At 39.7% G+C, this 57,671-nt stretch carries 53 protein-coding genes, 4 pseudogenes and 1 riboswitch (2 of these 58 cut by a window edge); of the genes and pseudogenes, 12 read left to right on the top strand and 45 right to left on the bottom strand.

Annotated features, from left to right (window positions below; genetic code table 11):
* The 7 genes from JCM16418_RS13190 to JCM16418_RS13160 form a co-directional block, all read right to left on the bottom strand.
* Positions 1-1,964 carry the 5' portion of a DUF4430 domain-containing protein gene (locus tag JCM16418_RS13190; protein ID WP_036649626.1) on the bottom strand. It extends 1,312 nt beyond the left edge of the window, so 1,964 of the gene's 3,276 nt are visible here — the first part of the coding sequence; the start codon lies at positions 1,962-1,964; its stop codon lies off the left edge, out of view.
* Positions 1,965-2,110: 146 nt separating this feature from the next.
* Positions 2,111-2,305, bottom strand: a riboswitch (cobalamin riboswitch).
* 104 nt (positions 2,306-2,409) lie between these two features.
* On the bottom strand, positions 2,410-2,724 hold the full coding sequence (locus JCM16418_RS13185; RefSeq protein ID WP_036649624.1) for a hypothetical protein: 315 nt from the start codon (positions 2,722-2,724) through the stop codon (positions 2,410-2,412).
* A 237-nt stretch (positions 2,725-2,961) separates the two neighbouring features.
* On the bottom strand, positions 2,962-3,942 hold the full coding sequence (locus tag JCM16418_RS13180; protein ID WP_036649621.1) for an alpha/beta hydrolase: 981 nt from the start codon (positions 3,940-3,942) through the stop codon (positions 2,962-2,964).
* A 22-nt stretch (positions 3,943-3,964) separates the two neighbouring features.
* A complete protein-coding gene (locus JCM16418_RS13175) occupies positions 3,965-4,966 on the bottom strand; it encodes an alpha/beta hydrolase (protein ID WP_052020277.1) in 1,002 nt (333 codons plus the stop codon).
* Positions 4,967-5,180: 214 nt separating this feature from the next.
* The gene (locus JCM16418_RS13170) at positions 5,181-6,554 is read right to left on the bottom strand and encodes a sensor histidine kinase (RefSeq protein ID WP_036649616.1); all 1,374 of its coding nucleotides are present in this window, start codon (positions 6,552-6,554) and stop codon (positions 5,181-5,183) included.
* Complete coding sequence (locus JCM16418_RS13165) at positions 6,551-7,225, bottom strand: response regulator transcription factor (RefSeq protein ID WP_036649614.1); 675 nt, start codon at positions 7,223-7,225, stop codon at positions 6,551-6,553. The genes JCM16418_RS13170 and JCM16418_RS13165 overlap by 4 nt, the downstream gene beginning before the upstream one ends.
* A 336-nt stretch (positions 7,226-7,561) precedes the next feature.
* On the bottom strand, positions 7,562-8,614 hold the full coding sequence (locus JCM16418_RS13160; RefSeq protein WP_036649613.1) for an oxidoreductase: 1,053 nt from the start codon (positions 8,612-8,614) through the stop codon (positions 7,562-7,564).
* Between the two features lie 106 nt (positions 8,615-8,720).
* Here JCM16418_RS13160 and JCM16418_RS13155 point away from each other — a divergent pair, with 106 nt between their 5' ends.
* Together JCM16418_RS13155 and JCM16418_RS13150 are read left to right on the top strand one after the other, a co-directional pair.
* Positions 8,721-9,581, top strand: a complete 861-nt coding sequence (locus tag JCM16418_RS13155) for a LysR family transcriptional regulator (RefSeq protein WP_036649611.1) — start codon at positions 8,721-8,723, stop codon at positions 9,579-9,581.
* A 218-nt stretch (positions 9,582-9,799) separates the two neighbouring features.
* Positions 9,800-10,867 carry an SDR family oxidoreductase gene (locus JCM16418_RS13150; RefSeq protein ID WP_036649609.1) on the top strand — a complete coding sequence of 356 codons (1,068 nt, stop codon included), beginning with the start codon at positions 9,800-9,802 and terminating at the stop codon, positions 10,865-10,867.
* 46 nt (positions 10,868-10,913) lie between these two features.
* On the opposite strand, the gene JCM16418_RS13145 is transcribed toward JCM16418_RS13150, so the two are convergent.
* The 8 genes from JCM16418_RS13145 to JCM16418_RS13110 all read right to left on the bottom strand — a co-directional run bounded on the left by JCM16418_RS13145 (position 10,914) and on the right by JCM16418_RS13110 (position 19,757).
* Complete coding sequence (locus JCM16418_RS13145; RefSeq protein ID WP_036649780.1) at positions 10,914-11,294, bottom strand: winged helix-turn-helix transcriptional regulator; 381 nt, start codon at positions 11,292-11,294, stop codon at positions 10,914-10,916.
* Between the two features lie 105 nt (positions 11,295-11,399).
* Positions 11,400-12,263 carry a MurR/RpiR family transcriptional regulator gene (locus JCM16418_RS13140; protein WP_036649607.1) on the bottom strand — a complete coding sequence of 288 codons (864 nt, stop codon included), beginning with the start codon at positions 12,261-12,263 and terminating at the stop codon, positions 11,400-11,402.
* Between the two features lie 106 nt (positions 12,264-12,369).
* Positions 12,370-13,017, bottom strand: coding sequence for a hypothetical protein (locus JCM16418_RS13135; protein WP_242403827.1), 648 nt, complete (start codon positions 13,015-13,017; stop codon positions 12,370-12,372).
* Positions 13,018-13,034: 17 nt separating this feature from the next.
* Positions 13,035-15,182 (bottom strand): hydantoinase/oxoprolinase family protein, encoded by a 2,148-nt coding sequence (locus tag JCM16418_RS13130; RefSeq protein WP_036649605.1) that lies wholly within the window; start codon positions 15,180-15,182, stop codon positions 13,035-13,037.
* A 64-nt stretch (positions 15,183-15,246) separates the two neighbouring features.
* Positions 15,247-16,578: a citrate transporter gene (locus JCM16418_RS13125; RefSeq protein ID WP_201769756.1), complete on the bottom strand. Its 1,332-nt coding sequence runs from the start codon at positions 16,576-16,578 to the stop codon at positions 15,247-15,249.
* Positions 16,579-16,633: 55 nt separating this feature from the next.
* Positions 16,634-17,992, bottom strand: a complete 1,359-nt coding sequence (locus tag JCM16418_RS13120) for an FAD-dependent oxidoreductase (RefSeq protein WP_036649604.1) — start codon at positions 17,990-17,992, stop codon at positions 16,634-16,636.
* Between the two features lie 276 nt (positions 17,993-18,268).
* On the bottom strand, positions 18,269-19,039 hold the full coding sequence (locus JCM16418_RS13115; protein WP_158442430.1) for an alpha/beta hydrolase: 771 nt from the start codon (positions 19,037-19,039) through the stop codon (positions 18,269-18,271).
* Complete coding sequence (locus JCM16418_RS13110) at positions 19,020-19,757, bottom strand: SDR family NAD(P)-dependent oxidoreductase (RefSeq protein ID WP_148298808.1); 738 nt, start codon at positions 19,755-19,757, stop codon at positions 19,020-19,022. The genes JCM16418_RS13115 and JCM16418_RS13110 overlap by 20 nt, the downstream gene beginning before the upstream one ends.
* Before the next feature lie 193 nt (positions 19,758-19,950).
* Here JCM16418_RS13110 and JCM16418_RS13105 point away from each other — a divergent pair, with 193 nt between their 5' ends.
* Positions 19,951-20,853, top strand: a complete 903-nt coding sequence (locus tag JCM16418_RS13105; protein WP_036649600.1) for a LysR family transcriptional regulator — start codon at positions 19,951-19,953, stop codon at positions 20,851-20,853.
* Between the two features lie 126 nt (positions 20,854-20,979).
* Here the strand turns inward: JCM16418_RS13105 and JCM16418_RS13100 are convergent, their stop codons facing one another.
* Positions 20,980-21,504 carry a DUF4241 domain-containing protein gene (locus JCM16418_RS13100; protein WP_036649598.1) on the bottom strand — a complete coding sequence of 175 codons (525 nt, stop codon included), beginning with the start codon at positions 21,502-21,504 and terminating at the stop codon, positions 20,980-20,982.
* Positions 21,505-21,718: 214 nt separating this feature from the next.
* Here JCM16418_RS13100 and JCM16418_RS13095 point away from each other — a divergent pair, with 214 nt between their 5' ends.
* Positions 21,719-22,042: a hypothetical protein gene (locus JCM16418_RS13095; RefSeq protein WP_052020263.1), complete on the top strand. Its 324-nt coding sequence runs from the start codon at positions 21,719-21,721 to the stop codon at positions 22,040-22,042.
* A gap of 157 nt (positions 22,043-22,199) precedes the next feature.
* Here JCM16418_RS13095 and JCM16418_RS13090 read toward each other — a convergent pair whose 3' ends face one another.
* The 7 genes from JCM16418_RS13090 to JCM16418_RS24690 form a co-directional block, all read right to left on the bottom strand.
* Entirely contained in the window at positions 22,200-22,673 is a 474-nt protein-coding gene (locus tag JCM16418_RS13090; RefSeq protein ID WP_036649596.1) for a hypothetical protein, read from the bottom strand.
* 1 nt (position 22,674) lies between these two features.
* Positions 22,675-23,241: a CdiA C-terminal domain-containing protein gene (locus JCM16418_RS13085; protein WP_052020262.1), complete on the bottom strand. Its 567-nt coding sequence runs from the start codon at positions 23,239-23,241 to the stop codon at positions 22,675-22,677.
* 14 nt (positions 23,242-23,255) lie between these two features.
* Positions 23,256-24,026 (bottom strand): WXG100 family type VII secretion target, encoded by a 771-nt coding sequence (locus JCM16418_RS13080; protein WP_036649595.1) that lies wholly within the window; start codon positions 24,024-24,026, stop codon positions 23,256-23,258.
* A gap of 456 nt (positions 24,027-24,482) precedes the next feature.
* Positions 24,483-24,803, bottom strand: coding sequence for a hypothetical protein (locus JCM16418_RS13075; RefSeq protein WP_148298807.1), 321 nt, complete (start codon positions 24,801-24,803; stop codon positions 24,483-24,485).
* 361 nt (positions 24,804-25,164) lie between these two features.
* Positions 25,165-26,904: an ABC-F family ATP-binding cassette domain-containing protein gene (locus JCM16418_RS13070; RefSeq protein WP_036649588.1), complete on the bottom strand. Its 1,740-nt coding sequence runs from the start codon at positions 26,902-26,904 to the stop codon at positions 25,165-25,167.
* A gap of 273 nt (positions 26,905-27,177) precedes the next feature.
* Positions 27,178-27,555, bottom strand: a complete 378-nt coding sequence (locus JCM16418_RS13065) for a type II toxin-antitoxin system death-on-curing family toxin (RefSeq protein ID WP_036649585.1) — start codon at positions 27,553-27,555, stop codon at positions 27,178-27,180.
* Positions 27,552-27,725 carry a DUF2281 domain-containing protein gene (locus tag JCM16418_RS24690; protein WP_148298806.1) on the bottom strand — a complete coding sequence of 58 codons (174 nt, stop codon included), beginning with the start codon at positions 27,723-27,725 and terminating at the stop codon, positions 27,552-27,554. The genes JCM16418_RS13065 and JCM16418_RS24690 overlap by 4 nt, the downstream gene beginning before the upstream one ends.
* Positions 27,726-27,799: 74 nt before the next feature.
* Here JCM16418_RS24690 and JCM16418_RS26915 point away from each other — a divergent pair, with 74 nt between their 5' ends.
* Positions 27,800-27,988, top strand: coding sequence for an AraC family transcriptional regulator (locus tag JCM16418_RS26915; RefSeq protein ID WP_373280715.1), 189 nt, complete (start codon positions 27,800-27,802; stop codon positions 27,986-27,988).
* Between the two features lie 82 nt (positions 27,989-28,070).
* On the opposite strand, the gene JCM16418_RS13060 is transcribed toward JCM16418_RS26915, so the two are convergent.
* Positions 28,071-30,815: a hypothetical protein gene (locus JCM16418_RS13060; RefSeq protein ID WP_036649582.1), complete on the bottom strand. Its 2,745-nt coding sequence runs from the start codon at positions 30,813-30,815 to the stop codon at positions 28,071-28,073.
* A 156-nt stretch (positions 30,816-30,971) separates the two neighbouring features.
* The gene (locus JCM16418_RS13055; RefSeq protein ID WP_052020261.1) at positions 30,972-31,478 is read right to left on the bottom strand and encodes a hypothetical protein; all 507 of its coding nucleotides are present in this window, start codon (positions 31,476-31,478) and stop codon (positions 30,972-30,974) included.
* Between the two features lie 203 nt (positions 31,479-31,681).
* Between JCM16418_RS13055 and JCM16418_RS13050 the strand changes: the two genes are divergently transcribed.
* The gene (locus JCM16418_RS13050; RefSeq protein WP_036649580.1) at positions 31,682-32,026 is read left to right on the top strand and encodes a helix-turn-helix domain-containing protein; all 345 of its coding nucleotides are present in this window, start codon (positions 31,682-31,684) and stop codon (positions 32,024-32,026) included.
* Between the two features lie 121 nt (positions 32,027-32,147).
* Here JCM16418_RS13050 and JCM16418_RS24685 read toward each other — a convergent pair.
* From JCM16418_RS24685 to JCM16418_RS24305, 8 genes and pseudogenes are all read right to left on the bottom strand, one after another.
* Positions 32,148-32,255: pseudogene (locus JCM16418_RS24685) on the bottom strand (DEAD/DEAH box helicase family protein); the annotation flags it as partial.
* Between the two features lie 126 nt (positions 32,256-32,381).
* On the bottom strand, positions 32,382-33,614 hold the full coding sequence (locus JCM16418_RS13045; protein ID WP_036649578.1) for a restriction endonuclease subunit S: 1,233 nt from the start codon (positions 33,612-33,614) through the stop codon (positions 32,382-32,384).
* A gap of 10 nt (positions 33,615-33,624) precedes the next feature.
* Positions 33,625-35,202, bottom strand: coding sequence for a type I restriction-modification system subunit M (locus tag JCM16418_RS13040; RefSeq protein ID WP_036649576.1), 1,578 nt, complete (start codon positions 35,200-35,202; stop codon positions 33,625-33,627).
* Between the two features lie 56 nt (positions 35,203-35,258).
* Positions 35,259-36,098 carry a hypothetical protein gene (locus tag JCM16418_RS13035; protein WP_036649574.1) on the bottom strand — a complete coding sequence of 280 codons (840 nt, stop codon included), beginning with the start codon at positions 36,096-36,098 and terminating at the stop codon, positions 35,259-35,261.
* 12 nt (positions 36,099-36,110) lie between these two features.
* On the bottom strand, positions 36,111-36,629 hold the full coding sequence (locus tag JCM16418_RS25465) for a type I restriction endonuclease subunit R, EcoR124 family (protein ID WP_373280712.1): 519 nt from the start codon (positions 36,627-36,629) through the stop codon (positions 36,111-36,113).
* A gap of 44 nt (positions 36,630-36,673) precedes the next feature.
* On the bottom strand, positions 36,674-39,205 hold the full coding sequence (locus tag JCM16418_RS13030; RefSeq protein ID WP_201769755.1) for a type I restriction endonuclease subunit R: 2,532 nt from the start codon (positions 39,203-39,205) through the stop codon (positions 36,674-36,676).
* 165 nt (positions 39,206-39,370) lie between these two features.
* A pseudogene (locus JCM16418_RS26910) lies at positions 39,371-39,448 on the bottom strand (hypothetical protein); the annotation flags it as partial.
* A gap of 835 nt (positions 39,449-40,283) precedes the next feature.
* Positions 40,284-40,445: pseudogene (locus JCM16418_RS24305) on the bottom strand (GMP synthase (glutamine-hydrolyzing)); the annotation flags it as partial.
* A 302-nt stretch (positions 40,446-40,747) separates the two neighbouring features.
* Between JCM16418_RS24305 and JCM16418_RS13025 the strand changes: the two are divergent.
* Positions 40,748-42,472, top strand: a complete 1,725-nt coding sequence (locus tag JCM16418_RS13025) for an ATP-dependent nuclease (RefSeq protein ID WP_036649571.1) — start codon at positions 40,748-40,750, stop codon at positions 42,470-42,472.
* Positions 42,473-42,917: 445 nt separating this feature from the next.
* Here JCM16418_RS13025 and JCM16418_RS24300 read toward each other — a convergent pair.
* The 5 genes and pseudogenes from JCM16418_RS24300 to JCM16418_RS13000 form a co-directional block, all read right to left on the bottom strand.
* Positions 42,918-45,725 (bottom strand): annotated as a pseudogene (locus tag JCM16418_RS24300) (DEAD/DEAH box helicase); the annotation flags it as partial.
* Between the two features lie 187 nt (positions 45,726-45,912).
* Positions 45,913-46,320, bottom strand: coding sequence for a (deoxy)nucleoside triphosphate pyrophosphohydrolase (locus tag JCM16418_RS13015; RefSeq protein WP_036649568.1), 408 nt, complete (start codon positions 46,318-46,320; stop codon positions 45,913-45,915).
* Positions 46,321-46,509: 189 nt separating this feature from the next.
* On the bottom strand, positions 46,510-47,040 hold the full coding sequence (locus tag JCM16418_RS13010) for a DUF3841 domain-containing protein (RefSeq protein ID WP_036649565.1): 531 nt from the start codon (positions 47,038-47,040) through the stop codon (positions 46,510-46,512).
* A gap of 186 nt (positions 47,041-47,226) precedes the next feature.
* On the bottom strand, positions 47,227-47,493 hold the full coding sequence (locus JCM16418_RS13005) for a hypothetical protein (protein WP_036649562.1): 267 nt from the start codon (positions 47,491-47,493) through the stop codon (positions 47,227-47,229).
* 2 nt (positions 47,494-47,495) lie between these two features.
* Positions 47,496-47,729, bottom strand: coding sequence for a helix-turn-helix transcriptional regulator (locus tag JCM16418_RS13000; RefSeq protein ID WP_036649558.1), 234 nt, complete (start codon positions 47,727-47,729; stop codon positions 47,496-47,498).
* Positions 47,730-48,159: 430 nt separating this feature from the next.
* On the opposite strand from JCM16418_RS13000, the gene JCM16418_RS23770 reads away from it, so the two are divergent.
* Together JCM16418_RS23770 and JCM16418_RS12990 are read left to right on the top strand one after the other, a co-directional pair.
* Entirely contained in the window at positions 48,160-49,131 is a 972-nt protein-coding gene (locus tag JCM16418_RS23770) for an S-layer homology domain-containing protein (RefSeq protein ID WP_052020257.1), read from the top strand.
* A gap of 323 nt (positions 49,132-49,454) precedes the next feature.
* Positions 49,455-50,054, top strand: a complete 600-nt coding sequence (locus tag JCM16418_RS12990) for a DUF3238 domain-containing protein (protein WP_036649556.1) — start codon at positions 49,455-49,457, stop codon at positions 50,052-50,054.
* A gap of 39 nt (positions 50,055-50,093) precedes the next feature.
* Here the strand turns inward: JCM16418_RS12990 and JCM16418_RS12985 are convergent, their stop codons facing one another.
* From JCM16418_RS12985 to JCM16418_RS12975, 3 genes are all read right to left on the bottom strand, one after another.
* Positions 50,094-50,513 (bottom strand): hypothetical protein, encoded by a 420-nt coding sequence (locus tag JCM16418_RS12985; protein ID WP_036649553.1) that lies wholly within the window; start codon positions 50,511-50,513, stop codon positions 50,094-50,096.
* A gap of 252 nt (positions 50,514-50,765) precedes the next feature.
* Complete coding sequence (locus JCM16418_RS12980) at positions 50,766-50,954, bottom strand: helix-turn-helix domain-containing protein (protein ID WP_242403826.1); 189 nt, start codon at positions 50,952-50,954, stop codon at positions 50,766-50,768.
* The gene (locus JCM16418_RS12975) at positions 50,927-51,280 is read right to left on the bottom strand and encodes a sigma-70 RNA polymerase sigma factor region 4 domain-containing protein (RefSeq protein ID WP_036649549.1); all 354 of its coding nucleotides are present in this window, start codon (positions 51,278-51,280) and stop codon (positions 50,927-50,929) included. Before JCM16418_RS12975 ends, JCM16418_RS12980 begins: the two co-directional genes overlap by 28 nt.
* Positions 51,281-51,444: 164 nt before the next feature.
* On the opposite strand from JCM16418_RS12975, the gene JCM16418_RS12970 reads away from it, so the two are divergent.
* Entirely contained in the window at positions 51,445-51,627 is a 183-nt protein-coding gene (locus JCM16418_RS12970; RefSeq protein WP_242403840.1) for a YvrJ family protein, read from the top strand.
* Positions 51,628-51,792: 165 nt separating this feature from the next.
* A complete protein-coding gene (locus JCM16418_RS23765) occupies positions 51,793-52,425 on the top strand; it encodes a hypothetical protein (RefSeq protein WP_052020256.1) in 633 nt (210 codons plus the stop codon).
* A gap of 95 nt (positions 52,426-52,520) precedes the next feature.
* Here JCM16418_RS23765 and tyrS read toward each other — a convergent pair whose 3' ends face one another.
* The 3 genes from tyrS to JCM16418_RS12950 all read right to left on the bottom strand — a co-directional run bounded on the left by tyrS (position 52,521) and on the right by JCM16418_RS12950 (position 56,630).
* Positions 52,521-53,783, bottom strand: a complete 1,263-nt coding sequence (gene tyrS, locus JCM16418_RS12960) for a tyrosine--tRNA ligase (protein ID WP_036649759.1) — start codon at positions 53,781-53,783, stop codon at positions 52,521-52,523.
* Positions 53,784-54,200: 417 nt separating this feature from the next.
* A complete protein-coding gene (locus tag JCM16418_RS12955; RefSeq protein WP_036649546.1) occupies positions 54,201-55,895 on the bottom strand; it encodes a methyl-accepting chemotaxis protein in 1,695 nt (564 codons plus the stop codon).
* A gap of 345 nt (positions 55,896-56,240) precedes the next feature.
* A complete protein-coding gene (locus JCM16418_RS12950) occupies positions 56,241-56,630 on the bottom strand; it encodes an iron chaperone (RefSeq protein WP_036649544.1) in 390 nt (129 codons plus the stop codon).
* A gap of 121 nt (positions 56,631-56,751) precedes the next feature.
* Between JCM16418_RS12950 and JCM16418_RS26355 the strand changes: the two genes are divergently transcribed.
* On the top strand, positions 56,752-56,874 hold the full coding sequence (locus JCM16418_RS26355; protein WP_256203054.1) for a hypothetical protein: 123 nt from the start codon (positions 56,752-56,754) through the stop codon (positions 56,872-56,874).
* Between the two features lie 67 nt (positions 56,875-56,941).
* Here the strand turns inward: JCM16418_RS26355 and JCM16418_RS12945 are convergent, their stop codons facing one another.
* Positions 56,942-57,671, bottom strand: the 3' portion of a protein-coding gene (locus JCM16418_RS12945; RefSeq protein WP_036649542.1) for a winged helix-turn-helix domain-containing protein. It continues 1,826 nt past the right edge of the window; only the last 730 of its 2,556 coding nucleotides appear in the window; the start codon falls outside the window, past its right edge; its stop codon occupies positions 56,942-56,944.

The raw sequence follows: 57,671 nt of genomic DNA, 5'->3' as shown, positions 1-57,671 counted from the left end.
TTTTGTATCGCATGGGGATTTCCCGCCTGGATATAAGCCGTATCTTTCCCTTTCATGCCCTTAAAAGTTAACGTAACAAATGAATCAAAGGATACCTTATCAGATCCTCCCATCGAGAATGCCTGATCGATATGATCGAGCTTCTTGTCGGATGGAATAATAGCTTTAACTTGATTAATTAATGCAGTATCTACAACACTTTTCGAAGTTAATACTTCAATTGCAGCGGAATTACCACTCGTAACTTTCGCACCTTTAGGGATGGCTGCAACCGCATTTCCTTTAGTAACCTCTAGATTAGGAAGACTACTATTAAAAGGTACATTTACACTGACCTTCGCACGTATACTCTCGAGAATGGAGACTTTAATATCTTTATTACTATCCGTTGGTTTGATCGGAATAATATAGTCATGATTGTCATTCGGAATTGCAACGTTAGGCTGCTGTTCTCCATTAGGTAATGGTAATTCAACAGCTTGAGGTAGCTCAGGCTGGGATGAATCTTTGATCTGTACATCCGTCATGTCGAATAAACGATTTTTTTTATTTACTAATCGATCATAGGACACTAAAGCATAGGTGCCTTGGTCTGTAGCCATAGCATTTCTATCGCCTGAGTAAATGAATCCACCTCGGGGATCGGCAGACATTAATAAGCCATCTAAAGCTGACTTCCCATTTTTTATAAATCGACTATCCGTCGCTGGATCAATACCCAATGCAGTTAAGGCAACAATAACTTGCGCGGTACTGAATATATTGGAAGGGAAACTACCATCGTTTCTTTGAGATTGCGAAAAATATTCAATCGTTCGATCTACAAAACTTCTTACTTCTGGATAATTTGAATAATATGGAGCAAGGCTCTGTAGGGCCATTGCCTTCATGTCTAGTCCGCTTAATTTAGATTCTTCATCTAGAATCTTTCGGATTAGCTTTTCTCTTGTTGTTTGTTTTTCTGAATTACCACCTTCAATTAATGGAATTTCGTAATGGTGGCTATCTAAAGCTAATAAGGCTGAGATACTACCGGTATATGGGCCTTTGACATAATCAATATTAGCTAACGACTTCGTAAGGTCATAGCCTCCAACATTGTGAATATCTACACCCATTGAAGTTAATCCCAGAATCACTCTTGATTCTTCAGTACTAAGCGTTTTATCCAATTTACCGTTATTTTTTAGCATTACTTCCTTTACTTTAAGTTTGACCTTCTCGTAATAGGAATCATAATAAGCGGGGTCTGCTTGGTAATCACCTCTAGCTAATGATAGAATAGACCATTCACTTCCATAACTTGGGCTAGGCACAGTGTTATGAATATACTCCAAGTTCTTAGCCAACTGTTCTTTTGCTGAAAGCGTAGGAACTACCTTATTGTATTTAATGCTAAATGTTTGTTCAGCTTTATTTTCTGCTCCATCAATGGCCGTCACCTTAATCAGATTTTCGCCAACGTTCAGTGAAACCTTGTATTCTCCAGCCACTCCATTTATCACTTTGGTATTCAGCTTTACTTCTGGAATGATATCTTTATTTACGTTGTCCGTTACCGTGACTTTAAAAGTGAGTTCACTTTGGGATACTTCCTGTTTATCTAAACCTACTACTGTAATCGTTGGTGCTTCTGTATCTTTTTCTACACCTGTCTCTGTCCCTGATTCCGTACCTGTTTCTGCTCCTGCATCAACATCCGTACCTGTTTCTTTAGAGCTATCTAAATCACTACTGGGCTCTGATATCCCCGTATTTGTGGTTTCTGTTCCATCACTTACCTCGGCTTGATCAACATCACCGCTTTGCTCTGGAGTTACTAGTGTTTCTTCATTCCCCGCTTGTGGTGTTAAAGCTCCTCCATCTGCATATGACACAGTCATTCCTGGTAAGAACATGGTGAAGAACATACTTACGACGAGCAGCCATGCTAAAAACTTATTTTTCTTCAATTGAAAATTCATTCCTTTCTCTCCCCTTTATTTGAAAACATGAAAAACACTTTCTGACAGCATGAAAAAACCTCTCAACTTGTAAGTTAAGAGGTTTATATAGTCATCCGCTGAAAGAAGCATGCACTAATAAACACCCTTCTATCCTTCGTAGAGTTAATGGTGTGACAAAACAGGCAGGTATTCTGGCTCAAGTATCATCATCCTTACAACCTTCCCGGTTTCCCAGTGGCATCATGCAAGGACTCCTCTTTTACAGCGGCGGGACCGCGTGGGATTTACACCCACTTCCCTTTTAACCAATCCATGATTTATGTATAAATCAGATTGGCACCTGTTTCCAGTATATTGAATTTACATTCTATCATACCGAAGATAAGACGCTTTGTCCTGTTAAAATATTCTTTTTATATTCCCTAAACAAAAAAACCTTCCCCCACCCGGAGAAGGTTTCTAATTAGAAGAAAAACAGCTGAATCATACCCAGGATCACCGAAGCGGAAGCGAATACTTTTGCTAATGTGAACTTATGCATGATTCTAAATACAACTCCAATAAGCGCCAACAGACCCCAGACGCCTGCAACAACCTTCAGCGTAACATCGTTGCTCGGAAGCGAGCTGATCGTTAATATACTGATTAGAATACCTAGCAAGACCGTACCTGTGAACATCAACTTATTTACTTTGGTATCTTGGACTAGAAAGAGCAATAAAATATTGAGCAAGCCGAAAACACCTATAAACACGAATATAATCGATAAAATAGCCATGATCTATCCCTCCTATACTATGATGTACTAACTCTACTACTCACTATCATACCGATGATAAGCGAATTGTAGCAATGAATATTTGATTCCAAGCCAAAATAAATACAAGCTGCATTCAGTTAAGTACTGAACTCCCGCCTCATGCGTACAAATGCACAGCAAAAAACCGCCTCTAAGGGCGGTTTTCCGTATCCATGAATGCATCTTTAAGATATCGAGTTTAACTTTTCAGAACACTTACTTCGCTTCTTTCATAAAAGCTCTAACGTCTCTAGCAATTTCTTTGAATTTAGTGTGGTGCAAGTAATGTGATCCATCCACCGTGATTACCTTCCCATGTGCCGAGTCTTTGATCTGCCCTTCATGAAGCGGAATCCATCCTTTCACATCTTCATTATTCGCTTGAATAAGAAGAAGAAGTGGAAGGTCTTTAGGGAAGGTTAAACCCTGAGCCCCTTTAAAATTGGAAGAAATATGATCCATCTCATTCAACATTGTGGAACTATTCGAGTTTTTATTCGACAGCATTTTCATCTGCTCTACGGTGTGCTCATCAAATGGGAGTCCAGCATAAGGATCACCACCAAATTTGACCACTAATCTTTGGAGACCTGATTTTTTTAGAAATCCGAACATTGTTGTAGGTAATTTAACATCCATACCCGGTTGTGTTGCAACACTGCTATCGATGCCGACAAATGCAGTCACCTCGTTTGGATATGTGTTCACATAGTCAACGCCGTAAATCCCTGCAATAGAATGGCCCATAAGCATGTATTGGTTAATGTTAAGCTGCTGTAGAGCTTCATGAACTTCACTGACGATATTCTCTGTGGTTCGTTCTTTTTCAGTTCCATCACTTAATCCATAACCGAAAGGCTCAACTGCGACAACTCTGTAAAATGGAGATAGTTCATCAATGAGCAGCTTAAAATCAAGCGCTGGGGCAGCGGTTCCATAGCCTGGCAGAAGCACGATCGTTTCCTTGCCTTCGCCTTGAATGAGCACATTTATATTTTTCCCGTCTACAGATACGTGCTGGCCGTAAGAGTCTATCTTGTTTGCCTCTGAATTAGTACTGATCACATTCGTGATATATACAATACCTAGAATTAAAACAATGAATATAACGATTGCTCCTATAATTTTAAGTACAATGTTTCGCACCTTCTTTATCTTCGATCCATTCCTCATTTTCTTATCCTCTGGTTGTGTCACGGTCATTTTCTCCTGTCATGATCTATTTCAACGATCCTTCTTTAATCTCTTCCATATATAACCTGAAATTTTTAACAATTTCTTTTGATTGGGTATGGTGTAAATAATGTCCTCCGTCAAATGTCATCACTTTTCCATGCACAGAATTTTTGACTTGCTCTTCATGCAGGGGTATCCAGCCTTCAGTTTCTGTATCATTCGCTTGTAAAAAGAACATCACAGGAAGATTTTTTGGGAACGTTAAATGTTGAGCTGCTTTAAAATTATGATTAAAATTTTCGCCTTCACTTAAAATATTGGAATTAAACATGTTTTTGAGAGAAAGAATCCTAATTTGTTCTCTTGTTTCATCATCTACTGTTGGTGTAACCAGTTGGTCAGGACTTAGTTTCATTAGCAATCTGAAGAATCCCGATTTTTTGAGTAACTTATAAGCTTCTGTTGGAAATTCATCATCTGTACCGCCTTGGGTTGGAACACTGCTATCAATGCCGACAAATGCACTTACTTCGTTTGGATATTTGTTTACATAATCGAGTCCGTAAATTCCTGCAATGGAGTGCCCCATTAGAATAAAACGTTCAATATGAAGAGCCTGCAGCGCTTCATGAGTTTCACTCACCATATTTTCTATGCTTCGTTCTTTTTCAGTAATATCACTTAATCCATAACCAAAAGGTTCAATCACGACGACTTTATAATATGGGGATAGCTCTGAAATAAGTGGCTTAAAATCAAGCGCAGGTGCAGCGGTTCCGTAACCAGGCAGAAGCACGATCGTTTCCTTGCCTTCGCCTTGAATGAACACATTCATATTTTTACCGTCTACAGATACGTGCTGGCCGTAAGGCTCTATCTTTTTCGCCTCTGAATTAGTACTGATTATATTCGTGATATAAACAATACCTAGAAAAAGAACGATAGCGATCACGATGACTCCTATGATTTTAAGCAAAATGTTGCGCAACTTCCTTAACTTTGATCCATTCCTCTTTTTCTTATCCTCTGGTTGTGTCACTGTCATCTTCTCCTGTCTTGATCTGTTTGTTTGGATTCCCTTATATACCGCTAATGAAATCTTAAACAATGAAGATGTTCTCTCCGTGACGTCAATATGAACTGAATATGAACAAGCAAAAAAATGCTATGGCACACATACAAGAGCGCTTGTATGTGTGCCATAGCATAGAGAATGAATTTAGACTATCAAATGTATTACTCGTAAATCTAAAATCTAACTATCCGTTCACCGTTGGCGGAGTGATTGGCAGCGTGACAATAAAGCTCGTTCCTTGACCAAGTTCGCTTTCCACTTGGATGTCTCCTTGGTGAAGCGATACAATTTGTTTAACGATGGCAAGACCCATACCACTGCCATCATACTTGCGGCTGTGGGAACGATCGGCCTTGAAGAATCGCTCGAATATACGCTTCTGATCTTCGTTGGAAATACCAATACCCGTGTCGGAAATTCGAACAGTCACATATTTGCTATCCCGTTTGATGCTGACATGAATCACGCCACCATCCTTGGAAAATTTGATGCCATTGGCTAGGATGTTCGTCCATACCTGATTCAATTGGTCATGATCAGCTACGACTTTAACGGTCTGTAGATCAAGCTCAAAATGAATGTTGCGAGCCGACCATTGTGGCTGGAGCGCGACAATGACTCGTCTGATCTGTTCATCAAGATTGAGTGTGGCAAGCCCAAGCTGCTGTGCCTGCGATTCAAGCAGACTCAGCTTGAGCAAGCTATCACTCATCTTGGACATTCGCTTTGCTTCAGCGATGATAATATCAAGATAACGGCTTCGTTCCTGATCTGCGAGGTCTACTTGCTTAAGCGCTAGAGCATAACCGGATATCGAGGTAAGCGGAGACTGAACCTCGTGCGATACGTTCGTTACGAATTCCCTGCGCATCTGTTCAAGTTGCTGCAGATCATGCATCATTTCTTCGAAGCTGCGAGCCAATGTACCCAGCTCACTCATTTGCTTAATATTTAGCTTGACGTTGAAATCACCCGCTGCTATACGTTTGGTCGCTTTGGTCAGCTTTTTGATCGGTCTTACTAGGAATACAGAGGCAACTAGAATTAATAAGCTTCCCGCAATCAATGAACACGTAGCAAAAATCAATCCCCACTTGATGACAAAAGAAGTAGATGGGGGAGAGAGCGTTTCTAAAAACATCGCTTTCGTTCCCATTTCTGTTTGCAACGGTAACCCTAAGAGGACCGTAGCAATGCCATTTGGAGTGTCTTGAACAACGCCTCCATCCAGTACTTTATTGAGCTGCTCCATCGTCACAGTGGTAGGTTTATGTCCGTTAAGTTTTCCGTAAGACTGGAACGGACCCGTTGCTTCGTAAATCCGAATATAATAGGAATCGAGCTGCTTCATTCCACTTACGTACGAGTCCGCTTCACGTAACGGAAGGGTCTTGTAAATACGGACGATGTCTTGGCCGAAGTTACGTAAATTGATTTGCGCATTTTCGTTCAATTTATCTTCGAATATCCAAGTGGATACAAAAAAAGAAATGACCGTCCCCCCGATGACGGAGACTAGAAATGTTAGGATCACACGGATATATAAGGATCTGATCATTCGTAAACCTCAAGCCGGTACCCAAGCCCACGCACCGTCTCGATACGAAAATCGGTTGTAGCCGCAAACCGTTCGCGCAGGCGTTTAATATGTACATCTATCGTTCGATCATCTCCGGCGTAGTTAATACCCCAAATCTGATCAATCAACTGCTCCCGCGTATAGACTTGTCCGGGAGTTCCAGCAAGCTTGTACAGTAATTCGAACTCCTTGAGTGGTAAGGTAAGCGCTTCGGTCCCCCGCTTCACCTTATAGGTCTGCCGATCAAGGATAACGTTGCCAAACTGTATCGTCTGCGTGGCTTCAATTCTGTATCGTTTCAATAGTACCTTCACACGAGCCGTCAATTCTAAGGGATCGAAGGGTTTCGTCAAATAATCGTCCGTCCCAAGCTCGAACCCTTTTACTTTCTCCCAGGTTTCGCCTCTCGCAGTCAGCATAAGTAACGGAAGATCAGGACTCGCCCTTCGGAGCTCCTTACATAACGTCCAACCATCCATAATTGGCATCATAATATCGAGAACGACAAGATCGACATGCGTCGAGGCATAGACGGCCAGTGCCTCCATGCCATCCTCAGCTTCGAGTGTTTCAAACCCTTCATTCCGAAGAAATAAACAGACAAGCTCACGTATATTCGCATCATCATCAGCAACCAGTATTGTAGGCATCCGCAGCTCTCTTCCTCTATTGTAAAATGGAAATATGTCTAACCATTATACTATGAACTTCCTGTTGAGCCTAAAACGATATAAAAAGGCGCCGCTCGCAAGCATCATCTGCCTGAGAGGGGCGCCTTTCAGAAACTATAAAAAGCAATTAGTGATTTAATTGATTGATATACTCTATACGCTGTTCTCCATCCACAATGCAGCCCCTCTTGCGAGACTCTCTTTCACTATTTTTTTAAATGATCATTCGGACTATATTCTTGTCATCTTACAAATCTCGTTCCATTCTCTTGTAATGATCCAAGTAGCCTTTAGTTCGATTGACCTTATTTTATGTTAATACAACATGTTCAAATGCTTCAGAGCTTCATATTCGATAATAGGCTGATTGCTTGAAGCTTTTTGAACTAAATCAGGGTTTGCAATGAATGGTCTACCGAAAGCAGCCAAATCAATCAAGTTCTCTTTGATTGCCGTTTCTGCATTTTGAAAATTAAGCGATCCCACACCGATCAATGTTCTGTTCCATTTGTTTCGAATTAGCTGATGGAAAGTCTGTGTTTCTTCTATTATTTCATCAAAATGATTAGTGGATGCATGAAGAATGGAAATTCCTGTTTCCTCGAATAATTCTATAAAGGCATCAATTGTTTTCGATTTGTTTTTCCATCGATATGACGAATCATCATCTTTGATTTCAGAAAATCGGATTGAAATTCTGTCTGAGTCTATTACTTCTTTTACTGCATTTATAATTTCCCTGAGGAAGTTCATTCGATGATTAAGATTTCCCCCGTACTGATCCATTCTGACATTTGTTTTCTCATTAATGAATTGATCAATTAAATAACCGTGGGCTGCATGAATTTCGATTCCATCAAATCCAGCTTTTACCGCATTTTGGGCGGACAACCTGAAGTAATTAATTGTATTGGATATCTCTTTTTGACTCATTGCTTTAGGTACTTGAAATGGTTGCCGTACTTTATGAACATAACCATTCGCCCCGATCTCTGATGGCGCTAAGGGCGTTGTATGGATTAATAATGGATGGGAAAGTCTTCCGACATGCCAAAGTTGAGCGATGATCGTCCCTCCATGTTTATGAACAGCCTCGGTAACTCGCTTCCAAGAATCGGTTTGTTCAGAAGTGTACAGTCCAGGTACTCCATACGTTCCCTTTCCTTCTGGAGCCGGATTGATGCCCTCTGTAATAATTAGTCCTACTCCATGTTTTGCGCGTCTTTCATAATACGCAATCATAGCTTCTGTAACCTTGCCGTCTTTATCATTAGCGAATCCCCTTGTTAAAGGAGCCATTACTACTTTGTTTCTTAGATTCCAGCTGTTGATGGTGACTGGACTGAGAAGTTCTTGATAGTTACTCATAATCATCCTCCTTTTATCTATATAAATTGTACTTCTTACAATATATATAATAAAATGATTACAATATATATAAGTATCACTGGCAGTGATATTAAGGAGGTCCTCAATGGAATTGTCTGATATAAATATCGTTATTGAAGTAGCAAAGTCAGGGAAGATTTCACATGCTGCCAAAAAACTAAACTATGCGCAATCAAATGTCACAGCGAGAATTAAAAAGTTGGAGAAAGAATATCATGTGCAGCTATTTAATCGTTATCCAAAAGGCGTAGTGATGACGGAAAAAGGGGAACAGTTCGTTGACTACGCAATCAAAATAAGAAACATACTTGATGATTTAAAAAGTGAAATGCATGATGACGGGGAGCCCTCGGGTGATTTGAAAATTGGTATTGTAGAAACTGCAGCATCATCCAAATTTATGGATATCTTAAATGAGTACCAGGTTATGTACCCAGACGTTTCGATTTCGTTAATAAATGCAACCTCTCCTAAACTATTAAAAAAAGTTCAGGATCATGAAATTAATGGTGCATTTATCAGTGGGAATTTTAATGAATGTGGACTGAAAGTGGAATATCAGATGGAAGATACAGTTCATTTAATTTCAAAACGAACAGAAGTACCCCCAGAGAGTTTGTGCAAGGTGTCTTGGGCTGTTTTTCCAAAAGGATGCCCTTTCAGGAAAATCACAGAAGAATTTCTTGAAGAAGAGAACTTATCCGCAAAAAACATAATAGAAGTAAGCACATTAGATAATCTGCTTAGCTGTGTGAAATCTGGTATTGCTTATACGATCATGCCTAAAACTGTAATAAATAAAGAATCAGATGAATTTTCTGTATACAATTTATCGGAAAAGTTTAGTAATACAACAACAAAATTTGTGCGATGTAACGATAGGTACGTCAGTAACTCCTATAATAAATTTGTAGAATTATTAAATACAAAATGTATTAATTTTTAAACACTCAAATCATTCCTACAAGGGCCATGGGTGAAGAAAAGATACCCTCATTTGGGTCCCTTCTTTTGGCCCTACATATTTGGAGTGAGGAGATGGTTGACTAGGTAGATTACAATAAAGTGCTTTAGTTACTTCAAAGTGCGTACTTCTCAAGTGTTGTTTTTTGTTACAAACTAACATTAAACAAATCACTGCACTAAAGGAGTTGAAGCACGAGGATGAATGAATCTACTGAAATACGTAAAGTCGCTTTGGTCATTGGCGCAAATGGTGTTATCGGTCGCAACCTAATCAATCACCTCATTACTTTACCCGACTGGGATGTTATTGGCATTTCTCGTCGAGGTGGAGAATCTAACGATCGTGTACGCTATGTAGCGACTGATTTACTCAATATAAATGAAACCCGCGAAAAATTAAAAGGGTTAATTGAGGTAACCCATATCTTCTATGCTGCGTATCAAGATCGACCGACTTGGGCCGAACTTGTTCCACCCAACTTGGCTATGCTAGTGAACATTGTAGAAGTTATGGAACCAATAGCACTCGAGTTGAAGCATATCAGTCTGATGCAGGGATATAAGGTATACGGTGCACATCTCGGTCCTTTCAAGACGCCTGCACGTGAGACTGACGCTAACCACATGCCTCCAGAATTCAATATTGCACAGCAGGACTTTTTAGAACAAAGACAAAAAGGGAAATCCTGGACTTGGTCAGCCCTTCGTCCTTCAGTTGTTTGCGGATTCGCGCTTGGAAACCCGATGAACCTTGCCATGGTAATTGGCATATATGCATCCATTTCGAAGGAACTTGAACTTCCTCTACGGTTTCCGGGAAAGCCGGGTGCTTATGATAGCCTCCTAGAGATGACAGATGCTGGATTACTCGCCAAAGCAACCGTTTGGGCAGCGACAGAAGCGAACTGTGCGAATCAAGCATTTAACATTACAAACGGCGATTTGTTTCGCTGGAATGAACTTTGGCCCAAAATTGCTCGTTACTTCGAGTTGGAGGTAGCACCTCCTTTGCCAATGTCACTGGATATTATCATGGCTGATAAGGAGGAACTATGGGACACCATGGTTAAGAAGCATGGTCTTGCAACACATTCCTACAAAGATGTCTCCTCCTGGCAGTTCGGAGATTTTGTGTTTTCATGGAACTACGATTTCTTTTCCGACGGATCAAAGGCCCGCCGATTAGGCTTTCATGAATACGTGGACACGGAAGCGATGTTTAATAATATCTTCGACGATTTCCGGAAACGCAAAGTCCTTCCTTAACAGACAATGGAAATATAACAAGCTGACCTTTCAAAAGGTCAGCTTGTTATATTTCAGGTTCAGATTCACTTGGTGGGTTATCTAGAACAACTGCATTCTCCCCGTATGTTCTCTCAATATAAGTTTTCCCCCATCTACACATCAGGTGAAGAATCTCTTTTAAACTATTCCCATATTCCGTTAATTCATATTCAACTTTTGGAGGAACTTGATTATAAGAAGTACGTAAAATGATCCCTGCTACTTCAAGCTCCCGAAGTTGTTCAGTTAGTACTTTTTGAGTGATTTTAGGTATCAGCGTTTTGAATTCATTATTACGTCTCTTCCCAAAGGTTAAATGAAAAAGAATGACAGGTTTCCACTTTCCTCCAATCACTTCTAGCGTGGCTTCCACAGAAGTATTATAAATTTTAATCGGATCTGCCAGTTTCACTGTACATTCCCCTTTTCTGGACTAATTGTGTATCGGTGTCATTTGAAAAAAGGACCCCTCTCCGACATCATCTGCCTATGAGCAGCGTCCTATAAAGCATTACATAAAATAATTAGTGATCGAAGATTGGTCACGGGCCAGTACGGCCTCACTATCGAGTTTCTTCTTCAAATAGGATTTGTCTGAGGAAATAAATACACTCATAATCAGATCCACGACAAAGAGGAAGGTAATGTGATTAGACATCAAGGCACTGTTATTCACAGATATTTTATCAGGCACAATAATATCAACAGCGGCATTCTCCGTAATGGGAGAGGAATCATAGCAGGTGATCGCGATTGTCTTCACTTGGTTAACCTGCGCCAAGGTGAGTCCATCCACGATTTCTTTGGTCGATCCCGAACGTGAGAAGGCAATGACTACATCTTCTGAATTACTCTGAGAGGCTGCAATTTTCATCGCTCTACTGTCACTGATTGCTTCAGACATGATGCCGATGATGGCTAACCGATTCTTCAGCGCAATCGCTGCTAGGAAAGAATCAAACAATCCGAATAGGTATATTCTTCGAGCTTTCTTCAGAATATCCACCACGCGATGTAGCTGCTCCTCCGTAATAAGCGCAGACGTATTCAGAATCAGTTCATTATAATCAAGTGCGAGCGCATCAATTGGATTGATCTCTCGTCTCTCTTTCTTCTTCGACTGCATTTCCCGGTAAAAGGCATCCTGAGCAAAGGCAATTTTAAAATCAATAAACCCTTTGAACCCTACCTTCTTACAGAAGCGATTAATACTCGTCTCCGATACACCAATTTCATTAGCAATAGCTGTAATCGTATTGCTCGTAATAAATTCTGGATTGTGAATGACAAAATTGGCGATTTGATTCTCACCATATGTTAATTTTTGTGTTTGCGATACGATCTTTGCGATAACTGCCGGAACCTGTGAAGACATGAACCTCTCCTCCTGATCTAACGATGGAATATGGCTATCCGGTAATCCCCGTTAGCGCCTTCATTATATCACACCGAGTAAGGTATTGAGAGTATTCAAATGTAAATTATATCCAATTTATGCTGATCGATTTGAACTGTTCCAGCGACATCTGCTTATTCTCAATGAGGTAGACATAGTCTAGCAAATTCGGAAGATAGGGAAGTCCCATCATCTCCTTGCAGAAGGCATGGGCAGCAATTTCACTGCTTTTCACAACACTAGAGCGTTTTGTATAGAATCCGAGCTTAAATACATCAATAGGCTTCAGCAGTTCATTCGTAAAATGCCCTGACTTGTATTCTAAATAATGAAAGAATTCATGGGCCAAATGAATATCAATAAGCTCGTCAATGTCTGGGCTCTCTTCACGTCCCAAAAGCGTCTCAAGTGCCTGCTGCATTTCCACCAAGGACGAGGAATAAATCACAATCTCTGGAGGCTTCTTCGCAAAATCAATCTGTGCACGGAAAGATACCTGATGGAATGTACCCGATTTGCTCGTAATTTCAAATGCTAGACCTTCTCTTTTACAACATTCCCTCACTGAGATGCCGGCGTAATGAGCACCCATCTGCCTGCCTTGATCCAGCGAGGATTCCACATAATATGAAATCTGATCCTTCGGGATTTTGTGAAATAACGGATCTTGCGTGAGCTCTGCATAAGCCAGCATTTCATCAGATAAAGACGCTATCATTTCCTGCATCGACATGGTCCTTATCTCCTTCCCTATTGGTAGGCTACAACGATGAGCTCGTCACTTTCGATTAGCATTTCCGTCTCGATTTCGAGAATGGACATCATCTGCTCCTTCGTCTGCATACCTGTCAGATCCAGCATCTTCTCTTTATAGAAAACAAAGACCTTCGGGATCGTTGCGTTAGCATCCGAGTATATCGTATTGTCATCTAAAAACTCACCGAGCCAGCCTCCATATTGGGACTTTGTGATCTTCGTAAACTGAACATTTCCCTTCTTAAATCGAACCACACCTTCGCGGTCAAGCACACTCGCATACGTCGATTTCTTCTTCATCAGCCCAAAGAATGATTTCTTCATACTCTCACTACTAAAGAGGCTCCATCTTCCTGTCTGCATAGCAAGCATCGTGGATTCAAGCGGTTGGTCAACCGATTTAGCAGCGGTCGCAAGCATCTCCTCTATCGACATGTCCTCCTGTCCCAAATCCTTAGACCGAAGCTCCGTCGAGCCTGTCGCAATCGCCCGCAAAATATTTTTCAGACTATCGATCTCAATCGTAACCTCAACGGTCTCCTCACTAGCCCCTGATTTGACGATACGCTCGACAATTTCGGCTCGAATACGCTTAATATCCTCCTCCGATGGGCTCACAACCGTTCGCTCAAGCTGTTCCTTTACCATAGCTAATGCCACACCTATCGTAGATACATAAGGTGCATTGTTCGCGATTTGAAAATCCATCTTCTCCCGCTCCGCCATGGCAGGCACAAGCACCGCTCCGCTCCCCCCACCGCCAACCAAGGTGACGAAGGATCGATCTAGTTCATAATCCTCTATCATTTCATTGACCGTCTTCATGGTCTTGTCGATGGCCATATTCATGACCTGTCTGGCTGCTTCCTCAGTCGTTACGCCGACATGAGCGGCAAGTGCTCCCCATGCTTTGATCGCGGCTTCCTTATTTCCCTCAGCATAATCTCCTTCAGGAATATAGCCGAGAATGTTAGCTGCACCCGCTAGCGTATAAGAATAATCCTTACCATTCGCACTTTCACAAATGATATATTCCTGCGGATCTCCAGCTCTCGGACTGATGAATTTCACCTTCGGATCTACGATTTGATCACTTGACGCAAAGGCCTCATATTCGATACCCGCAATATGCGCACTTCGCGGACCAACGCCGGTGATTTTGCCACCAACGACCTTGACCATACTCCCTCCAGCGATCCCTAATGTACGGACATCCAACGACTGAAGGTACGTCCGATGTCCACCGACCTCCGCATTCTTGATCATGACCTTTCCATTCTTAATCACGGATATGTCTACGCTTGTACCGCCGACTTCAAAGAAGATCCCGTCTGAGATTTTCTCATACATCAGCGCCCCAGCGACACCCGCCGCAAGACCTGATAACATCGTAAGAATCGGGCGCTTGCGCACTTCATCGATACTCATAACACCGCCATCACATCGCATAATCATCAGCGGCGACTTGATATTCGCATTCTTGACGGATTTCTCCGTCATATTGGCCGTTTCCATCATTTTCGGAATGAGCGAGGCATTGACGACTGCGGTTCGGGTGCGCGTCTTCAGTCCATACAGCTGGGAAATTTCATGGCCCCCTGTCGCGTATAACCCTTTTCGACTCGCCATCTCCACCACTCGCAGCTCATTTGTTGGATCATCTACACTATAAGCTTCCGAGGCGACAATAACTTCTGCTCCTTGCTTCGCAAGCTCATCAATGGCCATCTCAATTTGTTCATCTTTCAAATCCTTCGCATCGATATACGTATGATACGTCTTGAGAAACTTGCCCGGCGCAAGCTCGATATCTCCCGGATTGGATTCTGAACGGGCACTAATGCCATCGAGCCCCGATCCCATGCCGATAATGCCTACACGCGCGACATCCCCCTCAAGTAGTGCGTTCGTCGCCTGTGTTGTTCCATGTGCTATAAACGTAACATCATCTGGCAGAATCCCCTGACTCTCCAGAATTTGATTTAAAATATGAACGATCCCTTTCGCCACGCCATCTTCGTCATGGTGAGTGGTCGGTATTTTCATTTTTGCAATGACTTCATAGGTTTCATGATCAATCACAGCAGCATCGGTAAACGTACCCCCAACATCGATCCCAACCCTAACCTTTTTTCTCTCCATAGGCTCCTCCTAAGAATGACAGGCAAGGACCCTAATGGGCCCCTACCCGAATTAATCTCTACCATTAGAAGATCATGAAAGCTCCAGCAATCATGGAAATCAGTACAGCAACCATCATCCAAGGCAGCGTCTTTTTCAAAATTTCATTAATATCACTCTTCGTAAAATCAGCTACCCACACATTATGAGAGTTCGTTGGATCAGATACCGCTTGCACGTTACTTACAACACGCAGTGCTAACATTGCCGCAACAGGTGTCATACCTGCCGTTACGAAGAGCGCGGCAATTCCACTACCGAGACCCCATACATTTAGCGGTCCGCGATAAATCGCAAGTGGCGATAATAGGGTAAAGAAAATGACGTACGTCCACGGACTACTTGGTAGTACGCTCTCAATCAATGGTGAAATAAGTGCCGCTACTTGTGGCGCCATAACCGAATTCAGCAAAATTCCAATGCCGATCATGAGCGCAAGTGCTCCAGCAATATCCTGAATGCCTTCTACTAGAGCACTGGAGAGAATATGAATCGGCCGCTTTGGCCAAGTCAGAATAATCGTCACAAGCGCGCCAATGATAACAGCAGGTACGATATCGATTTTAAATGCAAACACAAGAATAACCGGAACGATGGGGCTAATCAGTGCAATTGCCGGAACCTTCTTGGCTCCATTTCCTCCATTTGGTCCACTAGAACCATTACCACCATCACCTCCGGTATTCGTAGGCATCGACCAAGATTTGCGACCCTTGCCATCTTTTTTGATATAGAACACAATCATGGCTAAAGAAATAAAGATTAATGGGAGTGCCGCAACTAGCGTATAATCTGCAATCTGATCAACCGTCAGACCCAGCACATCCACGTAAACCGCCCAGTTGGATACGTTGAATAGTGCACCAACACCGACTGAAGATAGAACAACGATGGAAGCTACGAACTGTGATATCCCGGCTGTAAGCATAATCGGAATGACAATCGTTCCGACGAGGATAACCATTCCAAGACCGCCCGCCGCCGAGAAGATAATGGAAGCGGTAACAAAAAAGAGGATGGCAATCATCATCGGTTTGTCACCAGCAAGCTCAGCAGCTTTTCGTATGATGGATTTTGTAATTCCTACCTTGTTGAGAATTTGACCGAACCACGCGCCAAATATTAGACCTGCAATCGCCCCCGACAATCTCATGGAGCCTGCGGCTAAAACGGTCTTGGCTATTGTGGTCGCTTCTGGATCGCTCGACATCCAAGGAACGCCTGCAATAAGAGCAAATAGAATCGCCATAGCGGGTAATGCAAGAATTGTGGGAAGTTTCCTTGTCATCATAAGCCCTATGAATATTAAGAAAATGACGAGAATCGCGATGGCCTGAAACCACATTAAAGATGTCACAATAATTTCCCCTCTCAAATGGATTACCTGTTGCATTTCACACCCATTCGCTTGTCTATACTTCTAGATACGCACCCTGCTCTTTCAGCACAGTCTGCACATCCTTGATGTTTACATCTTGAACGGAGGTTCCTCTCTTCGCAGCCAGCGCTGCCGCAACCCCTCCGGCATGGCCGATCGCTCCCGTTGTAGGTGTTGTTCTCATTGCAGCTTGAGCCTCGAAGGTCGCCGAAATACATCTGCCGATTACAATCAAATTCTTCACCGATTCGGTAATCATACAGGAGTACGGTATGCTATACATGCCGCCCCATTCCAGCTTCTGATGCTTCGTTCCCTCACCATCGGGACTATGAATATCAATCGGATAACCCGAATGAGCAATCGTGTCTTCAAATTTCCGCTGTTCTAGCAGATCCTCAGCCGTTAATGTATACACACCCTTAATCTGTCTTGATCCTCTGACACCAATGGATGGTCCTGTAGATTCTACGACTGCATCCTCAAAGCCAGGAATATACTTATGTACAAACATTTCAAGCTCCCGGCACTGCTTGCGACCTACCATTTCCGCCTTGCTTAAGCTATACGCATCTGTGCCATCATGGCCGAGGATCCGGGTTGTGTTCAGAATTACCTCTCCGGGATTATTCGTCTCAAAGAATAAAATATTCTCTCGAGGGATCGATATTTCGCCTTTTGCTTTCGCTTCCTTGAACAGACTATCGAAGCCGCCAACGGATAAGCGCGAAGATTTCTCAATAATGGACGTATCCCCGTTGTAGAGTGGGAAATCATCCGGATGCTCATGAATATATTGTTTCACTCTAGGAATGTTCACGTTGTACATTTTCATATTCAGTGTCATCGGCTGAGTCGCCCCGTCGGACTCCCTGCCTTGCGTATATTCCACCCCCGCTCTGGCGGATAAATCACCGTCACCCGTGGCATCGATAAACACCATCGCCTCAATTTCACTGAGTCCCGATTTATTGCATACCGTAATGCTAACAACCTTATCGTCCTCAGCCCTCACTCCAGCTAGCATCGTATGATATAGAATGTCGCCGCCATTCTCCACCACCATGAGCTCCAGTTCATGCTTCATCGCCTCTGCATCGAAGGGTGTCACCGAATAGGTAAAGCCTACCGTATCGAAAATATGCCCAGGCGACTTATCTAGTTTCTTCAGACGTTCGATGAGCTGGTCGGTAAAGCCTTGAATCGCCTGCTTCTCCCCCGCATGAAATGTCATCATCGGGCCTACTCCGTTGGCCGTTAACGTGCCACCTAAGAAGCCCTGCGATTCAATGATCAGTGTCCTCGCTCCTGTACTTGATGCAGCGATCGCGGCCATCGCGCCCGATATGCCACCACCCATCACGACAACATCATATCGTTGTTGATGTTCCAATTCCCGTCACTCCTTATTTGGTAATGTTTATCAATTCTTGAACATAGATTAACAAACAACAACCAAAATGTAAATGCTTTCAGGATATTATTTTCTAAATAAACTAAAATAAAGTAAATAATTTACCGAGTGTGTATTCTAATAAAACAAAATATTAGACTGATCCATATATAGAGACAGCGGCAGTCTAAGACTAGAAAATAAAGTCTTAGACTGCCGCTGTATTGATTTAATTATTGTATTCCGAAAATAACGTGCTATGCATAATGTCCCATATCAAACTTTAGACTCCATAAACCCTAGTGATTGCAAAAATTCTACTGTTTGCTGCACAGTCTGCTTAAATGGTTTATTCTCATGCATTTCATAGTTGAAAAATCCATGGTTCATACCATCGTAAGTATGCAAGACACAAAGATTATCATTTTGTTTCCATTTTTCGCAAAATGCTAGGTTTGATTCGTAGATAATGTCTGAGGTTCCCACAAACCAAATCATAGGTGGTAATTCCCTTTTCACATGTAATATGGGTGATAGTTCCGTAGCTTTATTGGACAGCTCTGGGAACAACCGGTTTATAATTTCCTCTCCATCAACTCCAGCATTAAAAATAACCAGAGCGTTCGGTATATGATTAGATAGACTTGTCTTATCAATTTCAAGTAAAGTGGAACATAATGCAGTATATCCTCCTGAAGAAGCACCGCAGACTACAACTTTCTCAGGATCGATTCCAAGCTTCTCAGCATGCTCTCTAACCCACCGGACAGCAGACCTCGCATCTTCTATTGCATGATATGGCGTAAATCCTTCGTCATTTGCATTCCGGTAATCTACACAAATGGCAACCATCCCAAGTTCGGAAAAATACCGCGCATGATGTTCAAAACGAGCTGGTGATGTTCCGTTATTCTTAGTATAGCTTCCTCCATGAAAAAAAAGGATAGCAGCACGATTCTTTAATGGCGCTTCAGGACAAAACACATATAATTTCAGTTTTCTGTTCCCGACTTTTTTATAAAGCTTATTAATCCATATATTGCTCATTAGGCTCATGTAAAGCTGCATCCAAGATTTTCTCTGCAACGAATTCAGGAGTATCAGCAGAAGTGGAAGATCCCTGTCGCTGCTGCTGGCGAACACCCAGAGCGTTTTTGCCAAAATTCGTAGCGGTTGAGCGCGGATAGACAGTAATCACCCGGATATTCTCTGAGGCTAATTCATCTCGTGCCGTATCGGAAAGCATGTTCAAAGCGGCTTTAGTTGCTGCATAAGCTGCCATTCCAGCAATATGCATCTTTGATACCACTGAACTTATATTGATGATCAGTCCTCCCCCTTGCTCTCGCATGATAGGGATCACAACTTGCATAGCTGCTAATGGTCCAAACACATTGAGGTCTAGAGTCTTGCGGAAGTCATCAGGATTCAGGTCAGCGATCGTGCCAACTGCTGCTTGTCCTACATTATTGATGACCACATCCAGCCGACCAAAGTGGCGAACTGTCTCCTCAATGACTCTTTGAACTTGCTTCGGATCGCTTACATCAGCGGGCAGAGCAATGGCGTCTCTTCCCTGGCTCTGTAATTCCTCGGCGAGGTGATTAAGTACATCAGCAGACCGTGCTACCAGTGCTAATTTCGCACCTGCAGTGGCAAAGCGGTGTACTGTGGCTAAACCGATACCCGCGGATGCTCCAGTAATAAGAACAACCTTGTCATGAATTTCCATAATAAATGTTCCTTTCTTTGAGAAGATTGGCAAATCGTTTATGCGTGGAAGCCTCAAGCAGGTTCCCTAAAAAATTTACCGGTTCATGAAATAAGAAAAACAGATCAGCTTGAAGGTGCTCTGTTTTCTTTCCTCTCTAATGTTACAGTTGGAGCACTTGATACGGAAGTTCAAATAGGTTAGCATGGCATTAACTAAAAGTTTATACGATAAAGGGGTACTTTGAATGAATGAACAATTGAATACGTTTATTCAGGTGGCAGAGTCTGGTAGCTTCTCCAAGGCAGCTGAAAAACTATTTGTATCTCCAACCGCTGTGATGAAACAAATGAATTTGTTGGAAAAACATATCGGAGTGCCTCTTTTGATTCGCACTAACCATGGTGTTGAGCTTACCGAGGCAGGGAAATCATTTAACAAGGATGCATCACTTTTTCTGCAGCATTTTCAAGAAGCCGTGTTACGTATACGTCAAGGTGCACTGGGAAGTCAGCATGTTATTCGAGTGGGCACCTCTATACTTAATCCCTGTAAGGTTTTGCTGGATTTGTGGAATGAAATTAGCGATCAATACCCTGAGTTCAAAATAAAAATCGTCCATTTTGAGGATGATGCTTATACTCTCCCAGCCACTTATCGTACCATTGGCAAACATTTCGATTTCATTGTAGGGCCATATCTTACAGAAGACTGGGAGGATAATCTCCGTTTGCTTCAGCTGGGAAGTTACCGCTTTTGCTTTGCTGTATCTCGCAACCATCGGCTGGCTTCTAACAAAACACTGTCTGTCAAAGATTTGTATGGAGAAAAGCTGGCTGTGGTGAACGGTGGGAAAAGTGCAGTAATTGAGGGAATTCGTAATTTTTTGACAAGGAACCATCCTAACATCCGAATTAAAGATGTTCCGCGTCTTTATGATCTTGATGTATTCAATCGCTGCGAGGAAAGTGGTGTTGTCCTACTAACATTAGATGCATGGGCAGATATTCATCCGTCCTTAGTGACAATCCCTTGCGATTTGGACTTCACAATACCCTATGGTTTGCTATATCCTTTACATCCATCCGAGGATGTCAATCAGTTTTTGGAAATCATCAAAGAAATGCAATCTAAGGCACAGTCAACCTAAACGTTGCACACTGAGGGTAAAAATTAAAATCCAGTTACCTAGTAACATCTGACTTGAATACTAGCTTTAGCCAGCAAAAAAACCTTCATGGCAGACAACCCATGAAGGTTCAATTCTATAGTTTATTCAGTTTGTTTTGATAAAAACAATCTTCACTCCAACAATCTGATTCTGCTGATTTGTGGTCATATACACACCATAAGTGCCATCTCCTATACCTGTATGTGAAACAACACCTCCTTGAATAACCCCCGCTTCTTCACCGCTCTCCGTCACATCACAGCAAGATAAATACCACTCACTGTCTTGATCTGAGCCTGAACCTACGCCTTCCGATTTAGCATCTGGAATTCTATAGCTATTAAGATCAAAAATTCCTGCTTGTCCGCTGTCCACCCCAACAATAAAGCCACATTTTACCCATTCCATATATGTAATCTGTTCAGCAGCTGAACTATGGTAAGCCGTTAATTTAGAACAAGCCTCGCCCCAATCCCGAACTTCCGTCTTCTCTACTTCGCCCACCCAAGTTCCATATAATACATTGTCTAACAAACCCATAATAATGGTTGCGGTATTAAGCTCGTAACAAGGATCGGCAACAACCAATTGCCCCGATGTTACTTCAAAATTACCAAGTAGAATGTTCATAAGAATTCCTCCGATCGCGTGAGATTAAGATATGTAGTATTTTATCATGGAATTAGCTTATGTTGCCTGTTGTCATTGATATAAATCCCATTATTTAGGTTAATTATAGTAATTAAACAAATACGGAAGGGAATCTATTATGATTAATCATATTTATAAAAAATGGTTCATCGTCTTTATCGCTGTTATTTTAATATTGGGAGGATGCCAAAGAGTGAGCAAACAACAAGATACCGAGGTAATAAAGGAAGCACAGAATACAGCTATTCAATATTTAAAAGATGAATACAAAGTGGATGTTACCATCACCTCTGCTAAGAAAATGCCAACATATGTAAACTCTAAAATTAATATGAGAGGTCATGTTATTGGCCATGATGAACAGGAATTTACCATTTCTGTTGATTATACCAACCAGGAAACTTCCAATTTAGGTGTAAATCCCGAGTTAGAAAAGGTGCTAAAGGAAAAAGGAAGTTATCCAAATATTAAAAAGAATGAATCTAGTACTAAAATTCAGGAGGAACAACATGAGTAAATCATCCCGAATTAATGATGAAACTTATGAAATTATGTCTGAGTTAGCCTATCAGAAGAGATGACAGGTACCATCATGCAACCGTTATAATTGTTAGCTTCGCTGTATCCCTAGCAATACTTATGGTGATATCTATCCATAGTCGACCTGAAATGATTCATCTGGCACTGCATAAATCCCTCTCAATATATGGATATTTCAACGAGTTAATCAATTTTTTTGACAGGTACTTCTTCTGATACTGATCTAGATTTGTATTTACAATTACGATATCATTTTCTTTTCTGAATAGTTGATCTGTCCCATTTTCCACAAACACCATGTCAGGGTTGGATATACTCAAAATATCTCCAATCATATAGAATAAGACCTCCAATCCTTCATTAAAAGTTTGACCAAACAACTGGATTCTAATTTCTGCATTTATTTCTAATTTGTACTCTTCTCTTATAAAATCAATGCCAGTGATATCTTCTGTTTCAATATCAATTGTGAAATATCTACAACTAAGACGAGAAAAACTTTCGTAAATAGTTACTTTATCTTTAACTACCTCGCATAGTATGTTATAAATAGTATTCTTTAATGTTTCATTGTCTAAATTTGAAACTAAAAATAATTCACAGTCCATTTTACTTCTCCTCTCCCAATATTCCTCTAATTGTGCCACCTCTAACAATAGATAGTTCATCAATTCTTTTTAAATCACCATTCGGATTTGCTTTTCTTAAAATTGTTGCGATGATTTCGTCAACTTTTCCATCTGGAAAGTTGTCTAAGTTGAGAACAATTCTTTCAGACTGGTTCTTTGACTTTCCTGCTAATTCTTTTATTATACTTTGGACCTTACCATCTGGTTTTGGTGCATAACAATCGAATACTTTTCCCTCAATTAGAAAATCTGGATTCGATCCCTCTTTAATCCCGTAACCATTACCCCCATCGATTTCATCCAGCATTTTAATATCATAGCCTTGATCAGCCAAGAAATTTGCTGTTTCATTTTGCTTCCTTATTCCATGGGAATCTCCTGTTGCATAATTTCCACTAGGCTTACTACCCTTTGGTAACGAAGGCTCAGTCAGTTTAGTTGTACTTCCACTATCCCCCTTCCTCTCACTACCCCCATTCTCCTTCTCTTTTCTAGAGTTTTCCCCATCCGTATGCTTACCCTTCTTCGAATGTTTCCCAAAGATCAATCCCGACGCTAGGCCTACGATGCTTCTGTCTTTTCTTTCGCCGAGGAATTGGCTACATCATCCAATGCACGCTCTAAATCACTGGCTACTTCGGCAGATTTATACCCAAGGCCAGTGTAGAAATCAACATAGTTACGAATTTCTTCGGAAATCACCTGATCCGCGTGACCCGCCTTGAGGTCATTTATCTTATTGGTTATGTCCTCAATCCGAGTAAGCAATTCTTTGGCCACTACCTTTTCGATCATGGATGGCCCAAATCTTCCGGTATCATCGTCTAAATTCTTATAGGTTTCATCCCATGCTAACTCCATAATATCTTTTACTGAAACAAAAGGATCTGTATCCTGCAAAATATCTGACTCTGCATATCCTTGGTCCCTCATCGCCGTTCGTATGCGTTCCGCTTCTTGACGATAGGTCATTCGTTCCTCATCATTCTTGGCCCGAGCATATCCCATCTTCTGTTCATTAATCATCAAGTTTAGATTTAATCCTGGCTTATCCGTGTTGGTTACTTTCGCATCTGCTTCCGCAAACTTTTTAGATATCTGTATCAGTTCTTCGCCAACATAAGAGATCTGATCTAATGTAACTTTTCGCTGCTCCTGAAATGAACGAAACGCCTGAAAAAAGTTCTCCCGCGTCACTCCGCTCCACTCTTGATGCACCCTATTCATCTGCTTATCTAAGCTCACATACACTTGTTCCAGCTGCTCACGGCTATGTATGAACGTCTCGCCGATACGGTTTAACATCTCTGGCTTCACAAGTATTTCGGTCATTCTTCACCTCGCATCTAACCCACAAGGTCAGTTGAATATTATACCAAAATTTAAACTAGTTACCATATAGTGAAACTGTACTTATGTATGCAGGCTTACATCACATTAAAAAACCTTGATTGAGCAGCGTTCACTCGAATCAAGGTTTAAGAATAATTTATGGCTGGGTATTGGCAGAATAATATCTCCTTACATCTTTGCCTGAAACCCAAAAGTTTTGGTAGAACCATCGGGAGAGTAGATAGTAACCCATGTATTTTCCATCTAGTAACTGATAGAATCATGGAACATATATTTGTCGATAAAAAAGAAAAAACCTGAACCATCCGTGCTATGACCACAGGGAAGAATCAGGTTATGTCATTTGAAAATGATTTTGAAATATCGCATATCCTCCAGACAAAGTTGTTGGAAGTATTTACTTTTATTATTGAATATCATACCAATACTTAACTTCTAATGATCAATCTTATCCACAGCATTTTCAATCTGCTTCTGGTACTTCTCCAAATCCCCGGATAGAGCGAAGTGTACCACCAATACATTCGAAGTCGAGAAATTTTCAAACTTTGTTAGCGTCGTTATCGTATAGTGCTGGTTCTCTATCGCTTGTTGTATCTTTTTGTTACCATCTAATACGTATACCAGCATAACATCTTCGTTCTTATTGTCTGCTTTAACTATATATCTGTATGGATAGACCTGTTCAAGGGCATCGTTAGACTGCTTTCCTTCATTCTCTACGCTGAGCCCTTGGGTTTGGAGAGATGCTTCCAATCTGTTGAGGATTTCCTCTTCGCTCACAGCTTTTTCCGAACAGCCGCTAACAAGCATTAAGATGAACGTGCACATTAACAAGCCCAATACAGCTTTCTTCATCATCATCATTCCCTTTGGTGTTATTTGGTACTATGACGTAACCTAGGGTTGTTTTGTTTCAGGGAAGAAATTCATAAAACAAGTTGTAAAATTCCCGCCTCCTAAACTCTTGAGACTCTACAATGAAAACCAAAAAAGGCTGATCGGGAGTCCGATCAGCCTTTCTAAAGTTTCATCGCCATTAGCAATAGGTCTGGCAAGGCCGCCCACCATCTACTAATCGCTTATATATACGTAACATTACCATCACATAACGAATTTACAGCAGCTTAATCAGCTCATCCAGCTCATCAACCAATACCTTCGCTAGTTCAAAATTAGTATCTTTCAATGCTAGTTCAATCTGCGTTTCAACTGCTTTTTTCTTTTGTTCCGTAGCTAAATAGTCTTTATCAAAATGACTAGCATAGATCATCTGTCTGAATTTACGCATACTCATTTTTCTAATCGTCTTATCGTCAATGATTAGAACATAGTCCATCCCATTCACTACGGAATAGAAATCATGAGAAATCATGAGGATCGCGCCTTTATAGTCTTTAATGGCTTCCTCCAGTGCGATTTGGGTATAGGTATCTAAATGACTTGTCGGTTCATCAAGAAGCAATACGTTTGCTTTACTGGCAGCAACTTTAGCCAACTGGAGCATGTTCTTCTCTCCACCCGATAAAGATGCGATCTTCTGATCCATAATTTCGCCTTCAAAACCGTAGCTCGCTAAATGTGATCTAATCTCATCATACGTGTTAAACCCAGACTCGATGAATTCTTCTAGTATCGTATTCGCATCCTCTAACATTTCACCTTGCTGCTGAGATAAATAAGTCACTTTAACATCCCTATTTATTTTAATGGAATCATGATTATTGTTAAAGATGTCTCGGAGTAACGTCGTTTTCCCGGTACCATTTGGACCGATCAGAGCAACTTTATCCGTAGATTTAATCTCAAAGTTCACATGTTCCAAAATCAACTCATCAAAAGCAACACTATAATCATCAACTTTAATAACAACAGTGTCTTCAATTTCTTGTTCTATATCAAAACGGATATGCGGCTGCTTAATATCAACAAATGGTGCTTTAATTCTACGCGCTTCCAAACGTTCTTGAAATTTCACTCTCGCTTTGAGCGCTCTACCTCTTGATGCTTCTGAATTATACGTTGCGATCTCTCTAAGATTATCAATGATGTTATCGTATCTCTCGATTTCTTCTTGTTCAGCGACTGCGATTTCTTGCAGCTCAATCTTCGTCTGAAGTAATGAGAAGTTATACTCGATATATCGCCCGTCGAACTCTTGGATCTCCATGTTTTCAAGGTGAATAATCTTGTTGAAACAATGATTGAGTAGATATCTGTTGTGCGTAACCACGAGCAGTATTCCTTTGTGGGAATTAATTAGTTTTTTAAGCGCATTGAGATTGTCAAAGTCTAAGAATACATCAGGTTCATCCATAATCATGAGATCTGGACGCTCAAGCATTTCCTTCATCACTTGAATAAGTTTGAATTCCCCGCCACTCAGGTCGGATACCCTCACATCTTTGAGCTTCATGAGGTTGGCAAGATTTAGTTTCTTAAGAATGTTGCTTTCAAAATCATCCCCACCCATGGCATCAAATGCATCTAAAGCAAATTGATACTTTTCAAGTAACGAATCCATATCCGTAGATGTTGCCATTTCAGCACAAATGGATTCAATTTCATGTTGGATCTTAATACATTTTTCGCCTATATATTCGAACACGGTTGTATCTTTCGTTCTGTCTAGTTGGGAGAACTGACTTACGTATCCTATACTGCAATTGGGGTCAATCTCTAGCTTGCCTTCATACAAATATCTTTCTGGGTCCATCAATATATCGATCAGTGTACTTTTTCCACTGCCACTTGTCCCTATGAACGCGCAATGCTGTCCCTCTTCAAGCGTAAATGTGATGTTATTATATAGTTCTTTCTGCGGAAATGAGAAGGATAAGTTATCAACTTTTATCATCGTGTTACCTTTCTGTCTAACTGAATTTGTGACTATGAATTGATGCACTGAGTTGTTAGAATAACACTGTTTACATCCAACTACAATCATTTCTCATGCTTTCTTCAGGACTGGGCATTACATAACTGTGAATCAAAAAGAATTGACCCATTTTCTTGAAGTAAGCAATTCTATTTCTTAAAATAAATTTCGGATATTCACTTAAATCTAATCAAAAAAAAGTAACTACCTTGAATTATTCAAGATAGCCGCTTGTAGTCATAGAATTTAATATTACACTTGATGTTCAATAATCCATTGTTCTACGTCCTCTTCTTTATATATTCCTTCAGCAGTCCTTAGTCCTAATTCAACTAACTCAGATTGTTCGTAACGAACTTTAATATTGTTTATGCGCAACAATAATAGTAAGGTTGCTACACCGATCCGCTTATTTCCATCAACAAACCCATGATTCTTAATTAGTGCATATCCCGTTACTGCAATCTTTCTATATAAACCTTCATAAAGCTCACGGCCATCAAATGTTACCTTTGATTTATTTAATGCACTTTCAAGCAATCCCCTATCTCTGACTCCATCTGCACCGCCTGTTGACTTTACGATCTTACCATGGAAAATAACAAGCTGCTCAATGGTTATATTCTTCACTCGGCTAACTCCTTCAATGCCTCATGATTTTCAATAATAATCTCATCCATTAATGATTCTAAGTCATTGTTAGTACGGCTTTGTAAAAACTCAACAAAATCAATAACCTCTAGTTTCTTGTCATCTGGTAACCTCATAAAGTCTTGAATAAGTTTTTCTTCGATACTCACAAAAGGCACCTCCTGATTCATCATTTACCCTTCATTATACACCAATCATATAGTGGAATTAACACTCCCCCCTTATATTTTGTCGGTATAAGATTATTAAAGTAGATAAGGCCATGAATTACATATGTAATACGGAATTTACGATTACAGACATCTCCTCCAAGCTAGGATTCTCAAATGCACAATGTTTCTCAACGGTATTCAAGAAATACAGTGGCGTAACGCCCAAAGAGTTTAAGACTCTCCCCAACAAGGATATTTAGATCATTAATTACACAAAGAAGGAGCTCTCCCAAGCGTAGATTGATCTACCCTAGGAAAGCTCTTGTTCATGGTTGGATATCGTTAACTTCCATACGTTTTCAAGGCAAGAAGTTTATCCTGCTCTTGCTTAGTAATTTGATTTTGTAAGTCCAAAATACTCTGAATGCTCTCCATCATTTGATTTGTATAATTCGCAAATATACGAAGACTGAAGTTATCACGAATGATTTTCATAATAATATTCAAGACGGTTGAAGTAGGCAGCATGACATCCGTTATTTTAAAGGTATGTGAGAATTTTTGTTCAATTCCAAAGACTTTGATTTTAAAGGAAACCGGAACTTTGAGATCAATACCAATATTTCTCATATGGAGGGCTTTACTCAATTGTTTCTCAATTTCGTTGAAGAGATGACTTGTGAATATCTTACTGAAATTTTCATAAGAAAAGTCTGTTACGCCACGAAATACATCTACAACCTTACGAGGCTCCAGCTTCAATTGCTGAAGTGGTAGAAGGACAATAGGGAGAACAGTATTCTGAATAGCACGTTTTACAGCACCCTCCAAAGCATCAAACACCGCTTTCTTCACTTCACCCGCCCCGATAAGATCGAATATATTAAATGTAAGCAAGTCAGCTGCCTTCTTGGCTTTATCTAGAAATGGTTCAACTAGGGCATCCAACAATTTTTCACTTACTAATTTGGTGATGAAATCGGTGATACGATCAAGGATTTTGGCGAGTGTGGCCACGACCTTCTCAATTAATGCCAGCAGTGCATCAATTAGAGCTTGAAACAATGCGGGAATGAGCTTAACTGCAAAGTCAACCATTTTACCTGACAAATGCTTGAATAGAATATTTGCAATTCGCTCAATCTCATCCTTCTGCGGCATAAATCGGGTATCGTTCTTTAGACGATTTGCATAATCCACGGCATTACCTTCAATAGGTGAGACTAGATTGACTGCGCTTTTAAAAATCTCGTCCTGTACGTCTTGAGGTAAAGGGGCCAGTATATCGGCAATAATCTTGATGGCCTCTTCCAGAGGCTTTTTGACAATTTCTTTAGCACCGAGAGGAAGGAGAACGCTAGCAACGTTGTTTACAGCATTTCGTAATATGGATTCAATGCTATGATTAACCTCCGATTGTATCGTTTCCGCAATATGAATGACACCTCTTCCAATCATGGTTAGCAGTACACTGGATAATACCTCTTTTAACGTTTTCTTGTCAAAATTTTGGAATCCGTTCGTGATTTCTGGCAGTAGGATATCCGATACGATTTGGATGCCGGGAATTAGCGCTTGGGTAAATAAGCTCTGAATTTCCTGTTCACCCGATAGCGTATTGGATATGGCGGCGGTCCGCCCGCTAATTTCCCTATCCACATAATTATCGAACGATTTATTCATTGAACTTAATATGGTTCTGTAGGAGCCTACGGCGGCTAAATCAGCCTGCGGACTGAATAGCTTCTGAATAACGACCTGCGGAGCAACGTTTCCAAAAACAGGTGCCACGATTCTCGCAATATCCTGTACGTTACCCACTTTGGGAAGAACAACGGATAAAGGTTGACTCAGCAGAAAGCTAAGAATATCTTCTTTGTTTAAGTTCGTATCTACGCTTCGATTTAAGCTTGTATTAATCCAGCTTTTGATCTCTGGAGCAAACTGGGTAGGCAAGGAGCCTGTATAATCAGGTAGCGGTAAGCTCTCAGATGAATGATTAATAGGGGAAATAAAAAATGCAGATACCCACAAAGCTGACAAGGCTTCGATGAAATCCTTCTTCACCTGCGCATCTTGAATCGATGGGACCAGAGAAGAGAGACCGCTAAACACTTCGTGGTTGTAAGGGGGAAACTGGAAGACATCAGCCGCGTTTAATGTTTGAAGAGCTGGAGCGGTTTGTTCAGAAGGCAGTCCGGAACGATTAAGAATTTGAACCAAATGATCCCGATAAAATAACCCGATGTGCAGAAATATAATGGATTGAAATTGTCCCCAAATGATAGTAAACACGCTCTTGGCTATGTCATCTGGATTGACGTTTGCTTCACCGCTTAACAGCTCACTCACCTCATAAGAGGATCTAACGCCGATTTGGAGCATGGAGCCTAACATGATAGCTTGATCACGCTGCGAAGGAATAGCCTTATTAACAACACCGTTGATTAACTGGTTACTAAAGCGATAGACCAGACGACTTGGATTAGGAATGGCCAAGTTAATAAAACTCCTGTAACCGCCTCCCACAATAAAGCCCATGCCAGCATCATACACAAATTGAAAACCGGTTTCCGGGAATTCATTCGTCTTATGTAGAGATCCCAAGACAACAAAGTTAGCATATGCCATAAAACCTATTGCATATTGTCCGAACAGACCGGCCTCCAGCTTAGTTTCATTCAATAATAGTTCCATCAATTCACCGGAAAGCCCTTGTCCATACGGCTTTGCCCGTATAAGATTGAGCAGCTGCCCCATCGTTAAGTCCATGCTCAGACCGACAGCAACGGCAGCCTCCAGAACAGCTTGCAGCCTAGCGGCCAACCCCGCTTCACTGAACAGATCCAGAGGAGTCTGGATTTGAGCCTGAAGCAGGGCTGATACTTTGGCATCCGCGAGTATTTTCAGGTCACCCCACTTGTTTAATACGTTATTAATTTGCTCAATTGCCTGAACATTAAGTTCGTAATTCAACCCCCTTCTTAAATCGCTTCGACTTCTAAGAATATACTGACCCTTTACATTTCCCCAGCTTTGAGTAGCCGTATCGGACTTGAAAATTTGTTGATTAAGATCTAGCGCCAAATGAATAACCTCCCATACATTGTATGTTTGATTATATGAAGGGGGGTCATTGTACCATTACTTAGCGGCCTGGCCACAGGTAGCAGAACGATGGTTTGCATTTGTTGAATGAAATCTTCTCCTGATCAACTTAGCGACCTGTAATCTTTATACTATTTAAATACCGATTGATTCTAATATCGATTGATATTGCTCTGATGGATGGGTCATAACTTTGCGTGATAAGCGAATTAGAATATCGTCCACTCTCTTCATTAATTTATTGAGTTGAGCCGGAACAATTTGCTGGATGAGGGAAATCTCTTCGAGGTCTGCTAGAAAGTGAATGGAGCTAATCAACATCACCGTATCGAGGTCAGGAACTGAGCCTTTCGCTGCGGTTAATTGTATTAATTCTTCTATAGTAAGGGCGTGCGGTGGGAAGAGACAGTGGTGCTCCTTCATATATAATGCTTGAAGCATGGACTCTAGTGATCTGTCACTTAATAGGATGCATACCTGAGATGAGTTCAGTCGTATAAAAGGAAGCATGAGATTCATGTGGGTCTGTGAGAGATGATGTAAGTGATATATGGCTTTGGATGGAGTGGAGTTATTATCCGTTAACATTGTTGCTGAGTTCAACTTATTTCTGCATTCACCTATGGAGGTTGGATTGTACATATGTATCAACTCCTGGTTCAATTGCTGGTGAAATTTATAATATGTGCAATAAATAATCACCTCACATGAATAAAAATCTTACTTTTGTGTAAAATATATACAATATACTACTATATAGTAGTATTTTTAGCAAACAACTTATTATATATGTATTATTACAAACCTAAACATTCCCTACACTTCTATTAAAGAGAGGTGTAACGATGTCAGAAATTCTAAAATTGGTCGGAGCACGTATAAAAGAACTTCGTAAATCTAAAGGTATGTCTCAGGAAGCTCTCGCAGAGAAGGCTGGCTTTAATTTAAGTTATATCGGATTTATTGAACGAGCGGAACGTAATATTTCTATGTTAAATCTAGAGAAAATTGCTTCGGCATTAGACGTTGGCGTTTATGAGCTATTTATATATTTAAAAGAACAAGAAAGACTGCCTGAGGAATCGCCTATGAAAGATATATTCTCGTTACTAAGAGAGCGTGACCCGAAGGATATTGAGATGGTGCGAAATGTAATAATTGAGATATTAGGACGGATTGATGGGAGATAGTCTCGAAAAATAAATGTACCCTATAGAGTAGACACTTTGAAAAAGTCTACCCTGTAGGGTACTTTTGTTTATAATCGAAAAAAACATATCGGAGTGAACTGAAATGACCAAAAGATTATTCGAGATAAGTCTTTCCGAGCCCCGTCGCCATAACCACCGTAGCCTTATCGTACTGTTCTTCAAGTGTTCGTTCCAACTCTTCAAGTGCCGCCTCTTGAGCAAGCCGAGGAATACTATTGAAAGAATGAAATCACTGATTATTTTTAATGGAAAAATATATTAGCATCATATTTGCACATCATTCAAGAGTTAGAGAATCAAGATAACGATAAAATCGTACGGCATTTATCCGCGCTCATATAAACATCCTTTGTAAATACGCTACCTTTAACTGTCGTAGCTGCTTAAGTTTAGCAGTTTGGGCGGCGATTTGCTCGTCGATGTTCTTGAAAAAGTCAATGATTCTGTTTTGTTCAGAAATTGTGGGTGTTAAAACGATTATCTTTAAAAAATCCCTTTCGTGTATGCGCCACTGTCCGTACATTACACCTTGTCGATAATGAATCATTTTATTAATGAAGTCTTTCCGTTTGGATAGTAATCCAACAAATAGACTCTCTGAATCGTTGCTTGAATAAAAAATGCTATATACGGGCGATATTACTGCCTTGCCTGTTCTATTAAGACCAATAGACCCTGTTTCTAAGTTGTTTGAACTGTATATAAAGTCATTCAGTTCGGTTTTTTTATATTTTTTGTCATCGCCTTTTACCAAAAAACTTCTGTCATACTGTTCCCCCTTGGGTACAACACCAACATTCCCAACGAACGACATCAATGGGTAATCTTCCGATTCCTCAAATTGCTCATTTCTTTCCGTAAGCATTTCCCCCAGCCGCCGCTCTTCCCAATTACCTGTAAACCCTGCGAATCTTACTCTTGGCATGACTTCATCGCCTGCAGGGAACATCTGCTGTAGAAACCCGTCCTTTAGCGTTACAAGCCCGTCCAGCTTACGCTTATGCAGGGTGATTAGGTTGTCGAGACTCTCAAAAAACTCACCTATTTTCTTTTGTTCTTCTATACTAGGAATTACAACGGAAACTTTTTCGAAGTCTTTGGCACTTAAATTAGGTGGGTCAGTTCCGGAGATTGCATTAGTAATAGCATCTACTGTATCCCTTTTTCTAAGCAACTGAAAACCGAACCCTGCATCCTGTTCAAACATTAATTTAGCAACACGTTGATTTAACAAGGCATGCGAGTCATTTATTCTCGCAACTTTCAACTCATTTTTCAAAACTGGACGAGTTAATGCCATTACATAGTCTCCTGGACCTAATCTATAACTTTCAAAATGATCCCAAAATTCTTTAGGTAAGTAAGAGGATTCCGTCCAATCAATCTTGCCTACAGATACGTTTGAAATCTTTAGCCATCTTATTCCCGTTACCTGTGCACCTTTACTACTAAATGAGTTTCCATTAAATAAATGAATGATGGTAGATAACCTACGCTGTTCCCAAGCGTTAGTGAAGCCTTTAAATCGGATTTCGGGTACTAACTTCTGTCTGTGTTCTGTCATCATCACCACCGCCTCACATAAACATCCGCTTTGTAGCTTCGATTATCTCTTTTGTTTCGTCAGTCACAGCAAGCTCATCAAGCAAGGCTAAGAAATCCGTTTCTTTTTTCTTTATTTGCAAATTTATATCAGCCATTTCACGTCCAAGTGCTACAATGTCGATTTGTTCTTCTTCCTCAAAGGTATCTACATAGCGAGGAATGTTGAGATTGTAGTCATTCGCCACGATCTCATCAAAATTTGCTAAATGAGCATATTTAAAAATGCTCTCACGCTTTTTATAGGTATCCACAATCTTTAGAATATCTCGCTGACGTAAGGTGTTTTGATTCTTCTGTTTTTCATAATCTTTAGAAGCATCGATGAAAAGCACATCACGACTTACACGATTTTTCTTCAAAATAAGCACAACCGTCGGTATGCTTGTTCCATAGAATATATTAGTGGGCAAGCCAATTACAGCTTCTATTGCCCCCATTTCAAGAAGCACCCTGCGAATAACACCCTCGGCAGCACCACGGAACAGAACACCATGCGGCAGTACAATTCCCATCGTACCACTGTCTTTTAGGTGGTAATAGCCATGTAGCAAGAACGCAAAGTCGGCTTTAGATTTTGGCGCGAGTTTTCCATAGCGTTCAAAACGGGGGTCACTTAAAAATTTTTCGGATGCGCTCCAATTCGCAGAGTATGGAGGATTCATAACAACAGCATTGAAGAGAAAGGGCTCGTCTGTCGGCCAGTCTGCATCTAAAGTATCGCCATTATTGAGCCGCATTTGCTCACGGTCAACGTTGTGTAGAATCAGGTTCATTCGAGCAAGGTTGTAAGTGGTGGTGTTTAGCTCCTGTCCGTGAAAATACACCTTTTCGGGATTGCTTAGAAACTGGCGGATATTCAACATCAGCGAGCCCGAACCCATAGTGGGGTCGTAAATATGAAATGGTGCTAGTTTCTCTTGCCCGATACTTACAATCTCTGAAATAATTTTCGAAACAGCTTGCGGGGTATAGAACTCTCCGGCTTTCTTGCCTGCTCCTGCGGCAAATTGGGCGATAAGATATTCATAAGCATCCCCAATAACGTCACCTTCATGACCAAACAAGTCTATCTCATCCAAAGTTTTTATAACTTCCATAATGGTTGTGCTTTTTTGCTGTGCGTGTGATCCGAGCTTCGTAGAGTTTAAGTCAACATCATCGAACAAACTGATAAAATTTTCGCCTTGACGAGAAAGCTCGATAAAGGCAGTCTGCAAGTCATCAATTTGAAATTCATATTGTGATGCTTTATTGCGGAGCATGTAAAACAGATATTGCGGCTCTATAAAATATCCGAGTTTGCGGCGCATGGTGTTCTTTAGCTCTTCGGCATCATCACTATACCATTCAGTAAGCTCGGCAAATTGGATATCACGAGATGGGTATTCATCGGGCTTTCCGTTTGCTTCTTCGTACACAGCGCGCAACTCTAAATCGGAAAGATACTTATAGAAAACAAGACCTAGCAAATAGTTTTTATATTCGCTCGCATCCATTTTCCCTCTAAGAATATCGGCGCTTGCCCATAGTTGTTGCTCTAATCGACTCATATATTTACTTCCTTCCAATAGACAGATTATTTCAAAGTTGGTTGCATACACAAACACTAAATTGTACTTACATTATTCATAGACCAGTTGAATTTCTGTGCGGCACTTTTTAACTCTTCTTTCTGGGTTACATTATCTAACACGCTTGTGACTAATGTATACAGCGCCCCGAAATATTTAAGTGCATCTTCCTCACTTCCATCGCCATGTATTATTTCACTGAGTTGGCTGAAGAGTTTATATCTATTTGCCGAGAAAGACACTGGGATAATTGAGTGCTGCTCATCCACCTCTTTCAGTATTTCAGAAAAAGGGCGTCTGTTTCCATTCCCCCTAATAAGAGGAATGTTATTGGCATTTGCAATGCTGTAGGTTATAGATTCATATACCTTTCTTAGATAAATAACAGCGCCTGAACCAAGTCCATCTCTGTGTGCTCGGTTTGCTTTTTCGAGCCATTCGCTAAACTCACCGTATTTCTCAAATTGTAATTTTACACGTTCGGTTAATTTTTCTCTAAAATGCAATATGCGTACTTTAGGTGACTGATACCGAATATCCTCTTCGGCTTCGACTAAATACCAAGTATGGACAACTGAACCACAATTGCATTGCAAAATGCAATCAATGCTAATTACTTGTTTATTTACAATAATTCCTCGAAGCCCTTGCTCTTTATCAGAGTTAAAAGTGCGTAAGTCCTCACATTCTGTGCAGTAGTAGTTCAAAGATACTTGTCCAGCCTCTAATTTTATATGTTGCCCAATTAGCAGGGAGGTATCATCCTCATTTTCATCACTATATTCATAGTCTTCCCTTTCTTCTGGAACCCAAAACGTGTCAACTTGTTGGTAATCCTCCGCTGGCGGTTTTCTCAATAATTTACTCAAATCCATATCATCGCCACCCTAACACTCATCTTTTAGCGGTATTAATTTTTCATCTAAAACTGTTTTCCAATACTGTTCTATAACGAGAAGACGCTTCCGGTATTTTTCGTTAAACATAGCTTCAAAATCTTCTTTGCTTAACCCTGATGCTTCGCTTATTACATTGATGAAAGGCACAACCCCGCTATTCGGGCGATATTCGTTAAAGCTGGTTTGCAGGTTAGCGACAGGCACTTTCAATATCTCAGCAGTATTCTGTAGTATATAATCAATCTCATCAGCGAAATAAGCCGTCCAATCCTTTGTCGGTCGATTGTTGTCAATGACGTCCAAGATGGCATTATATATTGCCTGAACGAATGCGGGCTTTGTATTAATCTCTTTCATAATTTTTTCACGCAAATCATATTTATCTGTTTTGTCCGAAGACTTCTGATATCTGTTCAGAAGCTGATTTATGTAGAAGCTATCAATGCGCTCCTCATGCACAGCCCTTTGTTCGCTCGTAAATTCGATGTCTTGGAGCAAGTTTTCCATCTCATCCCCAGTCTGATCCTCTAACTCGGCTCGAATTTCAGCTTTCAGATTTTCACAATGTCCCTTTTCTTCGGAAGAACCTTCACAATATGTTCAAATTCCTCAAAATCTTCTTGATAATTCTCATAGCTTTTCATGGCTCTTTGGATTTTTTCAAGTTTTTGATAGGCTCTTACTTGTGCAATCTTATTTTTTATATTATTTGGGTCTTCTTCCAGATCGTTTTTTGCTTGTTGAAGTTGCTCATGTGCCGTTAAAAATGCGGCTTTCACCTCAGCATATTCTTGTGGCACTAAGGCTTCCCAATTTTGCTGTTGGTTCGTAAAAAGTCGAATGGCATCCTCTACATTTTTTCGCATAGTAGCAGGTTTTCGGAACGATACCACGATGCCATGCTCTTTGCCAGGTGCAATACGATTTGTGCGTGAAAATGCCTGTAGCAGCTTTTGATATTTCAGTTCTCGGTCAACATACAAAGTCTGTATCGTAGGCGCGTCAAATCCTGTTAGCAGACGGTCAACTACAATAACCATATCAAGCCATTTTCCGTCCTGTTGATATTGAGCGTCTTTTCGTGCTAAACGGCTATTAATATTTTTGTTAAACTGATCGGTATCTGTGTAATTCGTACCAAAAACAGTGTTGTATTCCTGCATAATGGCATTGACTTCTGCTTGCGCTTCGTTCATCTCACCTTGAGTTTCGCTAGTGGAATAAGTGATTGTTACTCTCGGAAAATCAGGGTCACGAAGCGTGTGTCGTTCGTCTAACTCTCGCCCATTTAACAAAATTCCACTACTTCTCATCTCTTGTAGCTTGTGATAAATTCGCTTAGCTTGAGCGATAGAGTGTGTTGTTAAAACAGCACTCATAGTCGGGTATCCGTTTATCACCTTGAAACGTTCTATCACGGATTGGCGCTTGAATATTTTTTTAAGCATCGCTTCGATATATTCATCACGCTCAAATAACTCTTTGTCTTGCAGTTCCTCTTTATCATTTTCTGTCATGTCGGCAAGTTTTTTGATAGGATCAAGCTTCGGGTATTTTCCTTTTACCGTTCTATACAAAAATTCTGCTTTGCTATCCTCATCTAATAAGCAATGGTACTCCACTTGGAAGTTCAAAACGGAGTTATCGTCCATAGCATTTTTCGTTGTGTAGGCATGGAGTAAGTTTCCATACTGTTGTTGTGTTGTTCTTGCGAATGTTCCGTTTTCTTGTTTTTGGTTTTCCTCAAAAATTGGCGTGCCAGTTAAGCCGAACCATGTTGAGTTAGGCAGGAGCTTTTTAATTTCTTTCATCTGCTCATCGCTGACTGCACGATGGCACTCATCCACCACAAAAACAATATGTTCGCTTTTCAGCTTCTCGAATTTATTGTTTTCCGTTTCTTTAGCACCTCTGACAGCGGCACTCAATTTTTGAATGGTTGTGACGATAATGGTGTTGTTATTTTTATTGCTCAATAGGCTATTGCTAAGTTGACGTTGATTATCAACGCCGACAATAAGCGCATTATCTTTAACATTGCCCGATGCCAACCCTGTGTGGAACTCAGATGCAAATTTACTAAACTCATCTTTGGTCTGGCTGTCTAAATCTGTTCTATCAACAACCATAACGGTGCGGTCTACGCCAATGGATATCTGTGCTAAAAGTTTGGTTGCCACAAAACTTGTTATTGTTTTCCCTGAGCCGGTGGCGTGCCAAACAAAACCTCCCTCATGCTTCGCCGCTTTACCGATAATCTTTTGAATAGCGTGAACTTGGTACGGTCTTAGAACCATTAAAAACTTTTGTTTTTTCTGATCGTCCACCAAAATAGTGAATTTGCTAATCAATTCGTGGGCAGAAGGGATACTCAAAACCTGCCTTGTGAAATCGTAAAGATTTTCAACAGGCTCATTATCTGACGTTCTCCAGTTGAACAGGAATTTCTTTGCCGCTTCAAAGGCTTTAGAAGTGTTGGCTCCAGGACGTGCAAAGTATTTTGTAGATACTTTGTTACTAACTACGAAAATTTGGATGGTCGCAAAAATGCCATCAAAAAATCCTGCTTCTGCATACCGTTGTATCTGCTCGAAAGCTTGCATATAACCATCTTTGGCAGATTCAGCTTTTAATTCAACATGAATAATCGGCAAGCCATTTATCAATAGGGTTACGTCGCCACGCATATCAGTATTTGTATCTGGCTTAATTTGGTTTACAACTTCATAGCTTGAAATGCCGCCAGCAATATCCTTATTACTGAATAGAACAACCGACACCCTGCCACGTTTCACATCTTCCCGCTCAACATGAATGGCGGCAACACCATTTTCGCCTCGTAGCCATTGAGAAGCGTTAAAAGGAGTAGCTGTCAGTCTCATAAATTCAACTTTTAGCTGTTCGAACTCTTTGTTTGTAAGGGGCACACCGTCCAGTCGCGCCAAGTTAATACGATTGATATGCCTACGCAAATTATCCCACAGAGCAGCTTCGGTCTTTATATCATCACGATATGTCCATTGGTTTTCCCGTTGAGTTAAGATTTCAATGAAACTCTTTTCTGTTTGGGCTTCGTGGTTCATTTGCTTAATCCTCCGTAATTAAGATTTTCCCTGAATTCTTCACCGGCAAGAAAATTATCGAATAAGGAATAATAGTGTTATGCTCTATCGCTATTCTCGCATATTTTATGAAATAAGTAATATTATCCACAATTAGGGAATGTAGCTAATGATATCTCAAAACTTTTAATATGCGGTAAACCAAGTTCCCTGACTTTTCATCTTGAAACCGTTTTGTTCACCATCCTTTGAAAACGGTTGACAAGGAACCCCCCCATTTTTATATTTCTTATATCCCCATGTGGCTCGATATCAATGTTTCGAGAGTGCAAAAACGCATGGATGTCCTAGGCTACTTAAGGCTAGATGAAAGCCACCAAGCCCAGCAAACAAATCTATTAATCTCATATTGTAATTCCCTCGTATCTTAGAAACTCGTTTCTGACCAAATATATTGGGAGTAATTAAATTAAGACTTAAGCTCTCTATAATACGACTAGTGTACTACAATGACAGCTCGATGTGGATATTTCGTTATGGAAAATGCATATATGGGATTTGATGCCAAGAAAAAAGAGGTGGTGCACCTTGCACTCCCCCTTCAGATTTACTCATTATCGAACACACATCGATAAGTTAAGCGAACTTGCCACATCTCGTTTACGAACCATCAATATGACCGACTCCACATGTGTCGCGACTGGATTTATCTAGTATTTTTGTCATCTGTATACAATACTTCAGTAGATTCTTCTCCTGCAATCACATGTCTCCAATCTGTCTACATTTTCAGCCATAATCAGAACCACCCGCCAATGAACTGCACCTTCAATAGTTAGATAATGTCTATCTTTAAGGGATCACTTCAATAGCAGTTGGTTTTATGTTTCGCACATTTCACGCACTCAACCTGTTAAAGCCAGAATAAAAACTCCCACCGACAATCATTCGGCGAGAGTTTTTGGCGACAATCTTGGAGACAATTCAAAAGAATTTTGATCTCAGAAAGTCATATGAGTTTTACCAAAACGGCATAAAATCAACGCTTTTCAGTGTATAGAATGTCGCTTGATTACTCCCACTCAATCGTAGCTGGAGGCTACGAGGTAATGTCATACACAATACGGTTAACATTATCCACTTCGTTTACGATGCGCACTAAAATTTTCTCAATAATTTCCCATGGTATACGAACCCAATCAGTTGTCATACCATCAATGAATATAACTGCACGAATCCTTAGAGTATATGAGTAATAGAGTAAATTACCTATTCAATTATTGCGTTGTTATGTATATCAATTCTAGCTGGTTAAAATACAAATTTCAACGACTAATGACATAAGAGATGAATCAAAATCGCAGAATTATTCGGTTACATTAGACAAACCAGCAAGAAAGGCAAAATCAGAACCTCCCCTCCAACTTAAAAACATGAAAATAATTCTAAATTACTGCAAAATGTTGTAAGATGATACAAAATAGTTCATTAAAACCTCCCTTAAGATACATAGGTAAAGCTTCGTTGTAGTATTCAACTACTTAATATGAAGGAGAAAGAAATATGAAGTTAGCTAATTTTAGCGTTACAAATTACAAGGTTTTTAAGGATACGTTTACAATTGATTTTTCAACAGATTCTATCGTTATCCTAACTGGAAGAAATAATACAGGCAAATCAACCATATTAGAAGCTATCAACTGTTTTTTTCAAAAGGAAAGTAAAGCTAAAACCATTCCTAACGACTGCTTTTCGGAGCGCAGACAGGATATTATACTCGAAGCTGTCTTTGAGTCTGATGGTGATCAAATAACTATTCAAAAGAAATATAAAGAGGAAAATGCACCAAGCTTTTGTGATGAAAAGGGGAAAGAGATCAAAAAAACACACATATTATTTGATAAATTGGAGGAAATCTTAAACAATAAGCCTTTTTACATAACTCCCTCCATGTTACCAGATGACATCAATGATTTAATTCAAAATATATACTCTGAGATAATAAAAAATGACCTCTTAAAGCTAGAAAACTTTAATGGAGATTCAGAAACCGAAAAAGAGTCCTTCGAATTATCCAAGGAGTATTCTAATCTCAGACAAGCATACCCCGAATTTTTAAGAAAACTCAAACAGAATACTGATAGCATACTGTCAAAGGTAAGTAATGATGTTTCCAGTAACTTAAGAGTCCTATTTTCAAATGAACATTTATCTTTGAATGTAGTAGGTGGCGAAAGCGAAGGATTTTCATCAACGGATTTATTAAAATCTACAAATTCGAGTGTTCATATAGATAGTATCAATCAATCTAACATGCCTTTAGCAAATCAAGGCACTGGTTTACAACGAATGAGTCTGATATACCTTATTCAAAATATGATTGAAAACAAGCTTTTAGGAAAAAATGATAATAAGCTATTGCTTATAGATGAACCAGAAGCATTCTTGCATCCAGATGCCGTTCGAGCACTAAGTCGATCTCTTTATCAAATCGGCAAAAAAATGCCGCTGATGATATCCACTCATTCTCCAATACTGATAGATTTATCTAGAGAACATACTTCTATTCAGGTATTCCGAGTCGGTGAAAAAGAAGCTATTCAACTATTTAAGTCTGTTAGTAAGCAATTTGATGACGATGACCTAGCAAATATGAAAATATTAAACTACGTGGACTCCTATGTAAATGAGTTTTTCTTTGCTGATAAAGTAGTGATTGTAGAGGGTGATACTGAATATATTGCCTTCAAGCACCTTGCTAAAGAGAAAGGCTATAACATTCATATCATTCGTGCTAGAGGTAAAGCTACTATAGTAACTTTAATGAAAGTCCTCAATCAATTTAATTCTTGTTATGACGTACTGCATGATGCAGATAATCACATTAAACACTCTTCCTCTACTCTTAAAGCCCAATTGACAAACTGCAAAAATATATACAAATCTAAAACCAATGATAATATAAGAGTGTTTTGTTCAATATCTAACTTTGAAAATGCTATTGGCATCGGTGACGTATTGAATGATAAAAAAACAAAAATTATTTATAAAATATTACATGAGAAGGAAGAAATAATGAATACATACGAATATACTGAAGCTAGCGATATAATAGAGAATGTATTTGAGCAAATAATTAATCGTGATAAAGAGATAGGTTTGAGCGGAGGATTTATAAAAATAACCAGTGTTGATGATTACGAAAAATTATTTAATGATTTAATAGAACAAAAAAATCTTGAAGAAGAATTAAAAAAAAGGAAGAAAGACGAAGAAATAACAGTTTGAATGTGAAACAGTTACTTTTCATATTTTTTTGTGGGATAGACTTACAATATTGTACTTCCTATACTTAAGGTTCTGCATTAGGACTTACAACTTGTTATACAAATATATTCGACGATATGGTTTATACTATCATTTATTTTCATTCTTTTCAGTGCAACTCTGGGGTATTTCTTATATAATATATTTTTCTCAACCAATACTTAACAGGCGTATATAATTCACTATTAAATTACTCTCTACTTTCTTCTATTCTTATTGGTATATTAATGTTCAATGTTGGATTGACTGAAATGGTATTTGAAAGTATCCGCAGTAAAAAATTTGTAGGATAAACGAAACGCAATCTCCTATCATTTCCTATTTCTATACAATAGGAAAAACCCTTCTATGAAAGGGTTCTCCATTGATATGAACTTTTGCATAAATAACTATCATTAAACCAACTTCATATACTAGCTTTAATATAATGATACAACTTCTGCTCTACCGGAGCTTTTAGAATTATATCCATACATACTACAGGAACTTCCTTGTTATCTTTCCCTTGCATTAGTGTCTGCTCAACAGATGCTTGATCTGGATTAGCTTCCCCTAAATAGTAAAAGTCCCCGCCTTCATCATCATCTTTTTTAACAAAAATATGAATATTTATATCATTCTCTACGGCTGCAATAATCTTTTTAACTTCTTCTGACCGTAATGTTCGATTACTTCTCGTGTACCATTTGAATATAGATGAAGATAAGAATTCATCGCCATAATTAATACTGGATTCTACCTCATCATGCTTATGGTAAGTAACAAATATTGGACAAGTATTATATTTAGTCTTGTAACCGTACATCGTTGAGCTTTCATCACTTTCCCAATTGAGCAGCCTACAAGCGTCTTTCCGAGTATATTTCTGGTATAAGGTCAATGAAGTGCTACTATCATAGGCTCTTGTTTTTTCCTTTGCACATAATATGACATCAAAAACATGTCTTTAAACGTTTCATTTGTATCGAAACTTCGTCTAATATCATCGTTTAAATGGAATGCACCATCTTTTAAATTACAAATAGGTGTATCCCCATAATTCTTCCTCTGCGCGGCAACAAAAAAAGTTAAATCCATCACTCTGATGACCGAAGACAATGTATTGGAGTCAGTTCGGCAGTTCAATTGTTCTAGTGTCGTGACATAATCATCATAGGCAACTTGGTCATTTTGAAATAGTAACTCCAGCAAAATAATCTCATGTATTCGTTTCCCATCGAGTATTTCTAAAGATAGCATGGTTAGAACCTGTTGTTCATATGAAGTTAGTTCTGAAATATCTTCATTAATTCTTTTTAAGAATTGATAATAACACTTATGAGGCTTCACAATAACAATAGGATCAATAGATTCATTCGTAATAAAATCATGCATTGTTGGCCGGTGACCCATCCTATTTTTCAATTCATGGTAGGCTTCTTTCAATTTCCTTAATTCAGTTAAATTGTTATTTGTAATGGATTTATAAATTTGTTCTCTAGCTATTTCTTCAAAATTAATGGTCGAGACGCCATTGATATAGCTTGTATCCTTCATCATTCTTCGTATCGTGTCTTTATTCAATGATTTATCGCCAGATAATGCAATTGGAATTAAGTAATTATTCTTATAATTCCCGATGAAATCAATGATCGTTACAAACTCTTTATCCGCATGTTTGCGAAGACCACGCCCAAGCTGCTGAATGAAAATAATGCTGGATTCGGTTTTTCTTAACATAACGACTTGGTTAACACTCGGAATATCAATACCCTCATTAAAGATTTCTACGGTTATGATATAGTCGAGTTCCCCCTTCTCGAGCTCGTATTTGCATTTCTCGATCTTCTACACCATTATCACCAGCTAATGCTACCGTTCGATATCCTTTATCATTGAACATGCCCGATAAGTTTATAGCCTCTTCCTTCCGGCTGCAAAATATTAATCCCTTTACCTTATCACCAGAAAACCCATAATACTCGAGTTTATCAATTATATGATCTACGCGTTCATCGTTTACAAGCTTCGATAATATCGTAGAATCATCAATTGTTTCTCCATTCATTTCATAATCAGTCACACCGAAATAGTGGAAAGGACAGAGCATATCTTCTTCAAGCGCAGCTTGTAATCGGATTTCATAAGCTACATTGTAATCAAACAACTGATAGATATTGAAATCATCCGATCTCTCTGGCGTTGCCGTCATTCCAAGCATAAATTGAGGATTGAAATATTCAATAACTTTGCGATATGAGCTCGCACCTGCTTTATGTACTTCATCGATTAGGATATAGTCAAACGCTTCAGGATCAAACTGGCTTAGAACATCAGGCTTTGACATCGTCTGAATCGTTGCGAATAAATATTTTGCTTGTATGTTCTTCCCTGTACTCGATAGCATTCCATAATCTTGCTCTACGCCGCCTACTACATTCATATAATCTGATTTGGCCTTAAGCAATATCTGTTCTCGGTGTGCGATAAATAACAATCGTTTAGGATTGAAGTTTCTAACATCGAATGCTGACAAATACGTTTTCCCTGTTCCCGTAGCAGAAATCACTAATGCCCTCTTCTGACTTGCTAGACGTACTGCTTTTATATTTTCAAGTGCAGCTAGCTGCATGTTATTCGGTTCAATCGTATGAAGTATGACTTCGTTATTACGCTCGACTACTGTTGCTAGTTCCTCGTTCATTATGTTTCTAGCTGCAAATTCCACAAAAATCTTTTCGTAATTTAATATCCATTCTTCCGTTAGCATATTTGCACTATTCCACACTTCTTCAAACTGACTGCGAATCTGAAGTAGGAACTCATCCTCCGGATTCAACTTAAGTTTAACGTTCCATTCATAATTGATCTTCAATGCTTGAACCGTTAAGTTTGCACTACCAATAATTAATGCATGATCGGCGTCCTTATTAAAAATATAACCTTTTGAATGAAATCCTTTTAGATCCGTAAGGCGTACATCCATATTCTCTATCTTTAGCAGTTCTCTAAATACTTTAGGATGATTGAAATATAAATAGGTTGAAGTTAATAGTCTTCCTGTTATTCCTTTAGCCTTTAAATCAAGTAAATACGATTTCAGTGTAGCTAGACCACTTTCTGTTACAAAAGCTACAATAAACATAAATGACTGACAATGTGTCAATTCTTCTATTACCGAGGACAATATACTTTCATTCTTCCGCGGATTATTAATTAACAATTGAGGGGAATATGGTACGAGTGAACCGTCAACTGGTGATAGAACGGTATTCTCATGGTTCAGAGCTGCGCTAGTCATGTCATTTCCACTCACCTTAATTTTTAGCATCATTGTATAATGATTAATTCATTAGCACAATCCAATATATTACAAAAAGACAACCTACATAAGAATGCAGATTGTCCTCTATTACTGAAATTTATTCGATACTGTCAATTCGATGGTACATAATCTTCTGAATCGCTGGAATATCAGCGGGAGCCCAATCCAAGGTATCTAACTCTGCTGGTGATAACCATTGTATCGATGCATGCTCGGTTAACGTCGGTATCCCCTCTATCAATCTACAATAATATGTAGTTAGATGAACGATACCAAAGTCATATTCGTAGGTTGTATCTTCAACATAATCACCAATTTCAACTTGGCAATTCATTTCTTCATTGATCTCACGTTGTAATGCTTCCTGCGGAGTTTCACCCGTCTCGATCTTACCACCGGGAAATTCCCATTTTAGAGGTAAGGTTTGATTCACTCCTCTTTGAGCACATAAAATTTTATCTTCATGTACAATAACAGCCCCAACGACCTTAATAACTTTTTTCATAAATTCACCTACCTAATTATATACTTATCATAAAATTTCAGTTCTATTTAATAATATATCACTTAATGTTCAACAAGATTAGGCGACTATATTATTTATGGTTGTAAAGCTCATAAACATATCTCTTCCAATGCCCTGACGCGAATATATGTTAGTATGAATAACTTCCTATGTGTAGGGTGGATCAAACTACACTTTACTACCTCTAGCAATAAATTGTCTCACCTTACGTACATGTGAAATATCTACTTTTCCGCTAACTCCTTGGAGGTGTGGTTTAGAAGCCCACCAAGACGATTCCCTTAGCAGTTCGAAATGAAATATTCGCTCCCAGCTCTCCTCCTTAGACATTTTCAATTCCTTCCGATAAAAAGCCTCCCATTCCATTTCATCTAAAGCCAAGAAGCTATCGTTTAGAACACAATGCCATGCATCGAAATCGGATAATAACACTTGCTCATTCGGTATCTCTATTTCGAGGCTTACCGCATGAGTACCCCCATTAAAATGACCAACTCTCCGAAGATCGGGTTTCTCCGTCCATAGCCATATAGGGAATTCTCCTGAATACTGAGTCATTCTCTTTTTCATCTGCCTCATCATCCAATGGTACTCCTTGCGTATTTCTTCCCATATGAAATCAGAGTTGCCGATCAAGTAACCATTTTCTCGAGCCTGTTCCCATGCTTCAATTGTTTGATTTGTCCAATATCGGTTCATGGCTAATCCTCCTAACCCACTTTGATATCATGAAGAATATCCTAAACGATAATAGTAACCTATCAGTGAGTATATGCTGGGTATAAAAAAGCCTCCAAAAATGGTCAGGAGGTAAAGTCGATATCCAACGTATATTATAAGTGATCTATTTCTACTAACGATACCTCACAATTCTGATTCCCTAAATTAAGACAGTCTTCTTCTTTCTATAAGCAAGAGAGCGATGTAGACTACTAGCACGCCAGCAAAAAGGTAATTATAGTATGATTTATATGCATTCAAATCTTGATCGCAAAAGGGACTCAAAGCGTATCCTAAGATCAGTAAGGTAAAGGCATAATTAAGTGGTCTGTTAATAATCTGTTTCCAACGTTCATCTTTTCCTTCCTTGTAGGATAAAATTAAATTTACCAATAGTACAACCGTAATAATAATACCAATCAAAATCCCCATCTTTATTCTTCCTCCTCTTCTTCATATGGTTCAAAGTTAAAAACCTCATTAATATTTTTTTTAAATATATATGCTATTGCAAATGCAAGCTCAAGCGAAGGGATAAATTTTTCATTTTCAATAGCAGCTATTGTTTGTCTAGTTACACCAAGTTCTTTAGCCAAATCACTCTGTGTCCACCTTTTTTCGGCTCGAAGTAAGTAAACTTCATTAAATATCCTTCCAAAATTATGCATAATTAAGAAGACCTCCTTTGCGTATATTGTAATTTACAATATACATAATGTAAAGTTAATATAACATTTTGTTTACTAAAAATAACACCATATTCGTTGGCTCAAAAAACCTCCCGAAAGAGGTTTTGTCTCGAAGAAATTTCGAATAAAATTAAAAATTTAGAAGTGTATTTTAATAATGGGCAAAGGAAACATCCTTAGTTCGCCAGCATTCCGACTCCGTTCTCGACCAAAGCATATTTTGCAAATTACCTAAATTGTAAATATTATTAATTTCTAGTAAATTACGCAACTAAGACACTTATCTAGTCGTCTACTTAGTAACGGATGAGTTAGGATTAGCCAACGTCATCTCATACATATTTCCCAATATATTCTTTAAACTACATATCTAATAAATCAGTTTAACTATAAGAAAAGGATTGATACCATGAAAAAATACCAAATGTATCTATCTGCCGGGTTACTATCCTTAAGTATTCTCAACATGAATGTAGCTTCATCATTTGCTAGTGATTTATCTTTTAAAGATGTGAAGGCTGGATATTGGGGATACCAGAACATCAAGTGGGCTATCGACAATAAAATTGTAGACGGGTACCCTGACGGCAATTTCAAACCCAATCAACGTGTCAATCAGAGTGAATTCGTAGCGATGCTAATTCGTGCCTTTAAACCATCGGACCTTCCTACTCAGCTTGCTTCAGACCGCTGGGATGCCCCTTATCTAAAGCATGCGCGGGCACTGGGCTGGAAAACCAGCACACAGTCAACCTCCTTCACAAGGGGAAAAGCTGCCCTGTTGCTAACCAATGCATCCGGCAAAAATTATAATATGAATGATTCCATTCAGTATCTTCTAGATTTAGGATTAGCGGAAGGAAAGACTGTTAAAACGGTCAAAGGTTTTCAGCAGAATGATACATTAACCAGAACAGAAGCCGTGACGTTCATTGAACGTTTACGGCAGCGTATGGATACTTTACAGATTAGTCCATCTACGGAACAGAAATACAACCGTGCAGATCATTTAATCGTCTATAAGAATACGAGCTACGACTTCTCACTTACACTCCCCAAAAGCTGGGAAGGTAAATATACAGTAACAGATACTGCGCCCACTCAAGCCGGACATAATATTAACTTCATTAATAAGGCGACTAAGCAAGGTGTGCTGTTTACAATCTCCGTGTGGAGTGCAGACTACTGGAACAAGAACAAGGATCAGATCAGCGGACAAATCCAGGCAACCAAGCTTGGAGCAAAGGGTAATAACGTGTATATCTTCCATACCCCAACAGATGTCCAATATGATCCTAGCGATAAAGTATCCACGAAGGATTATCAAGTGATGTCTAAAGATGTATCCATGATTAAAAGCTCCTTCACGATACTAAAATAATAAAACAGCGGTGAGTATAATTCATTACTTCATCGCTGTTTTTGTGTAGATGTATTGGTATTCAAATATATAGCAATACTTCGCTATGTGAGCGAAATCTCTCTTGTGATTAATACTCTACTTAATTGAACACACAATACAGATATGAAGACAGCTTTACAAGCTTAATCCACCAATCGCTATTCAGGTTATAGCGGTTGGTTGTAATACCATGCTACTATTTGCCTTCTATATTGAGGGTGGTTAATGGCTCTAGATGAAGGTGACGACCTTCGTTGAAGCCAAAGAAAACTACCTAATATAATTTTAAGGGGATGCTAGTTATGGCTAATAATGTATCAGTTAGAATCACTGCTTTTATTCCGGACGAGTGGATTACCTTTATGCAAACTTCAGCTGTAAAAATTCTGTATAAAGGTAACAATCGAGGTTTTAAGTATGAAACGGAGAATGAGCCTGATAAGTGGAAGCTCTGCTCACATATCAATGTTAATTTCTTGGCTAAGACCGTTACGCATTATGCTGGTGTAGGCCCAACCACTGAACGAACTGTAGATATTAAAACCAACGAAATTCTCCGTCCTGACATTACAGGACAAGCTTCTTCTGATGGCGTCAGAATGACATCTTCTAGCTTCCAGGCTAACGGAGATTATGCTGATTTCACCCTAAAGGCCGCTGTTAATATTCCGACCTTTAATCCATCCCCAGATATTGACTGGGAATACAACGTCCGAGTATATAAAACAGGGAAGGTAACCGTAACTGGTAAGCATGATGCTTATCCTGCACATGAAGTCTGGAAAAAGGTTGATTCTAGCACTCCCGTTTCTCTACACACTTATAACCCTAAAGATCATGGAGAAACGGTATACACAGGCTTAATTAAATTCAACCAAAATGTAAATGTTGTACAAGGATAACAAATAAAACGACTCCAATTGGAGTCGTTTTTCCCATAGTTAATCTCGTTGAAACGTACGCTCAATAATTACTGTTCCGAGAGTAAAAATAATCGCCGATGCAATAAAGAATACATACAGTAGTATTGCCATTTCCGAACTAAAATAAGAAGCGTTGAGATACCCAAAACCGAATCCGCTATAAAAAGGAACAAGTAGCGATACAAAGAAACCAATAATAATAAGTACCACCGCTTGCAGCCAAAATAATGTGCTTCTCATAACGGAACGCAGTACATATGTCGCAAGACTGTACGCTGGAACCACCATAAATATAAAGAACATCGTTATACCTGTATGCAGTAAGTGGTATTCACTTCTTTCAGATATATTCATGGCTGTGATCGCACCATTAAAACACAAATAACCTACTAAATAACTTATGATAAACAGCAACAGATACATCCAAATACGTTTCATTTGATGTCCCCTCCCATATCCAATTGTACCCATTTATTAGAGTAATACAACAACAAAAAAAAGATTTATATCCGTACAAAGGTATGAGATCAATGTCCCATACCTTCTATTCCATATTACAGTATATTATTCGTGCGTATAAAACCACACTTCAGGTAGATCCAACTGTCCAAGACCAATTTATTCTAATGCTGTTTACGCGAGACTTTAGGTCGAACGATGATTACATAACAATGACCCGTTAACAATTATTTAATCCTCCCTTCTTAACTCCTCAATCAAATTTACCACAATACTTTGAACTGCATCCTCCTTGGACATTCGAATAAACCGGCTTACATGAAAGATATCTTCTTCAAAAATATTAATAATTTCACATAGTGCATCATTATCTCCGTTCTTCGCGAGCTGAATTAGCTTTGCAAATTCTTGATCTGACATGAAAGCTGATGGAGCATTTTCTTTTTCCATTTATTCACCGCCTGTTGAGATAAATTAAGTTCTCTTGCTACCTGGGTCTCTGTTTTATCATTCATGTAAAGTTCATAGATGATCGTTTTCCCCATAGAAGAAGGAAGGGATTCGAGCAGCTGTAGGATGTACATACGAGAGTCGGCTGCGTCTACAAACGAATCAACCGAAGCTAATTCATTTTTCTCCATTAGATGCTCATGATTTGTTTGGACTTTAGCTCGATATTGAATCTTCCAGCCAATGCGATATATTTTCTTTCGATATTGCTCTACTAGAGTCATGTCTTGAACCATATGAATCACCCCTTCTCTATCTAATAGGGTGTTTTATGGGTAATTTTTACAACTAAAATAAGAACATTTGTTCTTATTTTAGTATATTTATTTCCTTCATTGTAAATTGGAGTATTTATTTACCCTTCTTATAAATACAACGGAAGGAGGTATTTCATGTGAATATGGATGATGTATTATCACTCGTTACCAATGTTGGATTCCCTGTCGCGATTTCTTTCGTATTGCTGCGTTATGTACTACACACTATGGAAGAGAAGTTAGAAAAAATTCATTCGTCGATTAGTCACCTTATTGAAATCACTCAAGATTCGGCTTCTAGTCAACAATCGAAGCATGATTCATAACGAATGATTTCTTTTTTTACTGAAAAGGTTGTAATTACCTCATTTACATTACCTATCACTATGAATGAGAAAATAAGTAGTAGGATGCTCAGTTAAGGATTGACGGGGCATTGAAGATTCCTCTATTTTCTCATCAATAATCTAATCCATAGGAGATGTTAAAACATGGCTGAATCAACGGAATATGCACAAATTGTTCGTTTTAGAAACTTGTCAGGTCAAGATAATTATCGGGGAAGTCAATGCTATATCACTTTACCGACAAAGAAAGAATTGGTTGGTGCGGACGTTATTAATTTCTATTGTGGTCTTACGCCTAGTGGCGCTTCCAAGGGTTTCGAATGTGGCGTGTCGACTCGTCCATCGACGCATGGAACGCAGTGGAGAATTTTCACGAATGGTCCAGAGGGTGACAAGAATAATTATGGTCTGACCTTCAACGATGGTGATACACTCAGCCTTAAGCTTTATTTGAATGATGATACCAATAAGGTAGAGTTCAAAGTCAATAATAATACAATCTTCACATCTGCAAAAACGTATGCTAATGGGCAGGCACGCATTGTTATTGCTGGTGGACAGAACAATCCGGATACAACAAAGCCGTTTATTGTTAAACATAGTGCCGTTAGCGTCAGTGAATTCATGCTGAAAAATTCAGCTAAACAATGGGCATCTTTCTCTAATACGATCGGGAATTATGATGTGGAATCTTGGCCTGCTTCTAAAAATTTGCCTAAACTATACAAAGTAACTTGGAATGGGGGAGACAATTTCAAGGCCAGCTTGCAGCTGTAATGAAGTAATCTTGTGTCGTAACAAATATGTACCGGAAAACACAAAAATTGGCCCTGTCGCAGACCATGCGAACAGCGGCCAATTTTTGTGTTGTACTAATCCACCAACCGGATCAGACTATATTTCTTCTTCCCTTTACGGATAATGATAAACCGACCATCAAAGGATTTGTCTACGGTTACTTCCGTATCAACGCCCTCTACCTTCTCACCATTCATGCTGATGGCACCATTCGTAATATCTTCTCTTGCTTGGCGCTTAGAAGGTTCGATCCCTAGATCTACTAACCAATCCACAATATTCTTCGTTTCTTTGGTAGCTTCGAACGTAGGCATTTCTTTAAATCCCTGCTCGATTTCATCGGCTGTGAGTGCTTTAATATCTCCACTGAATAGTGCCGCCGAAATCTTAATTGCTTGTGCCAAAGCTTCTTCATCATGAACGAACTTCGTCATTTCTTCCGCAAGGACGCGTTGTGCTTCACGTTTGCCTGGCTCTGTCGTCACTTTATTCTCAAGTTCACCGATCTCTTCTTGGGATAGGAACGTGAAGTATTTAAGGTATTTCACCACATCACGGTCATCTGTATTTAGCCAGAATTGGTAGAATTCATAAGGTGATGTTTTATCCGGATCTAACCAGATTGCGCCGCCTGCTGTTTTACCAAACTTCGTACCGTCTGATTTCAGCATCAGTGGAATCGTTAAGCCGAATGCTTTGGCTTCGGAGCCTTCTTTTTTACGAATCAAGTCCAGACCACTTGTGATGTTCCCCCATTGATCCGATCCACCTATTTGCAGTTGAACGCCCTCTTCAGCGTAGAGGTGATGGAAGTCCATGGACTGAAGAATCTGGTATGAGAATTCTGTGAATGAAATTCCGCTATCCAAGCGACTAGCTACAATATCTTTCGCGAGCATCGTATTGATGTTGAAGTTCTTTCCGTATTCACGCAAGAAGTCGATCACGTTGATTGTATGGGTCCAGTCGTAGTTGTTCACCATTTTCAGCTTCGCATCATTATCGGTAACAAACAGCTTTTTCATCTGTGCTGTCAGTGCATTCACATTCTCTTGGACCTGCTCTAATGTCTGTAATGTGCGCTCAGACGCACGTCCACTTGGATCGCCAATCGTTCCTGTAGCTCCGCCAATCAAGATTACCGGTAGATGTCCGTAAGCTTGGAATCGCTTCAACACCATGAATGGAATCAAGTGTCCGATATGCATGCTATCTCCCGTAGGATCGACACCACAGTACAGAGCAATCTTCTTCTCGCTCACGAGTTTACGTAAGCCTTCTTCATCGGTCTGCTGGTTTATCGCGTCGCGCCATTCTAGCTCATCAATAATATTCATGTTACTCATCCTCATCAAGCCCCTTTAATATATAATGTTGATTCATCTGCTATAGGTACCCTTCTCTATGCCATGACGCAAAAAACGCCCCTATGTCTACGATAGACATAGGGACGATTCATTAACCGTGTTACCACCCAAATTGCATCAATAGCGTGTTGCCACGGCTACTCATACCACTCTTAGCCATCTTATCGTTGGCTAGTCCGCTTAGTGTTACCTAAGATACTCCAGAGTGTAATTCACAGAACTGTTTGTGCTAGGTCACATCAACCCCCAGCTTTCTGAATAACAGGGACAGCTTGCTACTAATTCCTTCAACGTATACCGTATATTAGATTACAGTCAGTATAGAGAATGAGGGGGCGGTTGTCAATTCATGATAGCAGTTTACGTATGATCCACCCAAAATGCAGTCTACACCTTAAATTTCCCAACCGCTTTCTGCAGATCTTCTGCCATATTAGCCAATATGGATGCCGAAGAGGTGATTTCCTCCATGGATGCCAGTTGTTCTTCTGTCGATGCCGCTACATTCTGTGATTGCAGAGCTACTGATTTAGAACCCTCTGATATGACCTCAATGGCTTTCAATACTTGTTCGGAGCTAGCCGATATCTGCTGAGACGATGCCGATACATCCTGAACCTGATCTGAAACCTCATCAATATCCTTCTTAATTTCATCAAAAATCTCGCCTGCTATACGAACGACTCGGATACCCTCATCGACCTCTTTGACTCCCACTTCTACAGACTCCACCACAAGATGTGTATGATTCTTGATCGTCGCAACCAAACCTACAATTTGCTTCGCCGATTGAGATGATTGTTCTGCTAATTTACGAACTTCCCCCGCAACCACGGCAAATCCACGTCCATGTTCACCTGCTCGAGCTGCCTCAATGGCTGCATTCAATGCTAACAGGTTGGTCTGTGCAGCAATCTGGGTGATCACCGTTACGATACGTTCGATTTCCTTCGAGTTGCCTTCCATCTCCGTAACAGCACCCACCAAATGCTCCATAGTTTCATGTATGGAATTGATTTGCTTCACTGTTGATTGTATGATTTCATTTCCCTCTAGCGCCCTTTGGGACGTTTGTACCGTAAGCGATGAAGCTACTTGAGCACTTGAAGCAATTTGCTCGATTCCTGATGACATTTCATGAATGGCCTGAACACTTTCGCTCACGCTATTCGATTGCATTTCAGCACTCGCCGTTACATCTTGAAGCGTTAAAGCAATGCTATCTGATGCTTGACTAGATTGTTCCGCATTTGCCGTTAATTCCGCTGAGGAAGATGCAACATGCTCAGAGCTATTACTGATCTGCTCTATTAAACGACGAAGGTTTCCCGACATCTGATTGAATGATATAGCAAGATCGCCTATTTCATCCTTTCTTGTCATCCGAACATCCTCTGTAGTTAAATCACCTTGCGCAATTCGCTCGGCAATACCTGCCATACGTTTAATAGGTCTCGATATCACCCTTGAGGTTAAATAACCAATTACAATGGCAAGTACAATAGCTATCAAAGAAAGTAACATCACATTCTTAATTGCTTTTTTAACTATACTTGTGTTTTTTGTACTCGCTTCCTTCATCGATTGGAGCTGCTCATCTTCTAGCTTATTCGTGATCGGCTCTAGCTGACTGCCTACCGGAACTACTTCCTTCTTATAATAATCAATAATTTCATTAGAAGGTTGATTGGTAGCATACATGGTTATTAATTGATCATAATTTTGTTTAAATTTATGATTGATTTGATCCAGTTCCTGAAGTCCTGCCTTAAGATCCTTCATTTGAGTCATTTTTAGTGTTTCCTGAATCAGTCCGCTTACAATATCGTAAGCACCATTTAGGCCCTCTAAAGAACTTTTATCTTGTGTAAGCATATATCCACGTAATCTACTGAATTCTACACTAACATTCTTGTTTATTTTCTGAACATTCGATAGAATCACGACACGCCTTTGAATGAGATCAGAGCTTGAATCGTCTATTTTTCGTAGATAATACGTTGAAATACTGCTGGTGATTCCTAAAAGAATAGCAATAATTAAAAATGATCCAATCAACTTTTTCCCAATGGTCAATTTCATGATGCACATCCCGTTATCATAATATGTAACACTTCATATCCATGTCCGCTTAATACATGAACTACACCGTAAATAGCAACTCTATGTATGTTTTAACTGTCTAATCTCCTTCTGCTCTACAACATCGGTGTAGCTATTTTCCGAAAAAATAATACACACAAAAGAACCCTTATTAAGGGTTATAGGAATATGTGCTTTATTTCCTAAACTTGTTCAAGCAGAAGCTTGATGACGCTCTATCATCTTCTTTTCCACCATATCGTATCCAAGTTTTGAGGGCATGTCAATTTTTTCACATTCTGTTGTGATAGGTAATAAATATATTCGTATTGTACTGAACATACGTTATTTCTTGTTTTTCTGTTTGTCTTCATTTTTTTGTGCATTCTCAGCCACTCTAAAGGTAACGATTCTGCTTATGATGTCATAAGGCATGGGCTTGTTTAAAGGAAATTGTACGGACCCTTTGGCCCCTTTATATGACGATAATTCTTCTTTAAAAGCTTCAATTCCGCTTGGAGTTGGATAAAATCCAATGTGATTTTTATAGGCAGCAAAATGCACCAAATTCCCATATAATTCAAAGGTGGGCATTTGGTAGCTCATTTTTTCCTTCGCGTCTGGGGCCGCCTCATGAATCACTTTTCTTAACGTTTGCATGATTTCCTGAACCTCTGTGGGGTATTTAGATATGTATTCATCCATGGAATCCGAAGATGTTTGATGTTCTTTCATACCTAGGTTCTCCTTTCACAAGACAATGAACGTACCCGTATAAGTATCTCATACTGTAAGGGCGTTTAATTATATATTCGAGATGCTCTGGCGCTATTCCTATCTCTAAGTAGATTTATATTTGGAGCAAATTCATGCTTACTTTGACCTTCAAAATGCCAAGTTTCTTGATGGCAGCTACTTCTTCTTTCGCCCATACCAGAATGTACTTGGCATCGGCGAAATCAGTGCTGCATTCTTTTAACTATAGGACTTTATTACCAAAAAAACACTCCCCAAATGGGGAGTGTTCCTGAAAAAAGAGGATGGAATTACCTAAGTATTCTTAATTCTTTGGCAGATTGTAGCGCTTGAACCCGATTGTTGACGTCAAGCTTTCTATATATATTCTTAATATGGAACTTTACGGTTTCCCCTGTGATATTCAAGCAGTGAGCAATTTCCTTATTGGACATTCCCTCAGCAATCAATCCTAGAACCTTTGCTTCCTGATCTGTTAATATTCCTTTATGTGACGATTCCTCTGATGGTTCTACATTCAGGGCTTGAAGCAAGTGCTTAATATAGCTAAGCGAAACTGGAAGGGTTCTTAGCCGAAGGCCTTTCTGTAATTCTAGATACGTAATTAACATGTCCGCCATCATCGGACCCTCATCTACAAAACTTCGGATATACCCCTCTGGTTCGGCCAAGTGAAGGGCATTCTCCAAATGAATATGCATCGCTTCCGTTTCGCCCAATTGATGAAGCGCCATGCTCTGCATCATTAGAACCTTGATTCGATCTCGAAGACCGTCTTCGCTACTTAAAACAAGATATATTCGTTCAAGCAAGTATAGAGACTCAGCGATCCGTTCGCAGCCAATAAGCACTCTGGCTAAAGATAAATACTCTGCCATCCGATTCGGTATAATTTCATCCGCATACGTTAGCCCACATCTCGCAAGCCAATCTGAAGCATCTTGCATCGAGCCTTGTCGCACAGCTAAACAAGCTTGTTCCGCTTCAATTTTTAACATAAACAAATCATAGTCGGGCGAG

This window comes from Paenibacillus pini JCM 16418 (genome assembly GCF_000576305.1).
GTDB classification, from domain to species: domain Bacteria; phylum Bacillota; class Bacilli; order Paenibacillales; family Paenibacillaceae; genus Paenibacillus_AQ; species Paenibacillus_AQ pini.
This window is presented reverse-complemented; position numbering and strand designations above follow the sequence as displayed.

What these genes read in the sequence shown, in the direction of transcription:
- JCM16418_RS13185 (WP_036649624.1), bottom strand. Translation starts at nt 2,724, where the DNA reads ATGGCTATTTTATCGATTATATTCGTGTTTATAGGTGTTTTCGGCTTG.
- JCM16418_RS13175 (WP_052020277.1), bottom strand. Translation starts at nt 4,966, where the DNA reads ATGACAGTGACACAACCAGAGGATAAGAAAAAGAGGAATGGATCAAAG.
- JCM16418_RS13170 (WP_036649616.1), bottom strand. Translation starts at nt 6,554, where the DNA reads ATGATCAGATCCTTATATATCCGTGTGATCCTAACATTTCTAGTCTCC.
- JCM16418_RS13165 (WP_036649614.1), bottom strand. Translation starts at nt 7,225, where the DNA reads ATGCCTACAATACTGGTTGCTGATGATGATGCGAATATACGTGAGCTT.
- JCM16418_RS13160 (WP_036649613.1), bottom strand. Translation starts at nt 8,614, where the DNA reads ATGAGTAACTATCAAGAACTTCTCAGTCCAGTCACCATCAACAGCTGG.
- JCM16418_RS13155 (WP_036649611.1), top strand. Translation starts at nt 8,721, where the DNA reads ATGGAATTGTCTGATATAAATATCGTTATTGAAGTAGCAAAGTCAGGG.
- JCM16418_RS13150 (WP_036649609.1), top strand. Translation starts at nt 9,800, where the DNA reads ATGAATGAATCTACTGAAATACGTAAAGTCGCTTTGGTCATTGGCGCA.
- JCM16418_RS13140 (WP_036649607.1), bottom strand. Translation starts at nt 12,263, where the DNA reads ATGTCTTCACAGGTTCCGGCAGTTATCGCAAAGATCGTATCGCAAACA.
- JCM16418_RS13135 (WP_242403827.1), bottom strand. Translation starts at nt 13,017, where the DNA reads ATGTCGATGCAGGAAATGATAGCGTCTTTATCTGATGAAATGCTGGCT.
- JCM16418_RS13130 (WP_036649605.1), bottom strand. Translation starts at nt 15,182, where the DNA reads ATGGAGAGAAAAAAGGTTAGGGTTGGGATCGATGTTGGGGGTACGTTT.
- JCM16418_RS13115 (WP_158442430.1), bottom strand. Translation starts at nt 19,039, where the DNA reads ATGAGCAATATATGGATTAATAAGCTTTATAAAAAAGTCGGGAACAGA.
- JCM16418_RS13105 (WP_036649600.1), top strand. Translation starts at nt 19,951, where the DNA reads ATGAATGAACAATTGAATACGTTTATTCAGGTGGCAGAGTCTGGTAGC.
- JCM16418_RS13100 (WP_036649598.1), bottom strand. Translation starts at nt 21,504, where the DNA reads ATGAACATTCTACTTGGTAATTTTGAAGTAACATCGGGGCAATTGGTT.
- JCM16418_RS13090 (WP_036649596.1), bottom strand. Translation starts at nt 22,673, where the DNA reads ATGGACTGTGAATTATTTTTAGTTTCAAATTTAGACAATGAAACATTA.
- JCM16418_RS13080 (WP_036649595.1), bottom strand. Translation starts at nt 24,026, where the DNA reads ATGACCGAAATACTTGTGAAGCCAGAGATGTTAAACCGTATCGGCGAG.
- JCM16418_RS13070 (WP_036649588.1), bottom strand. Translation starts at nt 26,904, where the DNA reads ATGATAAAAGTTGATAACTTATCCTTCTCATTTCCGCAGAAAGAACTA.
- JCM16418_RS13055 (WP_052020261.1), bottom strand. Translation starts at nt 31,478, where the DNA reads ATGTACAATCCAACCTCCATAGGTGAATGCAGAAATAAGTTGAACTCA.
- JCM16418_RS13050 (WP_036649580.1), top strand. Translation starts at nt 31,682, where the DNA reads ATGTCAGAAATTCTAAAATTGGTCGGAGCACGTATAAAAGAACTTCGT.
- JCM16418_RS13045 (WP_036649578.1), bottom strand. Translation starts at nt 33,614, where the DNA reads ATGATGACAGAACACAGACAGAAGTTAGTACCCGAAATCCGATTTAAA.
- JCM16418_RS13040 (WP_036649576.1), bottom strand. Translation starts at nt 35,202, where the DNA reads ATGAGTCGATTAGAGCAACAACTATGGGCAAGCGCCGATATTCTTAGA.
- JCM16418_RS13035 (WP_036649574.1), bottom strand. Translation starts at nt 36,098, where the DNA reads ATGGATTTGAGTAAATTATTGAGAAAACCGCCAGCGGAGGATTACCAA.
- JCM16418_RS25465 (WP_373280712.1), bottom strand. Translation starts at nt 36,629, where the DNA reads ATGGAAAACTTGCTCCAAGACATCGAATTTACGAGCGAACAAAGGGCT.
- JCM16418_RS13030 (WP_201769755.1), bottom strand. Translation starts at nt 39,205, where the DNA reads ATGAACCACGAAGCCCAAACAGAAAAGAGTTTCATTGAAATCTTAACT.
- JCM16418_RS13025 (WP_036649571.1), top strand. Translation starts at nt 40,748, where the DNA reads ATGAAGTTAGCTAATTTTAGCGTTACAAATTACAAGGTTTTTAAGGAT.
- JCM16418_RS13015 (WP_036649568.1), bottom strand. Translation starts at nt 46,320, where the DNA reads ATGAAAAAAGTTATTAAGGTCGTTGGGGCTGTTATTGTACATGAAGAT.
- JCM16418_RS13010 (WP_036649565.1), bottom strand. Translation starts at nt 47,040, where the DNA reads ATGAACCGATATTGGACAAATCAAACAATTGAAGCATGGGAACAGGCT.
- JCM16418_RS13005 (WP_036649562.1), bottom strand. Translation starts at nt 47,493, where the DNA reads ATGGGGATTTTGATTGGTATTATTATTACGGTTGTACTATTGGTAAAT.
- JCM16418_RS13000 (WP_036649558.1), bottom strand. Translation starts at nt 47,729, where the DNA reads ATGCATAATTTTGGAAGGATATTTAATGAAGTTTACTTACTTCGAGCC.
- JCM16418_RS23770 (WP_052020257.1), top strand. Translation starts at nt 48,160, where the DNA reads ATGAAAAAATACCAAATGTATCTATCTGCCGGGTTACTATCCTTAAGT.
- JCM16418_RS12990 (WP_036649556.1), top strand. Translation starts at nt 49,455, where the DNA reads ATGGCTAATAATGTATCAGTTAGAATCACTGCTTTTATTCCGGACGAG.
- JCM16418_RS12985 (WP_036649553.1), bottom strand. Translation starts at nt 50,513, where the DNA reads ATGAAACGTATTTGGATGTATCTGTTGCTGTTTATCATAAGTTATTTA.
- JCM16418_RS12980 (WP_242403826.1), bottom strand. Translation starts at nt 50,954, where the DNA reads ATGTCAGATCAAGAATTTGCAAAGCTAATTCAGCTCGCGAAGAACGGA.
- JCM16418_RS12975 (WP_036649549.1), bottom strand. Translation starts at nt 51,280, where the DNA reads ATGGTTCAAGACATGACTCTAGTAGAGCAATATCGAAAGAAAATATAT.
- JCM16418_RS12970 (WP_242403840.1), top strand. Translation starts at nt 51,445, where the DNA reads ATGGATGATGTATTATCACTCGTTACCAATGTTGGATTCCCTGTCGCG.
- JCM16418_RS23765 (WP_052020256.1), top strand. Translation starts at nt 51,793, where the DNA reads ATGGCTGAATCAACGGAATATGCACAAATTGTTCGTTTTAGAAACTTG.
- tyrS (WP_036649759.1), bottom strand. Translation starts at nt 53,783, where the DNA reads ATGAATATTATTGATGAGCTAGAATGGCGCGACGCGATAAACCAGCAG.
- JCM16418_RS12955 (WP_036649546.1), bottom strand. Translation starts at nt 55,895, where the DNA reads ATGAAATTGACCATTGGGAAAAAGTTGATTGGATCATTTTTAATTATT.
- JCM16418_RS12950 (WP_036649544.1), bottom strand. Translation starts at nt 56,630, where the DNA reads ATGAAAGAACATCAAACATCTTCGGATTCCATGGATGAATACATATCT.